53 protein-coding genes (1 of these 53 only partly in view) are annotated in these 56,203 nt (G+C 71.9%); 18 read left to right on the forward strand and 35 right to left on the reverse strand.

The features are described 5' to 3' along the window. The first annotated feature begins 198 nt into the window (after positions 1–198). From ACFY1L_RS14925 to ACFY1L_RS14960, 8 genes are all read left to right on the forward strand, one after another. Positions 199–381, forward strand: coding sequence for a hypothetical protein (locus ACFY1L_RS14925; RefSeq protein WP_388823283.1), 183 nt, complete (start codon positions 199–201; stop codon positions 379–381). Continuing rightward, entirely contained in the window at positions 375–713 is a 339-nt protein-coding gene (locus ACFY1L_RS14930) for a hypothetical protein (protein ID WP_388823285.1), read from the forward strand. The genes ACFY1L_RS14925 and ACFY1L_RS14930 overlap by 7 nt, the downstream gene beginning before the upstream one ends. A gap of 14 nt (positions 714–727) precedes the next feature. Beyond that, positions 728–1,192, forward strand: coding sequence for a nucleotide exchange factor GrpE (locus ACFY1L_RS14935; protein WP_388823287.1), 465 nt, complete (start codon positions 728–730; stop codon positions 1,190–1,192). After that, on the forward strand, positions 1,189–3,333 hold the full coding sequence (locus ACFY1L_RS14940) for an Hsp70 family protein (protein ID WP_388823289.1): 2,145 nt from the start codon (positions 1,189–1,191) through the stop codon (positions 3,331–3,333). Before ACFY1L_RS14935 ends, ACFY1L_RS14940 begins: the two co-directional genes overlap by 4 nt. Then, positions 3,330–5,120: an Hsp70 family protein gene (locus ACFY1L_RS14945; protein WP_388823291.1), complete on the forward strand. Its 1,791-nt coding sequence runs from the start codon at positions 3,330–3,332 to the stop codon at positions 5,118–5,120. The genes ACFY1L_RS14940 and ACFY1L_RS14945 overlap by 4 nt, the downstream gene beginning before the upstream one ends. 61 nt (positions 5,121–5,181) lie before the next feature. Then, positions 5,182–6,549, forward strand: a complete 1,368-nt coding sequence (locus tag ACFY1L_RS14950) for a hypothetical protein (protein WP_388823293.1) — start codon at positions 5,182–5,184, stop codon at positions 6,547–6,549. After that, a complete protein-coding gene (locus ACFY1L_RS14955; RefSeq protein ID WP_388823295.1) occupies positions 6,546–7,043 on the forward strand; it encodes a hypothetical protein in 498 nt (165 codons plus the stop codon). Before ACFY1L_RS14950 ends, ACFY1L_RS14955 begins: the two co-directional genes overlap by 4 nt. Before the next feature lie 13 nt (positions 7,044–7,056). Then, positions 7,057–9,153, forward strand: coding sequence for a hypothetical protein (locus tag ACFY1L_RS14960; RefSeq protein ID WP_388823297.1), 2,097 nt, complete (start codon positions 7,057–7,059; stop codon positions 9,151–9,153). 31 nt (positions 9,154–9,184) lie between these two features. Here the strand turns inward: ACFY1L_RS14960 and ACFY1L_RS14965 are convergent, their stop codons facing one another. From ACFY1L_RS14965 to ACFY1L_RS15005, 9 genes are all read right to left on the reverse strand, one after another. Then, a complete protein-coding gene (locus ACFY1L_RS14965) occupies positions 9,185–10,534 on the reverse strand; it encodes a protein kinase (RefSeq protein ID WP_388824015.1) in 1,350 nt (449 codons plus the stop codon). A gap of 17 nt (positions 10,535–10,551) precedes the next feature. Next, positions 10,552–11,445 carry a protein phosphatase 2C domain-containing protein gene (locus ACFY1L_RS14970; protein WP_388823299.1) on the reverse strand — a complete coding sequence of 298 codons (894 nt, stop codon included), beginning with the start codon at positions 11,443–11,445 and terminating at the stop codon, positions 10,552–10,554. Further along, positions 11,442–12,101, reverse strand: coding sequence for a tellurium resistance protein (locus tag ACFY1L_RS14975; RefSeq protein WP_361261087.1), 660 nt, complete (start codon positions 12,099–12,101; stop codon positions 11,442–11,444). Before ACFY1L_RS14975 ends, ACFY1L_RS14970 begins: the two co-directional genes overlap by 4 nt. A gap of 207 nt (positions 12,102–12,308) precedes the next feature. Beyond that, positions 12,309–14,771, reverse strand: coding sequence for a GTPase-associated protein 1-related protein (locus ACFY1L_RS14980; protein ID WP_388823301.1), 2,463 nt, complete (start codon positions 14,769–14,771; stop codon positions 12,309–12,311). A 114-nt stretch (positions 14,772–14,885) separates the two neighbouring features. Further along, entirely contained in the window at positions 14,886–15,638 is a 753-nt protein-coding gene (locus tag ACFY1L_RS14985; RefSeq protein ID WP_388823303.1) for an ABC transporter ATP-binding protein, read from the reverse strand. Beyond that, positions 15,635–16,471 carry an ABC transporter permease gene (locus ACFY1L_RS14990; RefSeq protein ID WP_388823305.1) on the reverse strand — a complete coding sequence of 279 codons (837 nt, stop codon included), beginning with the start codon at positions 16,469–16,471 and terminating at the stop codon, positions 15,635–15,637. The genes ACFY1L_RS14985 and ACFY1L_RS14990 overlap by 4 nt, the downstream gene beginning before the upstream one ends. Beyond that, positions 16,468–17,289: an ABC transporter permease gene (locus tag ACFY1L_RS14995; protein ID WP_388823307.1), complete on the reverse strand. Its 822-nt coding sequence runs from the start codon at positions 17,287–17,289 to the stop codon at positions 16,468–16,470. Before ACFY1L_RS14995 ends, ACFY1L_RS14990 begins: the two co-directional genes overlap by 4 nt. A gap of 4 nt (positions 17,290–17,293) precedes the next feature. After that, on the reverse strand, positions 17,294–18,271 hold the full coding sequence (locus ACFY1L_RS15000) for an ABC transporter substrate-binding protein (protein ID WP_388823309.1): 978 nt from the start codon (positions 18,269–18,271) through the stop codon (positions 17,294–17,296). A 90-nt stretch (positions 18,272–18,361) separates the two neighbouring features. Next, the gene (locus ACFY1L_RS15005; protein ID WP_388823311.1) at positions 18,362–18,928 is read right to left on the reverse strand and encodes a hypothetical protein; all 567 of its coding nucleotides are present in this window, start codon (positions 18,926–18,928) and stop codon (positions 18,362–18,364) included. Between the two features lie 62 nt (positions 18,929–18,990). On the opposite strand from ACFY1L_RS15005, the gene ACFY1L_RS15010 reads away from it, so the two are divergent. After that, entirely contained in the window at positions 18,991–20,253 is a 1,263-nt protein-coding gene (locus ACFY1L_RS15010) for a cytochrome P450 (RefSeq protein ID WP_388823313.1), read from the forward strand. Positions 20,254–20,256: 3 nt separating this feature from the next. Here the strand turns inward: ACFY1L_RS15010 and ACFY1L_RS15015 are convergent, their stop codons facing one another. From ACFY1L_RS15015 to ACFY1L_RS15025, 3 genes are all read right to left on the reverse strand, one after another. Continuing rightward, on the reverse strand, positions 20,257–21,426 hold the full coding sequence (locus ACFY1L_RS15015) for a damage-control phosphatase ARMT1 family protein (protein WP_388823315.1): 1,170 nt from the start codon (positions 21,424–21,426) through the stop codon (positions 20,257–20,259). A gap of 37 nt (positions 21,427–21,463) precedes the next feature. Then, entirely contained in the window at positions 21,464–22,111 is a 648-nt protein-coding gene (locus ACFY1L_RS15020; protein WP_388823317.1) for a ScbR family autoregulator-binding transcription factor, read from the reverse strand. Between the two features lie 113 nt (positions 22,112–22,224). Next, complete coding sequence (locus ACFY1L_RS15025; protein WP_388823319.1) at positions 22,225–23,106, reverse strand: ScbA/BarX family gamma-butyrolactone biosynthesis protein; 882 nt, start codon at positions 23,104–23,106, stop codon at positions 22,225–22,227. 184 nt (positions 23,107–23,290) lie between these two features. On the opposite strand from ACFY1L_RS15025, the gene ACFY1L_RS15030 reads away from it, so the two are divergent. Continuing rightward, a complete protein-coding gene (locus ACFY1L_RS15030; protein ID WP_388823322.1) occupies positions 23,291–23,926 on the forward strand; it encodes a ScbR family autoregulator-binding transcription factor in 636 nt (211 codons plus the stop codon). 83 nt (positions 23,927–24,009) lie between these two features. Here ACFY1L_RS15030 and ACFY1L_RS15035 read toward each other — a convergent pair whose 3' ends face one another. Further along, positions 24,010–25,818, reverse strand: a complete 1,809-nt coding sequence (locus tag ACFY1L_RS15035; protein ID WP_388823324.1) for a S8 family serine peptidase — start codon at positions 25,816–25,818, stop codon at positions 24,010–24,012. Positions 25,819–26,173: 355 nt separating this feature from the next. On the opposite strand from ACFY1L_RS15035, the gene ACFY1L_RS15040 reads away from it, so the two are divergent. Next, complete coding sequence (locus tag ACFY1L_RS15040) at positions 26,174–27,106, forward strand: lytic polysaccharide monooxygenase (protein WP_388823326.1); 933 nt, start codon at positions 26,174–26,176, stop codon at positions 27,104–27,106. Positions 27,107–27,124: 18 nt separating this feature from the next. Here ACFY1L_RS15040 and ACFY1L_RS15045 read toward each other — a convergent pair whose 3' ends face one another. After that, positions 27,125–27,778, reverse strand: a complete 654-nt coding sequence (locus ACFY1L_RS15045) for a Tat pathway signal sequence domain protein (RefSeq protein WP_388823328.1) — start codon at positions 27,776–27,778, stop codon at positions 27,125–27,127. A 652-nt stretch (positions 27,779–28,430) separates the two neighbouring features. Between ACFY1L_RS15045 and ACFY1L_RS15050 the strand changes: the two genes are divergently transcribed. Continuing rightward, complete coding sequence (locus tag ACFY1L_RS15050; protein ID WP_388823330.1) at positions 28,431–29,099, forward strand: DUF6230 family protein; 669 nt, start codon at positions 28,431–28,433, stop codon at positions 29,097–29,099. After that, on the forward strand, positions 29,099–29,527 hold the full coding sequence (locus ACFY1L_RS15055) for a DUF6114 domain-containing protein (RefSeq protein WP_388823332.1): 429 nt from the start codon (positions 29,099–29,101) through the stop codon (positions 29,525–29,527). Before ACFY1L_RS15050 ends, ACFY1L_RS15055 begins: the two co-directional genes overlap by 1 nt. Positions 29,528–29,609: 82 nt before the next feature. Here ACFY1L_RS15055 and tatA read toward each other — a convergent pair whose 3' ends face one another. After that, entirely contained in the window at positions 29,610–29,831 is a 222-nt protein-coding gene (gene tatA, locus ACFY1L_RS15060) for a Sec-independent protein translocase subunit TatA (RefSeq protein ID WP_388823334.1), read from the reverse strand. Positions 29,832–29,958: 127 nt separating this feature from the next. Between tatA and ACFY1L_RS15065 the strand changes: the two genes are divergently transcribed. Continuing rightward, positions 29,959–31,506 carry an LCP family protein gene (locus ACFY1L_RS15065; RefSeq protein WP_388823336.1) on the forward strand — a complete coding sequence of 516 codons (1,548 nt, stop codon included), beginning with the start codon at positions 29,959–29,961 and terminating at the stop codon, positions 31,504–31,506. A 21-nt stretch (positions 31,507–31,527) separates the two neighbouring features. On the opposite strand, the gene mgtE is transcribed toward ACFY1L_RS15065, so the two are convergent. The 19 genes from mgtE to ACFY1L_RS15160 form a co-directional block, all read right to left on the reverse strand. Continuing rightward, positions 31,528–32,589 carry a magnesium transporter gene (gene mgtE / locus ACFY1L_RS15070; RefSeq protein WP_388823338.1) on the reverse strand — a complete coding sequence of 354 codons (1,062 nt, stop codon included), beginning with the start codon at positions 32,587–32,589 and terminating at the stop codon, positions 31,528–31,530. A gap of 292 nt (positions 32,590–32,881) precedes the next feature. Continuing rightward, positions 32,882–33,628 carry a VOC family protein gene (locus tag ACFY1L_RS15075; protein ID WP_388823340.1) on the reverse strand — a complete coding sequence of 249 codons (747 nt, stop codon included), beginning with the start codon at positions 33,626–33,628 and terminating at the stop codon, positions 32,882–32,884. Continuing rightward, a complete protein-coding gene (locus ACFY1L_RS15080; RefSeq protein WP_388823342.1) occupies positions 33,625–34,245 on the reverse strand; it encodes a shikimate kinase in 621 nt (206 codons plus the stop codon). Before ACFY1L_RS15080 ends, ACFY1L_RS15075 begins: the two co-directional genes overlap by 4 nt. After that, positions 34,242–35,426 carry a chorismate synthase gene (gene aroC, locus ACFY1L_RS15085; protein WP_388823344.1) on the reverse strand — a complete coding sequence of 395 codons (1,185 nt, stop codon included), beginning with the start codon at positions 35,424–35,426 and terminating at the stop codon, positions 34,242–34,244. Before aroC ends, ACFY1L_RS15080 begins: the two co-directional genes overlap by 4 nt. Beyond that, positions 35,423–36,349: a methylenetetrahydrofolate reductase [NAD(P)H] gene (gene metF / locus ACFY1L_RS15090; protein ID WP_388823346.1), complete on the reverse strand. Its 927-nt coding sequence runs from the start codon at positions 36,347–36,349 to the stop codon at positions 35,423–35,425. Before metF ends, aroC begins: the two co-directional genes overlap by 4 nt. Continuing rightward, on the reverse strand, positions 36,346–37,260 hold the full coding sequence (locus tag ACFY1L_RS15095) for a carbohydrate kinase family protein (RefSeq protein ID WP_388823348.1): 915 nt from the start codon (positions 37,258–37,260) through the stop codon (positions 36,346–36,348). The genes metF and ACFY1L_RS15095 overlap by 4 nt, the downstream gene beginning before the upstream one ends. A 1-nt stretch (position 37,261) precedes the next feature. Then, the gene (metK, locus tag ACFY1L_RS15100) at positions 37,262–38,425 is read right to left on the reverse strand and encodes a methionine adenosyltransferase (RefSeq protein WP_388823350.1); all 1,164 of its coding nucleotides are present in this window, start codon (positions 38,423–38,425) and stop codon (positions 37,262–37,264) included. A 111-nt stretch (positions 38,426–38,536) separates the two neighbouring features. Next, positions 38,537–39,148 (reverse strand): NAD(P)H:quinone oxidoreductase, encoded by a 612-nt coding sequence (wrbA, locus tag ACFY1L_RS15105; RefSeq protein ID WP_388823352.1) that lies wholly within the window; start codon positions 39,146–39,148, stop codon positions 38,537–38,539. Positions 39,149–39,156: 8 nt separating this feature from the next. Continuing rightward, complete coding sequence (locus ACFY1L_RS15110; RefSeq protein WP_388823354.1) at positions 39,157–39,687, reverse strand: flavin reductase family protein; 531 nt, start codon at positions 39,685–39,687, stop codon at positions 39,157–39,159. A 29-nt stretch (positions 39,688–39,716) separates the two neighbouring features. Then, entirely contained in the window at positions 39,717–40,355 is a 639-nt protein-coding gene (gene phzG, locus ACFY1L_RS15115; protein WP_388823356.1) for a phenazine biosynthesis FMN-dependent oxidase PhzG, read from the reverse strand. A gap of 20 nt (positions 40,356–40,375) precedes the next feature. Then, positions 40,376–41,209: a PhzF family phenazine biosynthesis protein gene (locus ACFY1L_RS15120; RefSeq protein WP_388823358.1), complete on the reverse strand. Its 834-nt coding sequence runs from the start codon at positions 41,207–41,209 to the stop codon at positions 40,376–40,378. Further along, complete coding sequence (locus tag ACFY1L_RS15125; protein ID WP_388823360.1) at positions 41,194–41,505, reverse strand: hypothetical protein; 312 nt, start codon at positions 41,503–41,505, stop codon at positions 41,194–41,196. The genes ACFY1L_RS15120 and ACFY1L_RS15125 overlap by 16 nt, the downstream gene beginning before the upstream one ends. Further along, positions 41,495–43,375, reverse strand: a complete 1,881-nt coding sequence (locus ACFY1L_RS15130; protein WP_388823362.1) for an anthranilate synthase family protein — start codon at positions 43,373–43,375, stop codon at positions 41,495–41,497. Before ACFY1L_RS15130 ends, ACFY1L_RS15125 begins: the two co-directional genes overlap by 11 nt. Continuing rightward, positions 43,372–43,995, reverse strand: coding sequence for an isochorismatase family protein (locus ACFY1L_RS15135; RefSeq protein WP_388823364.1), 624 nt, complete (start codon positions 43,993–43,995; stop codon positions 43,372–43,374). The genes ACFY1L_RS15130 and ACFY1L_RS15135 overlap by 4 nt, the downstream gene beginning before the upstream one ends. A gap of 46 nt (positions 43,996–44,041) precedes the next feature. After that, positions 44,042–45,220: a 3-deoxy-7-phosphoheptulonate synthase gene (locus tag ACFY1L_RS15140; protein ID WP_388823366.1), complete on the reverse strand. Its 1,179-nt coding sequence runs from the start codon at positions 45,218–45,220 to the stop codon at positions 44,042–44,044. A 90-nt stretch (positions 45,221–45,310) separates the two neighbouring features. After that, the gene (locus ACFY1L_RS15145; protein ID WP_388823368.1) at positions 45,311–45,790 is read right to left on the reverse strand and encodes a PhzA/PhzB family protein; all 480 of its coding nucleotides are present in this window, start codon (positions 45,788–45,790) and stop codon (positions 45,311–45,313) included. 29 nt (positions 45,791–45,819) lie between these two features. After that, positions 45,820–47,028 carry an acyl-CoA dehydrogenase family protein gene (locus tag ACFY1L_RS15150; protein WP_388823370.1) on the reverse strand — a complete coding sequence of 403 codons (1,209 nt, stop codon included), beginning with the start codon at positions 47,026–47,028 and terminating at the stop codon, positions 45,820–45,822. A 178-nt stretch (positions 47,029–47,206) separates the two neighbouring features. Further along, positions 47,207–48,589, reverse strand: a complete 1,383-nt coding sequence (locus ACFY1L_RS15155; protein WP_388823372.1) for an FAD-dependent oxidoreductase — start codon at positions 48,587–48,589, stop codon at positions 47,207–47,209. Positions 48,590–48,905: 316 nt separating this feature from the next. Continuing rightward, complete coding sequence (locus tag ACFY1L_RS15160) at positions 48,906–49,754, reverse strand: SAM-dependent methyltransferase (RefSeq protein ID WP_388823374.1); 849 nt, start codon at positions 49,752–49,754, stop codon at positions 48,906–48,908. 258 nt (positions 49,755–50,012) lie between these two features. On the opposite strand from ACFY1L_RS15160, the gene ACFY1L_RS15165 reads away from it, so the two are divergent. After that, entirely contained in the window at positions 50,013–51,032 is a 1,020-nt protein-coding gene (locus tag ACFY1L_RS15165; protein WP_388823376.1) for an Lrp/AsnC family transcriptional regulator, read from the forward strand. Between the two features lie 224 nt (positions 51,033–51,256). Here ACFY1L_RS15165 and ACFY1L_RS15170 read toward each other — a convergent pair whose 3' ends face one another. Continuing rightward, complete coding sequence (locus ACFY1L_RS15170) at positions 51,257–52,708, reverse strand: MFS transporter (RefSeq protein ID WP_388823378.1); 1,452 nt, start codon at positions 52,706–52,708, stop codon at positions 51,257–51,259. A gap of 390 nt (positions 52,709–53,098) precedes the next feature. Between ACFY1L_RS15170 and ACFY1L_RS15175 the strand changes: the two genes are divergently transcribed. The 3 genes in view from ACFY1L_RS15175 to ACFY1L_RS15185 are tightly spaced (at most 49 nt apart) and all read left to right on the forward strand, a layout consistent with a single transcriptional unit that may run on beyond the window. Beyond that, positions 53,099–54,121: an MDR family NADP-dependent oxidoreductase gene (locus ACFY1L_RS15175; protein ID WP_388823380.1), complete on the forward strand. Its 1,023-nt coding sequence runs from the start codon at positions 53,099–53,101 to the stop codon at positions 54,119–54,121. A 49-nt stretch (positions 54,122–54,170) separates the two neighbouring features. Then, on the forward strand, positions 54,171–55,271 hold the full coding sequence (locus tag ACFY1L_RS15180; RefSeq protein WP_388823382.1) for a phenazine antibiotic biosynthesis protein: 1,101 nt from the start codon (positions 54,171–54,173) through the stop codon (positions 55,269–55,271). Between the two features lie 14 nt (positions 55,272–55,285). After that, a protein-coding gene (locus ACFY1L_RS15185) for an aldehyde dehydrogenase family protein (protein ID WP_388823384.1) crosses the window boundary here: on the forward strand, positions 55,286–56,203 show its 5' portion. 483 nt of this gene lie beyond the right edge of the window; 918 of the gene's 1,401 nt are visible here — the first part of the coding sequence; its start codon is at positions 55,286–55,288; the stop codon falls past the right edge of the window.

Raw genomic sequence — 56,203 nt, forward strand, 5'->3', positions numbered from 1 at the left:
GCGGCGACAAGGAGGACGGCGCATGCTGATCGAGGACCCGACCGGCGGCCCCACCCGGACGCCACCCCACGCGGCGTCGGCCGAGCAAGGCGCGACCAGTACGCATCCTTCGTCGACACGGACCCACAATCCCCTCCACAACACAGTCCGCCGCTCGCACGATCGGCCGCGCGGCCGCGGCGACAAGGAGGACGGCGCATGCTGATCGAGGACCCGACCGGCGGCCCCACCCGGACGCCACCCCACGCGGCGTCGGCCGAGCAAGGCGCGACCCGTACGCATCCTTCGTCGGCACAGACCCACAATCCCCTCCACAACACGGTCCGCCGCACGCACGATCGGCCGCGCGTCCGCGGCGACAAGGAGGACGGCGCATGCTGATCGAGGACCCGGCCGGCGGCCCCACCGGGACGTCGCCCTACGCGGCGCTGGCTCCGGCGGGCGTGACGCCGTGGACGGCGCAGGCCGAGATGCAGGACGTGTCCTTCGAACTGGCCGAGCGGGGACTGATGTCGCCGCAGACCCAGCAGGCGTGGAACGACCTGCGCAGCACCCGCCGCCGGCTGCTGTTCGACCTGTTCCTGTACGACATCGGCGACGGGCCCGAGGCGGAGGAAGTGCCGGAGGAGTGCGGTGAGGCGGCACGGCCCGCCGGGCCGCCTCCGGTGTGGGCGGCCCGGCTGCTGGACGACCTGATCCGGTTCGACCGGTGACCGCGAGGGATGCGATGACCGAAGCAGACATGTCCGCGGCCCGGCTCGGTTACGAGCACGCGCGGGAGCTCGCGGCCCGCGAGGCGGCCCACCGGGCGCACCTGGAACGGCTGTTGCTGCTGTGCGCGGACACCCTCGACGACTTCGACCGGGTGCTGGCCGACGGGCCCGTGCGCGACAGCGAGGCCTACCGCTGCAGCATGCGGCGGATCGCCGAGCGCTTCGAGACCGCGCTGCGCGGCGAGGGCCTCGAGCCGATCGGTGTCCCGGGCGAGCGGGCGGAACCCGCCACCCATCACGTGGTCGAGGTGCGGCCGTCCGTGTCGGCCGCCGGGGACGAGGTCGTCGAGGTGCTGCAGCGCGGCTACGGCCACGACGGCCGGGTGCTGCGCCCGGCGCGCGTGGCGATCGCCGTACCGGACGGTGAACGAGCCGATGAGAGAGGGAAGTTGGCGAACAAGAGGGGGGACCTGGGATGACGGCGATCGGTATCGACCTCGGCACCACCAACAGCGTGGTCGCACGCTACGACCCGGACCGCGGGGAGGCCCATGTGGTCCCCAACGGCGAGGCGAGCAACCTGACCCCGTCGGCGGTCGGCATGCTGCGCCGGGAGGGCTCGGAGCTGCTGCTCGTCGGGCAGGAGGGGCTCAACTGGGCGGAGGTGCACCCCGAGGACACAGTGCTGTCGGTGAAGCGGCTGATGGGCCGCGACTTCACCGACGACAAGGTGGCCCGGGCGCGGGGCGAGCTCAGCTACGGGATCGTGCCGGGCGAGGACGAGGACCCGCGCGCCCATGTGGTGTTCGGCGACCGCACGGTCACACCGGCGGAGGTCTCCAGCGCGATCCTCGGCAAGCTCGTCAAGGACGCCTCCCGCAACCTCAACGAGGACGTGACGCACGCCGTGATCACGGTGCCGGCGCACTTCGGCGACGCCCAGCGGGCCGCCACTCGGGAGGCGGCGGAGATCGCCGGGATCACCGTCAAGAAGATCATCGACGAGCCGACGGCGGCCGCGATCGCCTTCGGCATGGACAAGCGGGCCGGGGAGCGCAGCCGCATCCTCGTCTACGACCTGGGCGGCGGCACCTTCGACATCTCCATCCTGGACTCCACCAAGGGCCCCGACGGTACCGCCCAGTTCGCGGTGCGCAAGTTCGCGGGCGACGACTGGCTGGGGGGCGACGACTTCGACCTGGCCGTGGTGAAGCGGATCTTCGAGTGGGTCCAGCGGGAGTGCGGCATCGACCCGTCCGACGACAAGCAGTTCCGGTTCACCGCGAAGAAGTACGCGGAACTCGCCAAGAAACAGCTCAACACCCTGCCCGAGACCGTCATCAACATCCCCGGCGGATTCCGCCGCGACGGGGTGAACGTCGACGTCTACATGCCGCTCACCCAGGCCGAGTTCAGGCTGCTGACCGACCCGCTCGTCCAGCGCACCATGGACCTGGTCACCGCGACCCTCGAGAAGGACCAGCTGACCACCGCCCAGATCACCGACGTGCTGCTGGTCGGCGGCGGGACGCTGACGCGTTCGGTGTACGAGGCCGTCGAGGCGCTGTTCGGCCGGGACAAGGTCCGCCGGCAGATCAACCCCATGGAGTGCGTGGCGCTCGGCGCGGGCATCCTGGCGGGGACGCTGGACGGGGTGGAGTGCCCGGTCAAGGGCTGCCGGACGGTCAACGACGAGGCGGCGACGGTCTGTTCGGCCTGCGGCACGAGCCTGGCCAACGCCCGCGCGGTGGGCTCGACCGGCCTGTACGAGGTGACGGGCGTCGCCATGGGCATCGCCGCGGTGCGCGGCACACAGCGCGACGTGTTCGTGCCGATCATCGAGAGCGGCACCGCGTACCCGCTGCCCAGCCCGTACACCAAGGTGTTCCACGCGACCGACCCGAAGGTCATCCGGGTGCCGGTGTACGAGGGCAACTCCCCGGTGGCGAGCAAGAACGACGAGCAGGGCGTCGTGGAGTTCGAGCTGCCCCAGGAGATCGAACTCAACCAGCGCGTGGAGGTGTCGTTCAACTACGACGCCAACCGCACCATCACCGTGTCGGTCAACGTGCCCGGCACCGGCATCCAGTTCCCGCCGACCGCACCCAAGCGCGAGAAGCCCCGCACCCCTCCGCCCGCCCCGGCCCTCGGACCGGACAGTGCCACGCTGCGCCAGCGCCTGGAGTGGGCCAAGCGGGACGCGGAGAAGTTCCTGCAGCGCTACGGCAACTTCGTCGAGGACCAGCAGGAGATGAAGGTCCGCCGGGACCTGGAGCAGGCCGAGCAGGTGCTCAGGCAGGGCGAGAGCGGCGAGTACAAGAGGCTCACCGAGCTGCTCCTGGACGACATGTACCACCACTGCGGTTTCGCCAGCCAGTTCCTGCACGCGGAGGACGCCTCCTACGGCGCGCCCCCGGAGACGGCGGGCCTGATCAACGAGGCGGTCGGCTATGTGAAGAAGGCCCACAACGAGGGCAACCGCGTCATGGCCGCGCAGCAGGCCCGCAACCTCGCCAACCTGGTGGCGCAGGCCTACGACGCGCGCCGGGTCTCGACGCTGCGCGACACGGAGCGATTCGACGGGATCCTGCGGGTCCCCGACGATGCGGCGGACACGTGACGGCGGCGCACGGCCCCGACGGGCCGGGGCACGAGCTGGGGCTCGGCCTCGACTTCGGCAGCACGGGCCTGAGGGCGGTGTTCGGGCGGCCAGGCGGCCCGGTGCGCCGACTGGCGCTGTCCGACGCGGGGTGGCCTTGGCTGCTGTGCGAGCCGACGGTGGCCGGGCCGCTGCCGGTGACGTTCCCGAGCCTGAAGTCCCGGCTGGGCAGCGAGCGTCCGGTCCTGGTCGGCGGGGTGGCGAGGGCGCCGGACGAGCTGGTGACCGGGCTGCTGCGGCAGGTGCGGGAGCGGGTCGAGGCCGAAGCCGGCGGCCGGGTCACACTGACCGTCGTCAGCGTCCCGGTGGGCTACCGGTCGGCGCAGCGCACCGCCCTGCTGCACGCGGCCCGCCAGGCCGGACTGGACGAGGTGCGGCTGATCGGCGACGCGATGGCCGCGGTCATCGGGCACACCGAGGGCCGGGGCAGCACTACATGCCTGGTCTATTCCATGGGGTACGGCGGTTTCGAGCTCGGCCTGGTGCGCGGCGCACGGGAGCGGTACCGGGCGCTCGGGCACGAATCGGCGTCGAGCACCGGCGGGCGGGCCTTCGACGACGCGGCGCTCACCGCGATGCTGCGGGCCGCCCGGGGCCGTGCGCACCCGGCGCGTCTGCAGGAGGCGGACTGGCTGCGGCTGCGTGCCCGGGTGGAGCGCATCCGGGAGGAGCTGTGCGCACCCGGCGGTGACGGCGGCGCGCTGCTGGAACTGGACCTGGGCGGCGGGCTGCCGGTCCAGCTGGAGTTCGACCGCGAGGTGCTGGCGGCGTATCTGGGGCAGCATGTGCGCCGCACGCTCGACCGCGCGCAGACGCTGCTGGAGCGGACGGCGATGGACCGGCGGGAGGTGGACACGCTGCTCCTGGTGGGCGGCGGCACCCGGCTGGAGGCGGTCCGGTCGGGGGTGCGCGGACTGGGGCGGGAGGTGGTCCGGGCCCCCGAGGACCTGCTCGCCACGGGCGCCCTGCTGCACGCCTCCCAGCTCGCGGGCGTACCGGCCGCGGGCCTGGAGGGGCTGGCGCCGGCCCCCTCGGACACCGCCGACGACACCCTCTCGGACGCCCCGCGCCTGTCGGTGACGCTGCTGCCGCCGGCGCCGGCGCCCGCCGCCGCGGAGGCCGCCCCGCCGGGGGCGGAGTCGGCCGTACCCCTGGACGTCGCGCTGGCACGGCAGTTGGCGGAGCAGGGGCGGGTGGAGGAGGCCCGGGCGCTGCTGGAGGCGATCGTGTCCGAGGCCGGGGCGCTGCTGGAGTCCCTCGCGCAGAGGTCCGCCGTGCCCGAGGCCGACGCCGAGAGCTGGATCGACCACAAGGCGGCCCGGCGGCTGACCGCCGCGCGGGACCTGTTGACCGAGGGGCGCTACGAGGAGGCCGTGCAGGCCTCGCACGCCGCCTGGCACACCGCCGGGAGCGGCACCTCGGGGGCCGATGTCATGGACGCCATGATCGGCGTGCACTGCGCGGCGGCCATGGCCTCCTCCGCGCCCGAGCACTTCCCCGACGCCGAGCGCTGGCTGCGCTGCGCCTACGGCCACGACCCCACCAACGCGCGCGTGCGCGAGCTGCTCGCCGAGCGCACCTACCGGCACGCGGAGCGGCTCGAGGGGCGCGGGCGCCGCGACGACGCCGTGGAGGCGCTGGAGCGGTGTCTTTCGTGGAATCCCGAACACGGGCCCGCACAGGCCCTGTTGGAGCGAATCAGCCGTCGCGACAGGAACCACCGGGACAGAGGCGGCGTCCCCCGCTGAGGAGTGCCCGGCCGATCGCAGGAAGCACCGGACCTTCCGGTGCCGAGTCAGGAGAACGCGCTTGCCCACCGCAGCCAATCCCCTCGGACCGACCTTTCTGGACCGCAAGGTCCTCAGCACGGAGTTGACGGACCTGCTCGACAAGCATCCCGACCGACTCGCCGCGCGCCGGCCCGAACTCAAGACCCTCGCCGACGACCTCAACCAGGGCAACCGGCTCCAGACCTGGGCCGAAATCGACCTGATGGAGGCCTTCGTGCGCCCGGAGAGCCTCACGGCCCCGCCGGCCGGCCCGCCACCCGGCACGCCCTGGTGGCGGCGGGCCCCGCGCGACGGCGTGCTGGAGGCCGTGCTCGGCGTGCTGGTGTTCATCCCGCTGCTGGTCACCTGGTTCGGGCTGCGCGAAGCGGTGCGCGCCTACGGGGAGTTGAGCCGGGAGCACCCCAAGCAGGCGACGCGTCCCTTCCTGCAGCTGTGGCAGACCGGCTTCGGCGGGCACCTGGCGGAGGTGGGCCGGTTCGAGAACGTGGCCCTGATGGCCGTCGTACTGATCACGCTCCTTGTGCTGCTGTCGGTGTGGCACGCGCACACGCGGACCCGGGCCGAGCGGGAGGAGGAGAACCGGCAGGCCGGTGACGAGCGGCTGCTGGGTTCGCTGGCCTCTCTGCTGAGCCGGGTGCAGCTGTGCCTGGCCCCGCACCGGGCCGCCTCCCCGGACCAGTTCTCCAAGGAACTCACGCGCGCCGCCCAGCAGTTGCAGAACCTGCTGAAGACGGCCAACGGCAGCCACAAGCGGCTCGCGGATGGCGCGGACGCCGTCGCCAAGGCCACCGACGCGCTGCAGCAGGCGGCCGGGGCGCTGTCGGCCGAGGTGCCACGCCTGGCGACGGCGGCCGACCGGGTCGAGGCCGCCGTCAAGGCCGGTACGAGCGCAACGGACCAGGTGCGGCAGGACAGCAAGGAGTCGGCGCGCGTCATCGCGGACAGGCTCCAGTCGGCGGCCGGGGAGGTGCAGACCGCGTTCTCGTCGCTGGTCGCCGAGCAGAAGGCGCTCGCGTCCAAGTCGGAGGCCGCGGCCCAGTCGGCCCAGCAGGCCGCTCTGGCGATCGCCGCGGGCGCCGGACGTACGAACGACGTCGTCGACGGCATGCGGGAGGCCACCGAGCGCTGGGACGCGGCGGCCGCCCATTGGCAGGACGCGGCGGCGCGCCTCGACCAGGCGATCCACGCCCTGGCCGTACGGCAGGCGCCGCCCGGGTCCGGTGAGTCCGGGCAGGTCAACGGCGTCCGCGGACCGAACGGCACCCCGCCGGCGCAGCGCCAGGCGAACGAGTACCCCGACGGCGGCAACGGCGCGCTCGGGACGCAGGGCACCATGCAGTTGCGGTTCGGCGGCCGGCCCGAACAGGCCGACGGCGGTGACGTGTGAGCGGGCGCCCCAGGCGCCGGCTGCGCGGTCCGGGCGCGGTCGTGCTCGCGGGCTGGCTCTTCGCCGACCTGCTGCTGGTGCTGGCGCTGGTGTCGATGGCCGACCGCCCGGACCCGCTGGCCAACGACAAGCCCAAGCCGTCCGCAAGCGCGTCGGCCTCCGCGTCGCCGTCGCCGAGCCCCTCGCCCACCGGGCCGCAGGGAGTGTCCAAGACGCCGCAGCAGTTCCGGGTGCACGGCACGGACAAGAAGGCCCTGGAGCGCCAGATCCGCTCCGGCACGGCCAGGTGGAAGGGCCGTACGGCGGCCCTGGTGCTGACGTTCGGCGGCGGGCCGAACGGAACGGTGTACGCGCACAACGTCAATGGGCTGCTCTCCAAGGCACGGTCCGACATGTTCGGCAGGCGGATGGCGACGGACGACTTCCACGACCTGAGCGAGACACCGGACACGGCGCTGGTCCGCGTGTACTTCTACACGCAGTTGAGCGATTAGGAAGGACCAGGGCGTGGCACAGTGGCGGCCCGGGCAGCGGGCGGCATGGGACGAGTCGGGGGCCGAGGTGGGCCCCCGGCCGCCGTTGCCCGATCTGCCCTGCTTCCCCGCGATGCACGGCTACACCAAGCTGCGCGAGGAGCTCGACGCGCTGGACTTCCGGCATGTGGCGGACGCCCTGCGCGCGCCCGCGGCGGCCGGGAACGCGGCGTTCGGGTCGCTGCCGCGTCCCGACACCGACGACGGCTTCCGGGTGCTGGACGGGCTGTGGTTCCGCGGCCGCGGCACACGGTGGGCGCGGGTGGACGAGGAGTACGTACGGCAGGCGCGGGCCGGCTGGCTGGCCTCCGCCGATCCGCGGGCCGCGAGGGCGGCCGCCGTCGTGGACACGCTGGAGGGGTTCGTCCGGCACGACCCGATGGGGCTACGGCAGCTGCTGCTGTGGCAGTTGGGCTGTCTGCTGCGCGACGACCCGGCCGGATCGACTCCGGAGGCGGCCGCCGCGCTCGGTGTGCACGGGGACGAGGCGGGGTATCTGGCGGCGGCGGTGGCGTTCGGGTTCCCCGCCGCAGGGCCGGCCCGGGAGGCGGCCGAGCGCCTGGGCGACGTATGGCCGGACCGGCGGTTGCAGCGGGCCGAGAAGACGGCCGCGCGGGTGCCCGACACCGGGCGCGACCCCGTACTGACGCAGCTGCTGGGCGAGTTGCGCGCCCAGCGCGACGAGGTGCACCGGCTGATCGACACGGCGGCCCGGCTGGAGGCGGGCGGTTCGGTACGGGCCGCGGTCAAGGCCCGGTTCGGTGCCGCCCGCCGGGCCGTGGACGACCCGGCGGTCGAGGCGGGCCTGCTCGGCGCGGCGGCGCGGCTGGCGGACGCGGGCCGCGGGGACGCCGGTGCGCGCCTGGAGGCGGTCCTTGAGGAACGGACGGTACGGCTGGACTGGCCGGCGGCCCGGCCCGGCAAGTCCCCGGTGTCCTTCCGCCTCGTGCGCTTCCCGGAGGGCACACCGTGGGACGCGACGGAGCTGGCCGTGCCCGGGGAGGGAGGCCAGGTCGAGACCCCGCTCCACCACGCGGACGCGGACGCCCCCGTCGGCCGGGCCCTCCGCTACGCCGTCGTCCCGCTGCGCCAGGGTGTGATCGCCGCGGTTCCGCTGGTGTCACCGCCCGTCGTGATCGCGCCGGACGCGGCCGATGTGGTCGCCGAGCTCGTGCGGGACGGTGTACGGCTGCGCTGGCGGGTCGATGCGGCCTGTGTCGCGGTGTCGGTCCAACGCGCCTCGGCAGGGGGCCGACCCGAGCCCGTGCCGTGCGAGCGGGGTGGGCTGCTGGACGTGCCGCTCGCCGCGGGCTCCTACTCGTATGCGATCCGCTGCGGCTATCCGGGACCGGGCGGGCAGACGGTCTGGTCCGACGGGGTGCGGGTGAGTGTCACCGCCAGGGAATGGCCCGATCTGGTGGAGGACCTGATGGGCCGGCTGGTCGCCGGGGGCGAGCGGGTCGCGCTGACCTGGCGTCCGCCCGAGCGGGGCAAAAGCGCGGTGGTGGCCTGGCCGAGCGGTCCGGTACGGCCGGGCACCGACGTGTCGCGGCGCACGGACCTGACGGTGCCCGAGGCTCCTGTGGAGCCCGAGCCGTTCCTGGAGGTTGCCGTGCCGGAGCACTCGCGGGTGCGGATGACCGCGGTGAGCGCGCTGGGCGACCGGGCGCTGACCGGACCCGCCGTGGTCGTCGAACGGCCGGGAACCGTACGGGATCTGACGGCACATCGGATCGCCGCGGACCGGGCGGCCGTACGGTTCGAGTGGCCGGAGCCCGCCGTGCTGGTGCTCGTGGCCTGGGCGGGCGGCGGGCGGCGCGAGGAGCGGCGGGTGGCCCGCAGCCGCTTCCTCGCCGACGGGCTCGTGGAGCTCCCGGTGACACCGGACGCGTACCGGGTGACGGTCACCGCGGTGCCGCGCCCCGACGCGATCGCCGTCCCGGCCGACGCGGCGTACGCGGACCTTCCCGCGGTCCCCGTACCACCCCGGCTGCTGCCGCCTCCTGCGGCGCTGTCGCCGTTCACCTGGTGGGGCCGCGTCCGGCGCAGATGGTGGCCGTTCCGCCGCTGAAGTCCCGGGCGCTCGGCGGTCGTTCGGGCCTTCAGTCCCGTACGACCGCCTCGGCCCCGCTGCCGAACTCCAGCTGCAGGCCCGTGCTCAGGGCGACGGTGCGGCCGGGGTCGACGTCGTGCACGGAGCCGTCGGAGCGGCGGGCCGTCCAGCTGTTCTGCGAGCGGTTGGTGATGCCGAACCGGCCGCGCTGCTTGGGGTGTTCGGTCACCTCGGCGACGACGGCGCCGAAGTCGTGCCGCTCCGTCTCCACGGCGAGGTGGTGGGCGTACATCCGGGCCTGCGGGCCGAGGCGGATGGACCGGGGCCGGTTGCGGGCCGTCGCGGTGCCCGTGGTCAGGTGCAGACGCGGCGGCAGGGTCAGCGGGCGGCGGCAGCTCCAGCAGTTCGGGGCGGGGCCGTCCGGTTCGGTGAGGTTCTGGCGGCCGCAGGACCCGCAGGCGCAGATGGTGTCCAGGACCTCGCTGAGCGCCGCGAGCCACGTCCCCTCACGGACACGCCTGACCGGGTTCTTCAGCCCCTCCGTGAACGTCGCGACGAACAGCTGCTGCAGGACCGGCGGCAGCGCACCCCACGTGGCGACGACGGTCTGCTGCTCCTCGGGCACCGGCCGGTTGCGGGTGTCGTTCGGGTCGTAGATGAAGACCGGGTCGGTGCCGTACAGCTTGGTGCGGGCCTTCTCGTCGAGGCAGCGGATCTTCAACGCCTCGGCGCCCTCCAGCGGGTGATGGTTCATCAGGAGGAGGAAGAGGAGTACGGCGAGGGAGTGCAGGTCGCTCTGGATGCCGGGCTGGGCGCCGCGGTCGCCGCGGACCAGCTCCGGTGCCATGAAGTCCATGGTGCCGGCGACGCCCGCGCTCTCGCCCTCGAAGACCGCGTTGTCGTTGTCGCACACCAGGACGTCGCCGGTGCGCGGGTCGAAGAAGATGTTGCCCCAGTTGATGTCCCGGTAGGCGATGCCCCTGCCGTGCAGGGCGCGGTAGGCCTCGACGGTGTGCAGGGCGGCCATGACGAGGGTGCGCTGGGTGGTCGCGGCGAGCGCGGGGTCGCGGCGGAACAGCGCGGGCAGGTCGTGGAAGCGCTCGGGCCGTACGTCCATCAGATAGCCGAAGCCGGGCCTGCCGTCGGCGTCGACGACGACGGTCTGCGGCCACAGGAAGCGGTCGTCGCTCCAGCCGCAGGCGATGAGGCCCTCGAGGATCTGCCGCTGCCGGCCGTCGGCGAGCTGTGGGTAGTACCACTTCAGGGCACGGTCGCCCTTGCGGGTCTTCACCCGGTAGACCTCGCCCTGGCCGCCGGAGCCGAACATGTCGGCGACCTTGACCTTCTCCCCCTCTTCGGTCACCAGGGTCTGCCCGGGGGCGAGCATGCCGTTCACCATGCGGTTCCTCTCGTGGCTCACGTGTCTTGCGCGTCGTGCTGCCGGGGCGCGGCCGGGCCGACGGCCTCGAAGGCGCCCACGAGTGTCGTGTCGTCGCCGGAGTACTGGGCGGCGTGGCCGAGCCACTCCGTCAGCCGGCTGCGCACCGCGGGCATCCCCAGCTCGTGGGCGCGGCCCTGCACACCGGCCGCGAAGTCGAGGAAGCCCTGGTGGTCCGTGAAGCTCTTGGACAGGCCGTCGGTGGACAGCAGCATGCCCGAGGGGCCCTCGCTGGTCAGCGGCTGCCAGTGGCAGCGGGCGCGGTGCCAGGACTCCGGCGCGCACAGGGAGTCCGTCTCGTCGCCGAGGTCGGGGCCGGTGTACAGGGGGGTCTCCGGGGTGCCGGCGGCGTCGAGGACGACGATGTCGCCGTCGCCCAGCTGCCAGCACACCAGCAGGCGGCGGGTGAGGACGGCGCCGACGAGGGTGGTGCCGTAGGCGGTGAGGTCGGGGCCCCTGGGCGCGCGCTGGGGTGCGCCGTGTGCCGGGGAGTTGAAGTCGTGCAGGGTGGCGCGCTCGTACCAGCGGTGGGCGACCAGCTGGGGCAACCGGCGGGCCTCGGCGCGCAGTTCGGCGAGGGCGCTCCACCAGACGCTGTCGTCGCCGAGCCGCTCGGCCTCCTCGTCGTGGCGCACCGCTGCGAGGGCGAACTCCCCGGCGCACGCGGCGAATTCCTCGACGGCCCAGCGGGCGCCCAGGTCGCTGCGGAAGTGGGGTGCCGAGCCGTGTCCGTCGGCCACGGCGAGCACGACGGCGCGGCCCTCGGCCACGTGCCGTGCGGCGCAGCGGTCCTGGCTGTACTTCTTGCCCGCGCCCTTCACCGCGCCCTCGAGCAGTTCCCACCGCTCGACCGGTGCCACGACGCCCGTCACCAGATGGGGTCTTCGTCCTCGTCCTTGCCCAGCGCGACGGGCGGCGGGGCCTGTACGGGGCCCGCGCCGTCGCCCTTCGGGGTGGAGGCGGCCTTCACCGCGGTGGACATCCAGCGGATGGCGGCGGCGAGTTGGCGCGGGTTCTTCGCCTGCAGGGGCTCCAGCTCCGGGTTGGCGAGGAACTCCTTGAGCATGCTCTTGTCCGCGTCGTCACCGATGGCGAGGGCGACCCGCACCGCGCGCTTGCCCCAGGGCGTGTCGTCGATGGCGCGCAGTCCGGCCCGCCAGTCGTCGGTGGGCTGGCCGTCGGAGACGAGCGCCAGCACCGGCGGCAGGGCGCGCTGCGGCATGGGCGGCGTCTGCAGTGCGCCGGCCGCGAGACGGAAGGCGGCGCCCATGTCGGTGCCGCCGTAGGTGTGCAGGTCCTCCCAGGTGAACTGGTCCACCGGCGTGGGGTCGTTGATGTGCCAGCTGGCGCCGCTGGCGAACGACACGGCGCGCACCAGCAGGGTGGCTCCGGGATTGGACAGGGCTGCCGACTGCATCTCCGGGATCGCTTCGCGGATGGCGAAGTTCAGCTCGGCGATCTTTCCGTTCACACTCATCGAGCCGGAACAGTCGAGCAGCCAGATGAAGTGGACGGGGCGGCTGGCCATACTGCCGCCCGGCAGGTCGAAGGTGTCGCTCACGCTGGTCCTCTCCCCCGAGGCCGGGCCGTGCGGGGCCCGTGGACTTCCTTACGGACAAGCCTAGTTGAGAACGGAGGGGAAGATCTGGTGCCTTCGACGATTGGCGGGGCACAGGGATGTTCACCGTTTTCACATGCGCCCCTCGTGCGCCCCCCGTCGCCTCCGTCCGTGGTGTCACCGCCGTCCGCCGCGCCAGTCGTCCCACGCCCGGACATGCCGCTGGCCCACGTTCGACAGCACGGCGGCCACCTTGGCGAGGTCGCGCTCGTCGAGGTGCGGCAGGACGGCGCCGAGGACGTCGTACAGCAGGTCCTTGGACAGCTCGCGCCAGCCGCCCTTGGCGCCCCGGTGGGACTCGTCCCAGATGACGAACAGAGCGGCCACGCGCTGCGGTTCGCGCAGTGCCGCGGGTGCCAGCCTGCCGCCCTTGCCCTGGGCGTTCCGCACGGCCTTGCCGTACTCCCGGATGAGTCCCACATGGCTGGTGGCGATGTATTCCAGGGCGTGGGTGCGGTACAGCTCGACGGGCTCGGCCTCGGCCATGCCGTGGGCGATCCAGCGGTCGATGCGGTACCGCACCGTGTCGTCCAGGCGTCCGGCCTCCTGCTCCAGTGCGTGCACGCGGTCCATGAAGGAGGCGACCGTCTCCTCCCCGCGTGCGAAGTCGCGTGCAAGGACGACCAGTTGGGCGAGGGCCCGCTCGGAGGTGGGCCTGAGGGACCCGGAGACCGCGCGGGCGAAGTCGTAGTACTCCTGGGTGACCTGCCCCGGGTGCTTGAGCCAGTGGCTGAGACGGATCTCCCAGCCCGCCTCGACGATCAGCCGTGGGGGGCAGACGTCGGTGATCCTGCTCTGCTCCTGGTGGGGCGGTACGCCGCCCCTCGTCGGCCAGGCCAGCGTCCAGAGGATCCGCAGGGCGGGCACGTCGGGCACCTGTCCGCCCAGGTGCAGTTTCGCGAGTTCCGTCCAGAGTTCCACGCCGGTGCGGCCGTACGGGGGGCGGCCGAGGTCCGCCGCCGACGCCGCGACGGCCACGACGAAGGGCGCTCCGTCCAGGTGGTCGCGGAGCCAGACACCGTGCGGCGAGGCCGCGAGGTCCCGGATGGCGCCGATGCGGCGGTCCTCCGCGCCCTCGGCGAGCCGGTTCAGGACCCGGCGGGTGAACGCGCGGTCGCCCAGGGCCGCGAGCAGTGCCACGGCGTCGGCGCAGGCTTGTCGGTCGTCGGGCCGGCTGAGGGCCTGGGCGAGCCGCAGCACCGCGTCGTCCACGGTGGAGCTGCGCTCGGCGCCGGGGGCGAGCAGGGCGCGCAGCGGCTTCTCCCAGGCGGGGGACGGCAGTTGGCGCACCAGCCTGCGCAGCTCGTCCTCGGGCGGCGGGCCGAACTCGGAGCGCACGGTACGCCAGGTTCCGTCGTCGGAGGGCAGGTCGCCGCGGGCCGCCTCCAGCACGGGCACCACGTCCTGCGGGGGCGCCGCCTTCGCCTGGCGGCGGAGCAGGGCGGCGACGAGCGGCTGGACCGCGTCCCGCCGGTGCGTCGCGATCCGTCGGGCGATCTCCGCGAGGTCCGCTGCGGTGGCCTCGTCGAGCGGGCCCTGTTCGGCGGCGCGGGTGGCGGCGGCGAGGATCTCGCGGAGCAGTTCGTCGGGAAGGGAGGCGAATGCGTTGCCGCTACGGGCGGTGAGGGCCCGGCGGACGAGGGGGAGGAGGGCGAAAGGGTCCTGGGAAGCGGGGAGTTGAGGGTCCTGGCCCTGTGCTGTGGCACCGGCGTCGGCTGCGGCGCCGGACCCGTTGGAGTCGGCGGTGTCGCGGGCGGTGGTCGTGTCCCCGGGCTCGTCGGGCCGTGGGACCACCTGCTCCTGCCAGAGCCAGGCGGCGACCGTCGCCCAGCCGTCGGGGTGGGGCCGGCTGCCCGGGCCGCCGAGGCCGTCGTGGACGCGGAAGAGGTGGGTGATTGTCGAGGGGTCGTGCCGGTCGAAGACCTCGTCGTCGGTCTCCGGGCCGATGCCGAGGATCTGCTGCGGGGCGGCGCCGGGGTCGGCGCAGCTGGTGGTGAACGTCAGCGCTCGCGCGTACTCGGCGGGCAGGGAGGCGCAGGCGAGGGCGATCCAGCGGGCGACGGTCTCCTGGTCGCGCTCGGCCAGCACGATCTGGCGGCCCGCCGGGTCGGCGAACAGCCGGCGGACGTCGGCGAGGAACGGGGCGATGCGCGGGCCCTGTTCGGAGGCGAACTTCATCAGCAGTGCGTCGTCCCAGAACCAGCCCTTCGGCGCGAACGCGTCGCCGCCGTCGCCGCCCAGGTTGCGCCTGCGGAAGGCGTCGACGGGCCAGCGCCGCCGGGCTTCTTCGGGGTCGTCTGTGTCATCGGGGTCGCCCGCCTCATAGCGTGCGTCGACGCGCAGCCCGGCGGACTCCTCGTCCGGGCGTGCGCTGCACAGCAGACCGCCGCCGTCGCGGTGGGGCAGACGGGTGTAGCTGAGCACGGCTTCCGAGGCGGGTACGGCGCGGTGCGTGGCAGCGATGATCCGCTGCATCAGGTCCTCCGGCACGCCGTCGGGCACCGGGGCGACGGGGGTGAGCCGGTCGGTACCGGAGTCGGGGTCGCGGCGGAGCACGTAGCTGAGTTCACGGATGGCCATGCCCCCGATTCTGGCGATCGCCGCCGAACACCGCAGGAGGACGGGCAAGTTGGGACGGGGCGCATGGAAGCGGACGGGGTGCGTCGGGCTGCGGGGACGGTCGGCCTCACCGCGTCAGGCGCCCCGCACCGCCCGCCCCACCTCCGTCCTCAATGCCACGAACTCCGGCAGTCCCCTCGTGGCGATCTGCTCGCGCTTGCCCGGGAGTTCGACCGGCAGGTCCAGGACGACACGGGAGGCCGGGCCCGGGGACAGGACGACCACTCGGTCGCCGACGTACACGCTCTCGTCGATGTCGTGGGTGACGAAGACGATGGTCGTGCCCTCGGTGCGGTGGACCTCGAGGAGGAGGTCCTCGAGGTCCTCGCGGGTCTGGGCGTCGAGGGAGCCGAAGGGTTCGTCCATGAGGAGCAGGGAGGGGCGGTGGACCAGGGCGCGGGCGATGGCGACGCGTTGCTGCATGCCGCCGGACAGCTGCCACGGGTGGCGGCGGCCGGCTCCGTCGAGGCCGACGCGCTCCAGGATGCGCTCGGCCTCGGCGCGCCGGCCGGCCCGCGGCAGGCCCCGGCGGCGCAGCGGCAGTGCGACGTTGTCGCGGACGGTGAGCCAGGGGAAGAGGGAGCGGCCGTAGTCCTGGAAGACGACGCCGAGCCGGTCGGGCACGCCCGTGACCGGGGCCCCGTCGACGGTGACCGTGCCCTCGTGGGCGGGTCGGAGTCCGGCGATGGTGCGCAGGAGTGTGGACTTGCCGCACCCCGACGGGCCCACCACGCACAGGAGTTGGCCGTCGGGCACCGTCAGCGTGATGTCGTGCAGGACGCGTTGGTCGCCGTAGCGCTGGCCGACGGAGTCCAGGCGGAGTGTCATGCCGTGCCTCCCCTGCCGACGAGCCGCCGTTCGACGGCCAGCAGCGCGGTGTTGAGCAGGTAGCCGAGGACGCCGAGCAGGAGCAGCGCCGCCCAGACGGTGAGCAGGTCGGAGCGGGACTGGGCGTCGGTGAGCGTGTAGCCGATGCCGTCGGCGGTGCCGGGCAGCAGTTCCGAGAAGACCATGAGGACGAGGGCGAGCGACAGGCTGAGGCGCAGGCCCGCGAAGATGCGGGGCAGCGCGGAGGGCAGGAGCAGGAAGCGGAGCCGTTCGAGCGGGTTCAGATGCAGGACGGCGGCGACGTCGAGCCGCAGCGGGTCCGTGTTGCGTACCCCCTCCGCCGTGTTGACCAGCACCGGCCACACGGCGCTGAAGGCGATCGACGCGATCTGCATGGACGTACCGAAGTCGAGGACGACGACGAACACGGGCACCAGCGCCGGCGGCGGCACGGCACGCGCGAACTGCAGCACGGGATTGCACAGCGCATACGCCCGCCGCGAGCGCCCGACCGCCACGCCCAGCGCCGTCCCGGCGACGACGGCGATCCCGAACCCGGCCGCCATCCGGCCCAGGCTGGGCAGGACGTCCTGGACGGCGGCCCCGGTGAGGAACAGATGCCGGACCGGCCCGGAGAACCACAACTCGTAGGCGCGGTGGGCGATTCGACCCGGCGGCGGGAAGTAGACGCTGCCGTGCGCCTGGGCCGCCACCTGCCAGACGGCGAGGGCGAGGAGCAGCACGAGAAGGCGGAGCAGGAGGTGTCCCTTCGTGACTCCGCCCGGCGCCTTCATGGCCCGGCCCGACCCCTTGTCGCCCCGCCCGCCCGTCACGACCGCACCCGCCCCCTCACGGCCCCACTCCCCCGCTCGACCGCCCGCCGCTCCGGCGTCCACGGAAACAGCCGCCGTTCCCCCCACACCAGCGCCCCGTTGATCAACAGCCCGAGCACACCTGCCCACACCACGCCCGCGAGCACGTCGCGCGTGCCGTCCGTGGCCAGTTGTGCCTGGGCGATGAAGATGCCGAGGCCCTCGCCGAAGCCGGAGAGGAGCTCGGTGGCGACGGCGAGGATGAGGGCGACGGCCGCCGAGATGCGGATGCCGGCGGCGATGAAGGGGGCGGTGGCGGGGAGTTCGACGCGCAGCAGTACCGCGAGGCGCCCGAAGCCGAAGACACGCAGGGTTTCCTTGGCGAGCGGGTCGGTCTCACCGAGGCCGTAGATCGTGTTGAAGAGGACGGGCCAGACCGAGGCGTACGTGATCAGCGCGACCTCGGTCCCGGTGCCGACGCCCAGGAGCAGGGAGACGAGGGGGATCAGTGCCACGGACGGCAACGGCCTGAGGAACTCGACGATCACACGCACGGCGGAGTCGACGACCGGCACACTTCCGAGCAGCAGACCGAGCGGAACGGCGATCGCCACGGCCAGCCCGAGCCCCAGCGCCCACGCCCACAGGGTGGCGCCGACGCCGTCCAGGAAGGCACGGTCACCGGCCAACTCGGCGGCACGGACGAGTACTTCGGAGGCGGGCGGCAGATAGCTGCGCCGGACGAGACCCGCCCGCCCCACCATCTCGCAGACGCCGAAGGCCAGCAGCACCCCGAGGATTCCGAGCCACAGCTCCTGACGCCGCCTCAGCCCCGTCACCTCTTCACTTGACCAGCAGCGTCGCCGGGTCGACGGCCTTCTTCAACAGCCCCTGCTTCTGCATGAGTTCGGTCAGCCGCTGCAGCTGTGCCGCGTCAGCGGACGTCGGATACGCGGGCAGACCAATGGACTTGGCCTGGTCCGCCGTCACCTTGGTGTACTTGGGGAGTTCTTCCCGTACGGCCGACGGGTCCTCGGCGGCGATCTTCGAGGCCGCCTCGATGGCGCGCCGGAACGCGGCCGCCGTCTCGGCATGCTCGGCGGCGAACTTCCACGTGGTGACGTACCCGCTGATGGGCAGCGACTGCACGGGCGCCGAACCGCCGTCCAGCAGCACCCTCGCCTTCAACTCCCCCCGGATCGCGCTGTCGAACGGCTCCACCGCGTGCACGGCGTCGACCTGCCCCCGCTCCAGCGCGGGCCCCATCTGCGGAAACGCGATCTGCCGGTAGACGGGCCGGCCGATGCCCTTCGCGTCCAGGATCGCGTTGAGCGTGAGCGACTGGATGTTGTTGAGGATGTTGACGGCGACCTTCTTGCCCGCGAGATCGGCGACGGTCTTGATCTTCGAGTCCTTCGGCACCAGTACGTCCATCATGTGCGGCGCGACCCGTACGCCCTCGGCGAGGATGCGGACGTCGAGGGTGCCCTTCTCGTCGGCCTGGAGGAAGGTCACGTAGTTCGCGCTCGCGATCACGTCGACCTGTCCCTTGGCCAGGGCGGGCAGTGCTTGGATGCTCTGCTGGACGGGCTGGATGCTCACGTCCAGCCCTTCCTTCTTGAACAGCCCGCGGTCCCGGGCGATGTAGAGGGCGGCGGAGTCCGTCAACGGCAGGGCGGCGACGGTGATTTTCGTGTGCCCGCCGCCGCCCGTGGAGGTGGAACCGCCGTCGTCGTCACCGCAGGCCGCGAGGAGCAGTGTCAGGGCGACCGCGAGGGCCACCGCTTTCCCGATTCCCGTCCGCAATCGACGTAACGCCATGCGGCATGACTATCAGGGAATTGTCATGATCACCACATAACAGTCGGCCGAACCGTCACTCTTTGGAGAAATACGAAAGCGGTTCCCCGGTCACTGCTTCGTGGGCCGGGGATTCCCGGGTCCGCGCATCGCCGCCTTGTGGAGTTGCTCCACCTCGTAGCAACCGGCACGGTCCGGCTCGTTCCCCGGGAACACGACGACCACGCTGCCGTCCCGCGCCACGATGGTGCGTCTGGTTCCCCAGTCGGCGCTCTCCCCGCTCCCGGTGCGCCACGCCTTGAGGTGAATGGTGAGATCGGTCCACCGATAGGACCGCAGGACATCGCCGGTGGCGACCACGACGCCGAGTTGGAAGCAGTACAGCCGGGGGGTGGGGCCGCCTGCGCGCCGCTCGATCCGGGACACCAGGGTGCAGTAGGCCAGGAACACGGTCATGAGCCCGCCGAAGGGGGCGAACCAGCCGTGCCACATGCCGCCCTCCCCCTTGAAGATGTGCATGAGATCGACCGCGGTGCCCCATCCCATGCCCACCGCCAGGGGCCCGAAGAAGATCCAGGCGTGCGAATGGGCAGGGCACGCGAACCTCACGTACCGGCCATAACGGGCGTCCGCCCCCATGGCCAGCGCCTTCTCCCGCTCACGGCTGCGCTTGCCCACAACGCCTCCTCGAATTGCTGAAAGGTGTTGCCCCCGTCGGACTGTGGCCGATAAATGGTCGCATGACCGTGCACGAGGCCCCACCCGTTCCGGACGTCTTCGATCCACGGCGGTATGCCGCCGGGGTGCCGTACGCCGATTACCGCGTCCTGCGCGACCACCACCCCGTGGCCCGGCAGGACGAGCCCGAGGTGCTGGGCTGGCCGGCCGGGCCCGGATTCTGGGCGGTGACCCGCCACGCGGATGTCGTTCGCGTGCTGAAGGACTCGGCGACGTACTCCTCGTACCTCGGCGCGACCCAGATCCGCGACCCCGATCCGGACGACCTGCCCTTCATCCGGCGCATGATGCTCAATCAGGATCCGCCGGGACACGGGCGGTTGCGACGGCTGGTCAGCCGGGCCTTCACCCCCGGCCGTATCGACCGCTTCACGGCCGTCGCGCAGGAGCGGGCGCGCACCCTGTTCGCGCAGGCCGTCCGGGCGGCCCGCGCGACGGACGGCACCGTCGACCTCGTCGCCGCCGTGACCGACGACTACGCCCTGCTCAACCTCGCCGACCTGCTGGGCGTCCCGGACAGCGACCGCGGGCTGCTGCTGCACTGGACGCAGCGGGTCATCGGCTACCAGGACCCGGACGAGGCCGGCGCACCGGTGCTGGACGCGGCGGGCAAGCCGGTCAATCCGCGCTCCCCCGCGATGCTCCGGGACATGTTCGGCTACGCCCAGCAGCTCGCCGCGCACAAGCGGCGCCACCCCGCGGACGACGTGATGACCACGCTCGCCCAGGATCCCGAACTCGCCGACGCCGAACTGGAGATGTTCTTCTTCCTGCTCACCGTCGCGGGCAACGACACCGTCCGCAGCGCGGCGCCCGGCGGACTGCTCGCCCTGGCCGAACACCCGGACGCGTATGAGCTGCTCCGGGCAGGTAAGGCCGAACTGCCCTCCGCCGTCGACGAGTTGCTCCGTCGGCACCCGCCCGTCCTCACCTTCCGCCGCACGGCCCGGCACGACACCGAGCTGGCCGGGCAGCGCATCCGCGCGGGCGAGAAGGTGGTCGTCTTCCACGCCTCCGCCAACCGCGACGAGCGGGTCTTCACCGCCCCGGACCGCCTCGACCTGTCCCGCACCCCGAACCCGCACGTGTCCTTCGGCGACGGCCCGCACGTCTGCCTGGGCGCCCACTTCGCCCGGCTGCAGCTGCGGGTGCTGTACGGGGAGGCGCTGCGGGCGCTGCCGGTGCTGCGGACGGCGGGGCCGGCGAGGCGGCTGACGTCGAACTTCATCAACGGGATCAAGTCGCTGCCGGTGCGGGTGGGTTGAGGGTCAGGGACGGACCTGGATCAGCGCGTGCGTCCCGCCGGTCCGCCAGCGCTGTCCCTCCGCGGCCACGAGCGTGGCCTCCGTTTCGGCATCCAGGCCCGTGATCACGTCGGACTTCAGGGTGCGCAGGGCGGCGACCGGGCCGGGGAAGTGAGCGGTTACGTCGCTGAACGGGGTGGTCGGGGGCCAGAGCCGGTCGCCCACCAGACGCCGGTAGTTGAGGTCGCCCTTCACGATGGTGACCGTGGCCGCGGCGAGCTCCTGGCGGAGGTCGTCGGGCATGTCCGCGTACGGCAGCGGGGCGGCACTGAAGGGGTGGGCGCGGAGCGTGAGGCGGCCGTCGGTCATCGCCGACCACAGGAGGCGGCCGTACTCGGCGGCGGCGCCCTGCCCCTCGGTCAGCCTGCGCAGGGCGTCGAGCACGTCGGTCGTCGTCGCGTCGGAGACGTAGTACGGGTACGGCTTGACGTGCAGGACGGCCCGTTCCACGCGCCCACGCTCGAGGAGGTGGGCGATCAGGAGCAGGTCGGGGATGAGTTCGCGGCCCGCGTTGTCGGCGATGAGGTGCACGGTGGCCGCGCCGGAGGGCGGCAGCAGGGACCACAGGGTCTCGCTGTCGTCGGCGACCAGCCCGGGTGCGGCCTCCTTGGTGTCGGCGGTCGCGTCGGAGAGGCGGAAGCCGAGGTCGGCGCGGTTGCCCCAGAGGGAGCCGTGCAGAAGGGCCCGGTCCTGGTCCTCGCCGGACAGGGCGTCGAGGGCGGCCAGTTCCTCGTCGGTCTCCGAGGAGTCGAGCTCGGCCAGCTTGAAGGGGCGGAAGGGATCGATGCCCTGCCAGGGGCCGGGGGCGAAGTAGCAGACGGCTTCGAGGAGTTGGCGGTAGAAGTAGCTCTCCGACCAGAGCCAGGGGATGTCGTACCAGGAACGTCCGGCGTACTCGTCCACGCCCCAGGCCTGCCAGCGCTCCCGGTCGTGCGCGTCATCGGGCAGCGGTTCGATCACGCCCTTGGCGCAGCTCGCGAGGAGCGCGTCGAGCGCGCGGTGCCGGTCGGGTCCGTACGGGAAGGCCTCCCGGACCTGCCGGATGATCGCGGGATGCCGCTCGGCGAGCACGCTGTGCGGAAACGAACCCGGCTCGTTGCCGAGAATCACGGACGCGAACGGGATGTCGGACATGCGCCTCACCCTAGTGCCCCGCTGTTCCGGACTCCCGCTACGCCGTTCTGCTCTCCCGTTCCAGCCGTGCCGCCAGGCTCAGATAGCGGGCCCGGCGAGTCACCGGGACGAGGCCGCGGATCATGACGTGCCACATTTCGGCGACCCGGCGGGGCTGGCGGGCCACGGGTTCCAGGGAGCGGCCGACGACTCGGGTGCCGACGAAGAAGCTGACGAGGGAGTGGGCGACGGCGTCCACGTCGATGTCCGGGTGGACGTCGGACTCCTTGATGGCGCCGAGGAGTTTACGGCCGGCTATGTCGCGCCATTCGGTGAACGGGTGCGTGAGCGGCGGCCGGACGGGGAGACCCCCGGTGGCCAGGCGCAGTCCGGCCCGAGGGATGGGGCCTTCCACGGACAGCCGCGCGATGCCGAAGGTGATGCGCATCAGGGTCTCGAGGGAGGTGTAGCCCCGGCCGTCCAGCTCGGTCGTCACCTCGCGCGAGGCCTTGGACTGGAGCTCCATGATGGCGTGCGCCAGATCCTCCTTCGCCGCGAAGTGGAAGTACAGGGCTCCCTTGGTGACTTGAGCATGTTCGACGATGTCGCTCAGGCTGGTCGATTCGTAGCCGCGGCGGTCGAACAGGTCTGCTGCGGCCGTGATGATCGTCGCGCGGGTCTGCTCGGCGCGTAACTGCCTCGCCATCGGTTGAACTCTCCTGGGACCGGAACCGAACACTCCTGGGAAGAAACTGAACCCTTCTGGGACGGGAAAGAACGGGTCATGCCGTTTGTTTCTTACTCCATGTACACGATATCTCACCGTGCGGCGGCGTCGACGGCGCACTCGAACACTGTGGACTCGCCCTGCCTTCCCACCAGTTGGAGGTCGCTTCCCTTCCCGTCCGTCGCCTCGATCCACACGGGTCGGTCCAGCTCGGCGTACTTGTGGAAGGTGGCATGGAAGGAGGCCCCGGATCCCGGGTCGGCGGCCCGCACCCGCGCCGCCTGGCGGGCCGCCTCCAGAAGAAGCATGCCGGGTATGTGGTCGAGTGGATGGTCGAAGAAAACAGGATGCGCGGTATCCACTCGTAACTGCCAGCGGTCGGGGCGCTCGGGCTGGGCCAGGACCACGTCCGCCGGCAGGGTGCGGCCTACTTCGGTCGCGGGCAGGCCGGGCGGGAGGGGCAGTGCGGAGATGTTCTCCGGGGTGCGGCCGCCGCGCAGTCGCCGGTAGACGGACTCGCTGGTCCAGCTGACGGCCAGGTGCGCGGTCGCGACGCGCTCGCCGCCGATGCGTACGGCGGTGTCGTACGCGAACGCGATGGGGCGGCCGGCGCGCCGGCGGACGTCCACGACGGTGACGTCGAGGGTGGGTTCGGCGGGTACGGCGCCGACGGCGAGGTGCTCGGGATGCGTGGTGAACTGCAGTTCCTGGAGGACGAAGCAGTGGTCGAGCGGGGCGTCGTACTCGGCGTGCGCGAGGAGCGCCCCGCACTGGCGGACGGTCTCCGCGACGAGCAGCGGTTCGTACGCGGACCGGTCCGGCGACACGTGTAACTGATGTGCCCGCGGCCACTGACCGAATAGCGTGAACTGGTCCGGTCCGGTCTGCCGCCAGCCCGTCAGGAACGTTTCCGCAACCGCCGCGCGATGCACGAACTCGCGGGGCACGGTGGCCGTCAGAGTCATGTGCGACATGTCCCTCCCTCGGTCCCCCTGAACGCGGACGACAGACCAGAGGGCGAGGTGCCCGAGCCGGTGAGCGCTAGAGTACGAGGCGACCGGTTGGTTTTCAATGAGACGTAGGTGACCCCGAAGGGCGTGCGACCGGTTCCGCGTAGGTCCGGGGCATCGGCCAACTCGGCGTGGTGGAGGGGCACTTATGGTGAAACAGGAGCGCGCCGTCCGGACGCGCAGAGCGATCCTGGAAGCGGCGGGCGCGGTCTTCGACGAGCACGGCTACACATCCACGACCATCGCGATGGTGCTGGAGCGGGCCGACGTCACCAAGGGCGCCCTCTACTTCCACTTCCCGTCCAAGGAGTCCCTCGCCCAGGCCGTGCTGGACGAGCAACTCCCCCTCGGTGCCGTGCCGCCGCAGCCGTGCAAGCTCCAGGAGATCATCGACATCACCTTCGTCTTCGGGCAGCGGCTGCTGAGCAACGCGTTGCTGAAGGGGAGCGTCCGGCTGACCGTGGACCAGTCCGCGCCGCCCGGTGTCGATCACAGCGGGCCGTTCAGACAGTGGGCGGACCATCTGGTCGAGCTGCTGCAACAGGCCGACAAGCAGGGCGAGTTGCTGCCCGCGGTGCAGCCGAGGGACACGGTGGAGCTGCTGGTCGGCGCGTTCGCCGGGATCCAGCTGATGTCACGGGCGCTGACCGACCGGGACGACCTCGCGCACCGCATCTCGGTCCTGTGGTCCCACATCCTGCCCAGCGTCGCGGTGCCGGGGCTGCTCCCCCGTATCGACGCCGCCCCCGATCGCGGGCCCCGGGTCCTGGCCGCGATGCCGTGACGACGACGGGCCGGCCGGTGCCCCATCCGCACCGGCCGGCCCGCCCGTTCAGGGTTGCGCCTCAGAGGGTCGTCGGACGCTCCTCAGAACGTGAGCTTCCAGCTGTTCAGCGTGCCCGTGTCCTGCGCGGCCGTGTCCTGCACGCGCATCTTCCAGGTGCCGTTCGCCGCCTCGCTCGACGCGTCCACCGTGTAGGTGGTCTTGACGTTGTCCGCCGAGTCCGAGGAGCTCGCGGACTTGAGGCGGTAGGTCGAACCGTCCGGTGCGACCAGGTCGATCACCAGATCACCGCGGTAGGTGTGGGTGATGTCGACGCCGACCTGGAGAGCGGAGGGCGCGTTCCCGCTGCGGCCGCTGACGGCGATGGAGGACTCGATCGCCGAGCCGTTGTCCGGTACGGCGACCGCGGTCGTGTTGGTGAAGGTGGTGCCCCCCGTGGAGCCGCCGGAGCCGCTCACCGCCTGCACCGTCCTGGCCGCGTCCGCCAGACCCGCACCGCAACCGCCCGAGCAACTGCCGGGCAGGGCACGGGCGTTGTTCTTGATGGCAGTCTCGATCTGCGCCGGGGTCAGGGACGCGTTCGCGGACTTCATCAGTGCCACCAGACCCGCGATGTGCGGGGTGGCCATGCTGGTGCCCTGGTAGTAGGCGTACGACTCCGAAGAGGGCGTCTTCGTACCGGAGTTGAGCGTGGACAGGATGCCGTTCGCGGTCCCGGTGCTGGTCTGGCCGCCCGGCGCCGAAATGTCCACGCCGGAGCCGTAGTTGGAGTACGAGGCCTTCGCACCGGAGCGGTTGGTGGCCGCGACCGAGATCACGTTGTTGCAGTTGCCCGGCGAGTGGTTCGCGACGTTGTCGTTCTCGTTGCCCGCGGCCACGACGACGGTGGTGCCGCGGTTCACGGCGGCGGTGATCGCGCTCTGGGTCGCCGAGGAGCAGGCGCCGTCGCCGCCCAGGCTCATGTTGATGACCTTGGCGACGTTGGAGTTGGCGGGCACGCCGGAGACGCTGCCGCCGGACGCCCAGGTGATGGCGTCGATGATGTCGGAGTCGTAGCCGCCGCACTTGCCGAGCACGCGCAGCGGGGAGACCTTCGCACCGTAGGCGATGCCCGCGACGCCCTTGTTGTTGTTCGTGACGGCGGCGATGGTGCCGGCGACGTGCGTGCCGTGCCAGGAGGAGCCGGAAGCCGGGATGCCGGAGCCGCAGTCGTTCGCGTTGTACCAGTCGCCCGGGTCGGCCGGGTTGCTGTCGCGGCCGTCGCCGTCGACGGAGACGGCGGTGTCCGCGATGAAGTCGTAGCCGCCGACGATGTTCGCGGCGAGGTCGGAGTGGGTGACGTAGCCGGTGTCGATGACGGCGACGGTCACGCCGGAGCCGGTCGAGGTCGGCCAGGCGCCGGGCACGTTCATACCGGCCGTCGACTCGAAGAGGTCCCACTGCTTGGCGTACTCGGTGTCGTTCGGGTCGGCCTGCGGCCGGTTCAGCCGGTCCGGTACGACGTAGGCGACCTGCGGGTCGGCCTTGAACTCGGCGACCACGTCGGCGACCTGGGCGGTGCCGACCTTCTCGCCCAGGTCGACGAGGGCGGCTCCGGTGCCGAGACGGCGGCGGAAGTCGACGTCCTCGCCGGCCTCCTTGCCCTTGGCTTCCGCGTCGGCCGCGGCGGCCTTGTTCGACCTGGCCTCCTCGGCGCCGGACTTGTAGCCGACGATGAGGCGCTCGGCCGGGGTGCCGGGGGCGGCCTCGGCCTGGGCGGCCGGGACGGCGGCCCGCTCGGTGGCGGGCTCCTGGGCGGCGACGGCTACCGAGGCGGTGGCCGCGGTGATGAGGGCGGCCGAGGCCGCGGCGACGGATATCAGCTTCCGTCCGCCGGTTCGGGGTGTACGCACGGGCGTGCCTTTCGTGGCCGGCTCCGGACAGCGCGGAGCGGCAGGGGGATTCGCTTCGTCGTCGAAGCGGCGGGGGGTGGTGCGAAAAGCAGAGAGCGGCGCGGTGGCCGGCCAGGCGCGAGCGCGGACCCGTTCGGGGTTGCCTGTGGGTCGGCTGTGCAGGAACGATAGGCAAAGAGATGGTCATGGGGATACAGGGGAAACCCTCGATCAGGCCGGAAACACACCCTCGGCGTCGGCCGGTTGACCTGCCTTGCCCCGATTCACCTCGAACGTCACGCGGTGAACGCGCCGGGCCGTTTCCCCGTACTCCACGGGAGCACCCGTTCCCGCGCCGGCCGAGGAGACGTTCCGGATGTCCCGGATGACCGCACACCGCACCGCCCTGGCGGCCGCCCTCGTGACCCCGTTCCTGCTGTCCCTGTGGACGGCGGGCCCCGCACAGGCGCACGGCGCGCCGACGGATCCGGTCAGCCGGGTGTACGCCTGCTCGCCGGACGGCGGGGCGAACGCGAGGACGGCGGCCTGCAAGGCGGCCGTCGCCGCGAACGGCCAGCCCTTCACGTACTGGGACAACCTGCGGGTGGCGGACGTGAACGGCCGGGACCGGCAGGTCATCCCCGACGGAAAGCTGTGCAGCGGAAACCTGCCCGCCTACAAGGGCCTCGACCTCGCGCGCTCCGACTGGCCGACGACGACCCTGACGCCGGGCGCGACGATGACCATGAAGTACGCCTCGACGATCCCGCACACCGGCACGTTCAAGCTCTACCTCACCAAGCCGGGCTACGACCCGACGAAGCCGCTCACCTGGTCCGAGCTGCCGGCGCAGCCCTTCGCCTCGGTCAAGGACCCGGCGCTGACGAACGGCGCCTACCGCATCACCGCGAAGCTGCCGTCCGACCGGACCGGGCACCACGTGCTCTACACGATCTGGCAGAACAGCAGCACCTCGGACACGTACTACTCGTGCTCGGACGTGGTGTTCCCGGCCGCCAAGGGCAGCGGAAAGAGCGAGGGCTCGGCGGCGTCGGCATCGCCGAGCGGCGAGAAGAAGACGAGCGGCAGCCCTTCGGCGACGCCCGAACCTCGTAAGAATCCTTCCCGCAGTGCCGCGGCCGCGGCGAGCCCGCGGCAGAAGGACACCGCCGCCCCCGACAGCACCCCGGTGGCCTCGACGTCCGCCGCCGACTCGGGCCCGTCCGCGCCCATGCTGGCGGGCGGCGCCGCTGCGGTGTTGGTCCTCACCGGCGGCGCCGCCCTGGCACTGCGTCTGCGTCGACGCTGAACTGCCTTTGACTGACCGTCAGTTGACGTAGACCGTCGCGCCGTTGTCGGTCACCGGGGCGTACTTGGCGGTGAAGTAGCCGCTGCTGAAGCACAGCGACGAACCGGACGTCTTGGTGAAGGCCTGGTTGGTGAAGTTGATGCTGTTGTCGTCGTTGCTCGCCGTGCCGGTCAGGCTGGCGGCCTGGTAGACGCAGGTGATGCTGCCCAGCAGGGTGGTCAGCTTGACCGTGGTCTGGATGGTGGAACCGCTCGCCGGGGTCACGGTGATGGTGCCGTCGGAGGCCACGGTGGTGGTGTACGGCAGATTGTCGACCGTGATGCTGCTGACGCCGAGCACACCGACGACGTTGCTGGTGCAGCTGCTTTTGTCGAAGGTCTGGGCGCTGACCGACTCGGTGGCCCTGCCCGGCGCGGCCGGGTTGTCGGTGACGGTGGCGGTGAACGTGGAAGACGTGCACTTCACGCCGCTGGTGCCGGTCGCGCTGGAGTAGAGGGTGGCGCTGGTGCCGCTGGCCAGCGGGGCGGAGAGGACATCGCCGACCGCGACGGCGGTGCCACCCGCCGAACCGGTGGTCAGTACGGCGGTATCGGCCGCCGAGGCCGGGACGGCCGCCGGGATCGAGAGGGCGGCGACGGCGCCGACGAGGGTGAAGAGGGTGCGAGTGCGCATGCGGGGGTCTCTTTTCTGAGATGTGGGGGCTGCTTCTGAGGGTTTGGGGGGCTGCTTCTGCAGAGTTGGGATGAAACAGGCGTGGGGGGACGCGAATCGGCGTCCGCCGTTGCCGGCCCGTGACGCCTTCTCCGTACGCGACGGACCGGCAACGACGACCGGCCGGTGACCGACCGAAGACCCGTGGGGAGGGCCGCCTGCCGAACCGGGCGGGGGAGGCGGGCCCGCACGGACCAGGGGGGAAGTGCCCGTGCGGGACCGTCGGAGGGCGTGGGGGTTTCCGGGAACGCGGACGATGCCGCGCGGCGGGATCCGGCGCCACGGATCCGGGGGAAGCCAGGGCAAGTTCTAGACCTGAGGGTCAGTCAACGTCAAGGCAGATCAAGGGAGTTGACGATCGTTCAAGGAGATGGCGGGAGCCGGCGTACACCACCGACGCACAGGTGAGGCACAACGAACACTCTTTTTTCACAACTCCCTTGACCCTTAAAAGTAACCACGGGTAACTTCCTCGACGGCTACTGCGGAGTACGAGAAAGCCCTTACGCCCGCCGGGAGTTGTGAGGGGTCGTGCGCCCCAGTGCGCTGTCCGCGCCAGGACAACGTGCCGCTGATGCCCAACCCGCACTGACTAATGCACATGGGAGCAGAAATGGCCTCGTCCTCGGACGTCAACTCGTCCGCCGACCACACCCCCGGAACCGAAAGCGGTTCCACGCCCGACCCCGCGAGACGCGGGCGGGTCCGGCTGCGCCGTGCCGCGGTGATGGCCGTGCCGGCCGTCGCGGTCGCCGCCGGCCTCGCGATCATGACCGCCGAGGGGGCGCTGGGGGTTTCCTTCTCGATCTCCGGGATGCCCTTCACGGTCACCGCCAAGTCGCTGGACGGCACCGGATTCGAGCAGTTCGGCGGGCTGGACAGCATGATCGACGACAGCCCGAACGCGGGCGACACCGGCGGCCAGGTGCTGGTCGTCACCTCCGCCATCAAGAACGCGACGCTGGACAGCCTCTGCCAGAGCGTGGACCTGGGCGGCACCAACCTGCTCATCAAGGCGGGCAGCGGCTCGTCGAAGGTGCAGGCGACCGATCTGACCACCGACTCGACGGAGCTGACGGGCGACGCGTCCTTCAACAACATCGAGATCGGCAACGACGCGAGCACGCTCACCAAGGCCGGGGTCAAGGGGCCGAAGGGCGTCTTCAGCCAGCAGGCCGACACCGTGCACATCAACAACCTGCGGCAGACCAACTACGCGACCACCGCAGGGGTGTTCAAGCTTCCGGGCCTGAAACTCAGCTTCAGCGACTCGGGTTGCTGATGTCGGACACCCCGAAACAAGGCGTGCGGCCCGCTTTCCGTGAGTGGCGGGCCCGCCGTCCTTTCTGGGGCGGGCTGCTGCTCGCCCTGGGCGGGGCGGAGATCCTGCTCACCGAGAAGGCCTCGGTGAAGGTCATCATGCACTCCGGCGCGCAGAACCTGGCCGGCTACCTTCTGCCCACCGTGATGCTGCTGTGCGGACTGCTGATCCTCTTCAGCCCCTCGCAGCGCCTGTTCTACTCGATCATCGGCGTCCTCGCCTCCCTGGGCACCTGGCTCACCTCCAACCTGGGCGGCTTCTTCGTGGGCCTGCTCCTGGGAGCCGTCGGCAGCTGCCTCACCTTCGGCTGGCTGCCGGACCAGGAGCCGCGCGTCAGCCGCCGGCAACGCAGGAAGCAGGCGCGGGCCGCGGAGGCGGTCCAGCTGTAGGCGTCGCCCGATTTCGACCAGGCCGAGCGGCGCCCTTCGACTCGACCCCGGAGGCCCGCACCTCCGGGGTCGTCGGCCTTGGTCAGGAAGCGGCCGGGCCCCGGGGCACGTCCACCGGCTCCACGACCGTCGGGGCGGCCGAGTGGTCGCCCTCGTCCTTCATCGCCTTCGCCTCGCTCTTGAGGATGCGCATGGACTTGCCCAGGGCGCGGGCGGTGTCCGGGAGCTTCCTCGAGCCGAAGAGCACGATCACGACGATCGCCACGATCAGCAGATGCCAGGGTTCCAGTCCGTTGCGGAGCATGGCCGCACCCTCCCTTTCCTCAACTTCTTCTTACGTCGGCAGGGGACACTTGCCGCTGCTCGTCCGCACATCGACGGTTGCTACATTGCGCAACTGTACAACCATGGCAGCGACGTAAGAGGCGCCGATGACCGTCACCAACAGCCGGACGACTGCACCCCCGCGCCACCGCGCCGGCCAGGGCGGATCGGACGGGGGCGGCGCCCGGTCCGCCGCCCGGGAGCGCAGGCGCCGGCGCGGCCGCCGGATACGTTTCGCGCTCGCGTTCGTGCTGTCGCTGGTGGTGCTCGCGCTCGCCGGAGCGGGCTGGCTCTATCTGAAGCTGGACGGCAACATCAACACCTTCGACTCGGGCGGCCTGTCCGACAACCGCCCGAAGGCGGGCTCCTCGAAGGGCGAGAACGTCCTGGTCATCGGCTCCGACACCCGCACCGGCGGCAATGACAGGCTCGGCGGCGGCAACAAGGACGACGTCGGCCGCTCCGACACCGCCTTCCTGCTGCACATATACGCCGACCACAAGCACGCCCTGGCGGTCTCCATACCCCGCGACACCCTGGTCACCATCCCGCCGTGCAAGCTCCCCGACGGCACCTGGACGAAGACCCAGCCCGACACGATGTTCAACGCGGCCTACTCAGTCGGCGAGACCGCGAAGGGCAACCCCGCCTGCACGCAGAACACGGTCGAGCAGCTCACCGGACTGCGGGTCGACCACACGGTCGTCGTGGACTTCAAGGGCTTCGCGAGCCTGACGTCGGTGGTGGGCGGTGTGCAGGTGTGCCTCCCGAACGACGTCTACGAGAACGATCTCAACCCCAACCGCACGACCCGCGGCAAGCTGCTGTTCAAGAAGGGCGAGCAGACCGTCTCCGGGCAGAAGGCGCTGGACTACGTCCGTATCCGGCACGGCATCGGCGACGGCTCCGACATCGGCCGTATCAAACGCCAACAGGCCTTCGTGGCAAGCCTGTTGAAGGAGGTCAAGAGCAACGGTCTGACGCCGACCAGGCTGCTGCCGCTCGCCGACGCCGCCACCAAGTCGCTGACCGTCGACCCCGGCCTCGGCTCCGCCGACAAGCTCATCTCCTTCGCGATGTCACTGAAGGACATCGACCTGCACAACACCAAGTTCGTCACCGTCCCCTGGCGGTACGACGGTTCGCGGGTGGCGATCGTGCAGCCGGACGCCGACGACCTCTTCGCCGCGCTCAAGGCGGACCACACGATCGACGGCAAGAACGCGAGCGGCAGGAAGAGCGGCGCCAAGGCCACCGCGCCCGCCTCCCCCTCGGCGTCCCCCGTGTCCGGCGCCGGCATCGACGTCACCGTCTACAACGGCACCACCGTCGGCGGCCTGGCCGCCCGCGGGGCCGCCACGCTGACCTCGGACGGCTTCACGGTCACCGGTACGGCGACGGCGTCCACGCAGGACCACACGACCACGCTGGTCGAGTACGGCGCCGGGGAGCAGGCCGCCGCCGAGACGGTCGCGAAGGCGTTCCCGGGCGCCGTGCTGCAGTCGGTGACCCGGGCCGGCGTCAGCGTCGTACTCGGGCAGTCGTACGCGAACACGCCCACCGCCACCGCCTCCCCGACGGCCGTCCCGAGTTCGGTCGCCGCCGGCGCGCGGTCCGCCGACGACGATCCCTGCTCGAACCTGACCTACGGCTGACGGCGCCGACGCACCGGCCGGTCAGATGCCGAGCACCGCGCGGGCGGTGAGGAAGTAGATGACCAGGCCGGTGGCGTCCACCAGGGTCGTCACCATCGGCGCCGAGACCACCGCCGGGTCGATGTGCAGGCGCTTGGCCAGCAGCGGCATGGTGCCGCCGACCGTCGCCGCCCAGCCGCAGATGATGACGAGGGCGACACCGACCACCACGGCGATGTGCGCGCCCACGAACAGCGTGCCCAGCACCAGCCCGAGCCCGGCGAGGATCGCCCCGAGCACGACACCGACCCGGCACTCGCGCCAGACGACCGCGGGCAGGTCGGAGACCCGCACCTCGCCCACGGCCAGCGCCCGGACCGCGGCGGTGGCCGCCTGCGCGCCCGCGTTGCCGCCGGTGCCGATCAACAGTGGAATGAACGTGGCGAGTTGGGTGACCTTCTCCAGGGTGCTCTCGAAGGCCTCGGTCACCGTGACGGTGAGGGTCGCGGCCAGCAGCAGGAGCAGCAGCCACACGACCCGGTAGCGCGCCAGCTGCCACACGCTCGCCGCCATGTAGTGCCCGGCCCACGGGGCCGCCCCGGACTGCCGGGCGACGTCCTCGGTGTCGGCGTCCTCGATGACGTCCACGGCGTCGTCGATGGTCAGCAGCCCCACGAGCCGTTCCTCGTCGTCGACGACGGGCAGGGCGAGCGCGTCACTCTCGCGCATCAGCCGCGCCGCGTCCTCGGCGGAGTCGGCGGCGTGCGCCCGCGCGGCACCGCGGACGACGTGGTCGGCGAGGTCGTCGTCCGGCGGGCTGAGCACCAGCTCGCGCAGCGAGACCACGCCGCTGAGCCGCCGCCCGTGGTCCACGACGGGAAGGGTGTACACGGTCTCGGCGTCGGCGCCCTCCCGCCGTACTCGCTCCAACGCCTGATGCACCGTCAAATGCTCTTCCAGAACCAGGACTTCAGAGGTCGCGCAACGCCCTACGGAGCCCTCGGGGAAGCCGAGCGGCCCGGCCGTGAGGTGCGGCGGGCGTCGGTCGGGCAGGGGTCGGGCGTGCAGGGCGTGGCGGTCTTCGGGCAGCTGGGTGTACGTCATGGCAGGTCACCTCGGCAGGACGGCGGGACGCGGGGCGGCGGATGTACGGGGGCTGACTGGGAGGTTCGCTCTGCACGGCGAACCACCTCCCTCCGCATGCGCGTCGCGTACGACGGTCCTGGGCCGACAGCCAGATGGTGCGCACCGCCGCCGGCCGGGGCGAGCGGTGCGGCATATCTGCCGGTTTTCCTCCATGCCGGTCGAGTGGGCTGAAGGATGCGTGCAGGTGATCAAGGGGCCGCCCCGGTGGGGAGCGCTGGGCCCACCGGGGCGGTGTGGGGGGGGCGTCGGGTCAGGCGAGTTGGACGAGGGCGAAGGTGACGCCTGCCGGGTCCCGGAGTACGGCGGTTCGGCCGACGCCGGGCAGTTCGGTGGGCGGACTGAGGACGGTGCCGCCGAGGGCGGCCGCCGCGACCGCAGCGCCGTCGATGTCCTCGACGCCGAAGTGCAGGGTCCAGCCGGCCCTGCCCTCGGGCCCGCTCGTGATGCCGCCGAACTCCGCCCTGCCGTCGACGAAGGTGAGGTGGGCGGCGGCGCCCCCGGCCGGCGGTACGGCGGCGCTCCAGCCGAAGACCTGCCCGTAGAAGGCCTTGGCGCCCTCGGTGTCCGGGGTGCTCAGCGTGAACCAGGACGGGGTGCCGGGCTCGCGGACCAGGCCGGAGCCGGGGTGCTTGTCCGGCTCCCAGGCGCCGAACAGGGCGCCGTCGGGGGCCTGGTAGACGGCGGCGCTGCCTGCGACCGACACCTTGGTGGGCGGGCTGACGACGCGTCCGCCGGCGGCCTCGACGGCCTTCGAGGTCGCGGCCAGGTCCTCGGACATGAAGTAGACGCTCCAGCCGGCCGAGTGCTCCTGCCCCTCCCGGAGCTTCACCGCGCCCACGATCTTCTCCCCGTTCAGCGTGAAGTTTACGTATCCGGTGGGGAGTTGGAGGGCTTCCCAGCCGAAGAGGGAGCCGTAGAAGGCGCGGGCGGAGTCGACGTCGGGGGTGTCGAGGTCCGCCCAGCAGGGCGCGCCGGCCGGGTGGCGAGAGATCTTCATCGGTTCTCCTCGGGTCGCAACGATCGATCTTCGTCCAGCCTGGCCGCGCCCCACGGACCGCTCCAGCCGGCGCCGGCAACTCGCGGATTCCTTCCATGCGCCCCGGCCTTCGCGGTGAATTCGTCCACCGCGATCGCCTCGGCGACTTCTTCGGGCGTACGGCCGTCGGTAGCCACGACGGCCGTCGCGACCTCCTCGTACAGGTGTCGGCGGGACTCGGTCAGCTCGCGCCACCGCGTGCGCGGGTCGGCGGCGAGGAGGGGTCGGTCCGCGGTCAACCCCGGGCGGCGGAGGGCCTCTTCGACGCCCATTGTGAGGTGGACGACGTACCGTCCGGCCAGCAGCCCGCGCGTGTCCGGGTCCAGGATCGAGCCACCGCCGAGGGCGAGGACGCCGTCGTGCTCGGCCAGCGCGCGGTGCACGGCCCGTCTCTCGACCGCACGGAAGGCCGCCTCGCCGAAGTCGCGGAAGAACTCCGCGACGGTCCGGCCCGCGGCGGCCACGATGTCGTCGTCCGTGTCCCGGTACGCCATGCCGAGCCGTTCGGCCAGCAGCCGCCCGACCGTGGACTTCCCGACGCCCATCGGTCCGACCAGGACGACCGGCGGACCGCTCATCGGATCGCCAAGTGGTCCAGATACGACCGCACGTTGCGGCGGGTCTCGGTCACGCTGTCGCCGCCGAACTTCTCCGCCACCGCGTCCGCCAGCACGAGCGCGACCATCGCCTCGGCGACGATCCCGGCGGCCGGTACCGCGCACACGTCCGAGCGCTGGTGGTGGGCCAGGGCGGGTTCGCCGGTGGCCACGTCGACGGTCCGCAGGGCCCGCGGCACGGTGGCGATCGGCTTCATCGCGGCCCGTACCCGCAGCAACTCCCCTGTGCTCAGGCCGCCTTCGGTGCCGCCGGAGCGCCCGGAGGACCGCCGGATGCCGTCCTCGGTGTGCACGATCTCGTCGTGGGCCTTGGAGCCCGGCACCCGGGCCAGTTCGAAGCCGTCGCCGACCTCGACGCCCTTGATGGCCTGGATGCCCATCAGTGCCGCGGCCAGCCGGGCGTCCAGCCGCCGGTCCCAGTGCACATGCGAGCCGAGGCCGACCGGGACGCCGTACGCCAGCACCTCGACCACACCACCGAGCGTGTCGCCGTCCTTGTGGGCCTGGCCGATCTCGGCGACCATCGCCTTCGACGCGTCCGCGTCCAGACAGCGCACCGGGTCCGCGTCCAGCCGCACCACGTCCGCCGGGGCCGGAAGGACCCCGCAGGGCGCCTTCGCGGTGGCCAACTCGACGACGTGCGACAGGACTTCGATGCCGCTCGTCTCCTTCAGATACGACCGCGCCACCGCACCCAGCGCGACACGGGCCGCCGTCTCCCGCGCCGAGGCCCGTTCCAGGATCGGCCGCGCCTCGTCGAAGCCGTACTTCTGCATGCCGGCCAGGTCGGCATGGCCGGGGCGCGGGCGGGTCAGCGGGGCGCTGCGGGCCAGGCCCGCCAGGATCTCGGGGTCGACCGGGTCGGCCGACATCACCTGCTCCCACTTCGGCCACTCGGTGTTGCCGACCAGGACCGCGACCGGGGAACCGAGGGTGAGGCCGTGCCGGACGCCGCCGACGAAGGTGACCTCGTCCCGCTCGAACTTCATCCGCGCGCCCCGGCCGTACCCCAGCCGGCGCCGCGCCAGGTGATCCGCCACCATCTCCGTGGTGACCGGCACCCCTGCCGGAAGCCCCTCCAGCGTCGCCACGAGTGCCTGGCCGTGGGACTCCCCCGCGGTCAGCCAGCGCAGTCTGCTCACCTCGGCTCCTCGGGTGCGGCGGGCAGGCGCAGCCCGCGGTGGATGTCCATGGCGGCCGAGGAGTGGTTGAGGGTGATGTAGTGCAGGCCGGGGGCGCCCTCGTCGAGGAGGCGCTGGGCGAGGGCGGTCGCGTGGTCGACGCCGATGCGGTGGGACTCGGCGGGGTCGTACTGCGCGGTGCGCAGGCGCAGGGCGAGGTCGTCGGGGAAGGTCGCGTTGCTGAGGCGGGCGAAGCGGGCGATCTGTTCGTAGCGGGTGGCGGGCATGATGCCGGGGATGACCGGGGTGTCGCAGCCGACGGCGGCGAGGCGGTCGCGGAGCCGGAGGTAGTCCTCGGCGCGGAAGAACATCTGGGTGATGGCGTAGTCGGCGCCGGCCCGGCACTTGGCGACGAAGTGGCGAACGTCGCTGTCCCAGTCGGGCGAGCGCGGGTGGCGTTCCGGGAAGGCGGCGACGCCGATGGAGAAGGCGCCGCAGGAGCGGATGAGTTCGACGAGTTCGGCGGCGTGGCCCAGGCCGTGGGGGTGCGGGACCCAGGGGCCCTGCGGGTCGCCGGGCGGGTCGCCGCGCAGGGCGAGGACGTCGCGGATGCCGGCGTCGGCGTAGCGGCCGATGATGCCGCGCAGTTCGTTGACGGAGTGCCCGACGGCGGTGAGGTGGGCGACCGGGCGCAGGGTGGTGTCCTCGGCGATACGGCGGGTGAGCTCCGTGGTGAGTTCACGGGAGGTGCCGCCGGCACCGTAGGTCACCGACACGAAGGCCGGGTTGAGGGTCTCGACTCGGCGCAGTGCGCTCCACAGGGCGCGCTGCCCCTTGCCTGTCTTGGGCGGGAAGAACTCGAAGGAGTACGAGCGGTGGCCGGCCGCGATCAGTTCGGCGGGGCCCCGGCGGGGCCGGACGGCCACGAGTGCGGGTGCCGTCATGTCGGGTCGCCTCCGGTCGCGGTGTAGGTCTGGGTGCCGATGTGGGACAGGGCGAGGGTGGCCAGGGCGGAGCCCCACCGGGCGCGGTGGACGGTGTCGTGGCCGGCGGCCAGGGCGGCGAGGTATCCGGCGCGGAAGGCGTCGCCCACGCCGGTCGGGTCCACGGCCTCGGCGGCCGGGACGGCGGGGACGTCCAGTGGGGGGTCGCCGGCGCGTTCGATGCGGCTGCCCTTCTCGCCGAGGGTGGTGACCCAGGTGCCGACCCGGTGCAGGACGTCGGCGTGGGTCCAGCCCGTCTTGGCGAGCAGCAGGGCGTGTTCGTACTCGTTGGTGAACAAGTGGTCGGCGCCGTCGACGAGTTCGCGGATCTGCGGACCGTCGAGCCGGGCCAGCTGCTGCGCGGGGTCGGCGGCGAAGGGGATGCGGTGGGTGCGGCACGCGCGCGTGTGCCGGAGCATCGCGGCCGGGTCGTCGGCGCCGACCAGGACGAGGTCGGCGCCGCCGTGCCGGCGCAGGACCTCGGTGAGGTCGATGTCGGCGGCCTCGGTCATCGCGCCCGGGTAGAAGGAGGCGATCTGGTTGCCGTCCTGGTCGGTGGTGCACAGGAAGCGGGCGGTGTGACGGGTGCGGGAGACGTGGACGCCGGAGACGTCCACGCCGAGTGCCGCGAGCCGCTGTCCGTACGGGGCGAAGTCGGCGCCCACCGCTCCCAACAGCAGCGGCCGGTGGCCGAGTTGGGCCAGGCCGTAGGCGATGTTGGCGGCCACTCCCCCGTCGCGCACCTCCAGGGTGTCGACCAGGAAGGACAGCGAGACGTGGTCGAGGCGGTCGGCGAGCAGCTGGTCGGCTATGCGGCCGGGGAAGGTCATCAGGTGGTCGGTGGCGATGGAGCCGGTGACGGCGATCCGCATGTCAGGCCCCCGCCGCGAGCCGCAGCGCGTCCACGCGGTCCGTCTTCTCCCAGGTGAAGTCGGCCAGTTCGCGGCCGAAGTGGCCGTACGCGGAGGTCTGGGCGTAGATCGGGCGGAGCAGGTCGAGGTCGCGGATGATCGCGGCCGGGCGCAGGTCGAAGACCTGGCGGATGGCGTGCTCGATCGCCGTCTGCGGTACGGCGGCGGTGCCGAAGGTCTCGACGAAGAGACCCACGGGCTCGGCCTTGCCGATCGCGTACGCGACCTGGACCTCGCAGCGGCGGGCCAGACCGGCCGCGACCACGTTCTTCGCCACCCAGCGCATCGCGTACGCCGCCGAACGGTCCACCTTGGACGGGTCCTTGCCGGAGAAGGCGCCGCCGCCGTGGCGGGCCATGCCGCCGTACGTGTCGATGATGATCTTGCGGCCGGTGAGGCCGGCGTCGCCCATCGGGCCGCCGATCTCGAAGCGGCCGGTGGGGTTGACCAGGAGACGGTAGTCCTCGGTGTCGAACTTGATGCCGTCGTCGGCGAGCCGGGCCAGTTCGTGCTCGACGACGTGGGCGCGGACGTCGGGGGCGAGGAGGCCGTCGAGGTCGACGTCGGCGGCGTGCTGGGTGGAGACGACGACGGTGTCCAGGCGGGCCGCGCGGCTGCCGAGGTACTCGACGGTGACCTGGGTCTTGCCGTCGGGGCGGAGGTAGGGGGTGAGGCCCTCCTTGCGGACCTGGGAGAGACGGTGGGCGAGCCGGTGCGCCAACTGGATGGGCAGCGGCATGAGTTCGGGCGTCTCGTCGCAGGCGTACCCGAACATCAGGCCCTGGTCCCCCGCGCCGCCGGTGTCGACGCCCTGCGCGATGTCCGGGGACTGGGCGCCGATCGACACGGACACCCCGCAGGAGCGGCCGTCGAAGCCCTTCTGGGAGGCGTCGTACCCGATGTCGAGGACGGCCTCCCGGACCAGGCCGGGGATGTCCGCGTACGCCGTGGTGGTCACCTCTCCGGCGACATGCACCTGGCCGGTGGTGATCAGCGTCTCGACGGCGACCCGGGCGTGCGGGTCCTGGCCGAGGAGGGCGTCGAGGATCGTGTCGCTGATCCGGTCGGCGATCTTGTCGGGGTGTCCCTCGGTGACGGACTCCGAGGTGAACAGGCGGCGGGACATGGCTCTCCCTGGGGTCGCAGCGGCTGCTGACTGATGAAGGACGGTGCGAGAAGGGGGCCGGAGAGCTCCTCGGGGGATGTGGAAGCTCTCCGGCCCGGCTCGGAGTGGTGGTCAGAGGGCGGCCTTCGTGAGCGCCCTGGCGATGCGCACCACGCGTTCGGCCTGGACGCGGGCCGCGTTGCGGGTGACGTCGCCGACCGGGAGTGTGCCGCCCGCGTCGTGGTGGGCGGTGCCGTACGGGTTGCCGTCGGCGAACTTGTCGGGGTGGGTGAAGCCGGGGGCGACGACGATGCCGCCGAAGTGGTGGAAGGAGTGCATGAGGGCGAGCAGCGTGGACTCGTTGCCGCCGTGCGGGCTGCCCGTGGAGGTGAAGGCGCTGTAGACCTTGTCGGCCAGTTCGCCCTTCTTCCAGGCGCCGCCCAGGGTGTCGAGGAACTGCTTGAGCTGGGCGGCGACATTGCCGAACCGGGTCGGGGAGCCGAACAGGACGGCGTCGGCCCACAGGACGTCCTCGACGGCGGCGAGGGGGATGTCGGCGGTCGCCGCGTCGTTGGCGGCCCACGCCGGCTGGGACTCGACGACCTCGCGCGGGGCCAGTTCCGCGACCCGGCGCAGGCGGACCTCGGCGCCCGACTTCTCGGCGGTGTCGGCGAGTTCGCGGGCGATCTCGGCGACGTGGCCGGTGGCGGAGTAATAGACGACGGCGACGTTCACGCTGTTCATGGCGGTGCTCACCAGTCCGCCAGGTGGAGGGAGGCGAGCGGGTCCGGTACGTCGAGCGCGGAGGCCGGGTGGGTGAACGTCCGGTCGTAGTAGAGGAGCGGGGTGCGGTCGTCGTCGACGTAGGTGTCCAGGACGCGGCCTACGAGGATGCTGTGGTCGCCGCCGTCGAGGACATCGTGCAGGGCGCAGGCGACGCGGGCGCAGGCGTCCGGCGAGCCGGGCAGGCCCAGTTCGCAGGGCCGCATGTCGCCCTCGGCGAACCGGTCGACGCCGGAGCGGGCGAAGCGCCGGGCGACCTGCTCCTGGCCGTGCGCCAGGAGGTTGACCAGGAAACGGTCGGTGCTCGTGAACGCGACGTGGGTGCTGGCGGTCTTGTTGAGGCAGACCAGGACGAGGGGCGGGTCCAGGGACAGGGAGGAGAAGGAGGTCGCGGTGAACCCCCGGCGCCGTCCGGTGCCGTCGACGGTCGTCACGACGGTCACCGGTCCGGGCACCCTGGACATGGCGTGGGTCAGGGCCTTGCCGCTTGCGGCAGACATGGGTTGCTCACTCTCCGGTGTCGTGGCGGTCAGGGCTGAAGGCGGCTGGTGCGCCACCCGCGGTCGCAGCGGTCGTAGCGCAGCCGGCGGTGCAGTCGGTCGGAGTCGGCGGCCCAGAACTCCACGGCGACCGGGGCGAGCAGGTAACCGGCGTAGCGGTCGGGGCGCGGCAGCGGGGTGCCGGGGGCGGCGAGGCGGTCGGCCTCGGCGCGCAGGGCGGCCACGTCCCGCAGGGGTTCGCTCTGCCGGGAGGCCGCGGACATGGAGTGCATCGGGATGGGCCGGCCGGACCACAGGGCGTCGGACTCGGCTTCGCTCAGCCGGGACACGGGCCCGGAGAGGATGAGCTGCTGGCCGGTCTCGCGCCAGTAGAGCAGGCCCGACGCCCAGCCGGTGGCGACCATCTCGCGGCCCTTCTGGCTGGTGGAGTGGCTGGCGAAGACCAGCCCTCGGGAGGTGATGTCGGTGACGGAGATGATGCGGTTGGAGGCGCGTCCCCGGCTGTCGGCGGTGGCGAGCGCCAGGGCGCGCGGTTCGCGCACGCCGCGGGCGGTCGCCTCGGCGATCCACTGGTGGACGAGGCCCATCGGTTCGGCCGGCGGGGCGTCGTACTCGGGGAAGTCCAGGTCGACTTCGCCGGTGAGGCTTTCGAATCGGCTGCTGTTCACGAGTTCCTCGCTGGACGGAATCAGACGTGGAGGGTGCCGTGCGCGGCGACGACGCCGTGGCCGCCGACCTCGACCGAGCGGACCGTGTCACCGGAGCCTTCGGCGGTGGCGAGCATCAGGGAGGGTCGGCCCATCTCGACACCCTGGAGGATCTCCAACTGCCGCCCGTAGTCGGCGAGTTGATGCCGGGCCAGATGGATGGCGAGCGGGCCCGCCGCCGAGCCGGTCGCCGCGTCCTCCACGACGCCGTAGGCGGGCGAGAACATACGGGTCCGCCAGTGGGTGCCCGCGCCGGCGAAGCAGTTCGCGGCCATGTCCGGGAAGGCGACCAGGGCGCGGTGGTCGGGCCGGAGCGCGGACAGGGCGGCCACGCTCTCGACACCGACGAAGACGTGCCGGGGCCCGTTGCGGTAGACCTCGACGGGCGCGATCGTCTCCTCGACACCGAGCGCCGCGAGCAGCTCCTCGCGATGTTCGTACGGCTCCCAGGTGGGCACCGGCTGCTGCATCCGTACCCTCAACACGCCCTCGTCCTCCGCGAGTTCGAAGGGGATGACGCCCATCGCGGTCTCCAGCCGCAGCCGGTCCTCCTTGAGCGTGCGGCCGAGCGCCACCGCCGTGCCGAGCAGCGGATGGCCCGCGAACGGCAGCTCGTTGACCGGCGTGAAGATACGGATCCGGGCGTCACCGCCCTGCTCGGGCGGCAGCACGAAGGTGACCTCGGAGAGGTTCATCTCCCTCGCGATGCGCTGCATCAGCTCGGCGCCCAGCTCGGCGGCGTCGAAGAACACCGCCACCGGATTGCCTTCGAGCGGGGTGCGCGCGAAGGCGTCGACGACTATGTATTCGTGCACGGTGACTGATCCCCACTGGTAGCTGCCGTTGCCTGGACGTCGAAGCGGCCGCGGTACGAGGGCGGGCCACCGATCAGCCGCGCTGCCCGATTGGGCGGCAGCTCCTCCGGGCGGTCCGCCTCCCACACCATCACCGCGCCCCACCGGTTGGACTCCCGGTCCGCCAGCCACAGCTTCAGCCGCAGGCCCGGTACGTCGTTCCACTCGGCGACCGCCTCGTCGCAGAGGTCGGCGCGCAGGGAGTCGATGGTCTGCGGGGTGCCGTCGAGGTCCCACCAGGCGATGTCAACCCGCACGGCCGAGCACCTCCCGGATGGTGCGGCCGGCGATGCGCGGCCCGTCGACGGTGAGCACCGACTCGGCGTGGAACTGCATCGAGGCGAAGCCGGGCCCGCGCAGGGCGTGCACCTCGCGGGTCACCGGGTCCCGGCTGACCTCCACGAGTCCGGCCCCGGCGAGGTCCAGCTTGTCCTCGGCGCTGCGGGCGGCGAACGTGTTGTAGAAGCCGACCCGTTCGCGGCTGCCGAACAGGTCGATCTCCCGCTGCACGCCCTGGTTCGGCACGTCCCGGCGGGCCAGGTCGAGGCCGAGGCTCAGGCTGAGCACCTGGTGGCTGAGGCACACGGCGACGAACGGCCGCTGCTCGGTGAGGAGTTGACCGATGGCCGTGCGGAGATGGCGGATCTTGGGGTCGTCGGCCGCTCGGGGGTCGCCGGGACCCGGGCCCATCACCACGAGATCGTGGCCGTCGAAGGTGTACGGCTCGTCGAAGCGACGTACCGTCACCTCCAGTCCCAGGGCCCGGAGTTGGTGTCCGATCATCGCGGTGAAGGTGTCCTCCGCGTCGACGACCAGTGCGCTCAGACCGGTCAACTCCGGTACTGCGGGCCGTGGTTGACCGCCGCCCTTGAGCCAGAACTCCGCGATGCCGTCGTTGCGGCGGTCCAGTGCCGCGCGGACGTCCGGGTGGCTGCCGTAGCGGATGCCGCGTCCGGACTCCAGGGCGCCGAGCAGGCCGGCCGCCTTGGCGCGGGTCTCGGCGACCTCCGAGTGCGGGTCGGAGTGCCGTACGAGAGTGGCGCCCACTCCGATCCGCACCCGGCCGGTGGTGTCGATGTCGGCGGTGCGGATGAGGATGGCCGAGTCGAGGGCGCGCTCGCCGTTGCGGTCGCGGCCGATCAGCGCGGCGACGCCGCTGTAGTAACCGCGGCCCTCGGGCTCGTACTTGGCGATGACGCGGGCGGCGCTCTCCAGCGGGCTGCCGGTGACGGTGGGCGCGAACAGGGTCTCGCGCAGGATGTCGCGCACGTCGCGGTCGGTGCGGCCCTCGATGAAGTACTCGGTGTGGGCGAGGCGGGCCATCTCCTTGAGGTAGGGGCCGAGGACCCGGCCGCCGTCCTCGCAGATGCGGGCCATCATCTTCAGTTCCTCGTCGACGACCATGTACAGCTCGTCGGTCTCCTTGGGGTCGGCGAGGAACTCGGTGACGCCCTCGAGCGTTGGGCCGGCCGGCGGGTAGCGGTAGGTGCCGCTGATCGGGTTCATCACCGCGGTCCCGCCGCTCACCGAGATGTGCCGCTCCGGCGTGGCCCCGACGAAGGTGCGCTCGCCGGTGTGGATGACGAACGTCCAGTACGCGCCCTGCTCGCGCTCCAGCAGCCGGCGGAAGAACACCAGCGCGTCCATCGGCGAGTAGTCGCCGAGGTCGGCCAGGAAGGTCCTCTTGACGACGAAGTTGGCGCCCTCGCCGGTGCCGATCTCGTCGGCGACGACCCGGCGCACGGTCTCGGCGTACCGCTCGTCGTCGACGTCGAAGCCGTGCGCGGTCACGGACGTCGGCTTGTCCGGGAGCCGGAGCAGGAGTTCGGGCAGGGGCACCCGGTCCTGGCCGGTGACGGACATCGCGACGAGGGGCGCGCCGTCGTCGGGGGCGGTGAAGCCGCGCTCGGTGAGACTGCGGTAGGGCACCAGGACCAGGACGTCGTGCTCGGTGCCGGAGTCACGGGTGAGCGGGATGTCGGCCAGCGTTCCGGGCAGGGTCACGTCGCCGACGAGGATGTCGACGGTGTCCGGGACGCCGGTCTCGGGGCGGTGCAGCAGGGCGAAGGCGGGCGCTTGGAGGTCCAGTACGCGGCCCAACAGGTCGTTGCCGTACGACGCGTTCATATGAACACCTCCGTGGACGGGAGGACCACCGCGCAGCGCTGGGCCGCGTAGTCCAGGGCCAGCCGGTGGTGGGCCTCGGAGAAGTCGCCGAGGGCGTCGGCGGCGAGGAAGGCCTGGATGTCGTTGGCGTATGCCTCGAGGGCGGTGGCGAGCACGCCGACATGGGCGTACACGCCGCACAGCACGAGCTGGTCGCGGCCGGCCGCCCGCATGCGGGTGAGCAGGTCCGAGCGGAAGAAGGCGCTGTAGCGCCACTTGGTGAACACCCAGTCGTCCTCGGTGGGCGCGAGTTCCTGCGCCACCTCGCGGTCGGCCGGGTCGGTGCGCATGCCCGGGCCCCAGAAGTCCTTGAGCAGGCCGCGCTGTTCCTCGGTCATCCGGCCGGGCTGCGCGGTGTACGCCACCTGGACACCGAGGGCGGCGGCACGCTTGCGCAACTGCGCGGCGTTGTGGACGAGTTGGCCGCGCAGGGGGTCGGGCAGCGCCTGCAGGAAGTAGCGCTGCATGTCGTGGACGAGCAGGACGGCACGGTCCGGGTCCGGGCGCCACTGCGCCACGTTCTCGGGCAGGTCGTGGGCCGTGGGCAGAGGGTACGACGCGATGGGGGGTAGGCCGGCCATGGGGTCAGCTCCTTTCCGGCGGGGTGGCCGCGTCGGCGGGCGTGAGTCAGAGAGCGTCGGCCCAGGCCGTGACCAGGGAGACGGCCTGCCGGGAGTTGAGGCGTGGGTCGCAGAAGGTGGTGTGCCGCTCGCCGATCAGGCCGAGCGCCGAGGCGTCCGCGGCGCACTCCGCCACGTCGTCCGGGGTGGTCTCCAGGTGGAGTCCGCCCGCGATGCCGCCCGCCGCCGCGACCGCGTGGCAGAAGTCCTGGACCTCTCGGGCCATGGTGGTCAGCAGACGGGTCTTCTTGCCGCCGGGGGCGGTGATGGTGTTGCCGTGCATCGGGTCGCACAGCCAGATCACCGGGTGGCCCGCGGAGCGGACCGCCGCCACCAGGGAAGGCAGCCGTTCGCCGACCACGTCGGCGCCCATGCGGGAGATCAGGGTGAGGCGGCCGGGTTCGCGCAGCGGGTCGAGGCGCTCGCACAGCGAGGTGATCTCCTCGACCGTCATGGACGGGCCGACCTTGCAGGCGACCGGGTTCGCCACGTCCGCGAGCAGGTCGACGTGGGCGCCGTCCAGCTGGCGGGTGCGCTCGCCGATCCACGGCCAGTGGGTGGAGCCCAACCACCGTGTGGAGTCGCCGAGTTCGCGGATCATCGGCACCTCGTAGTCGAGCAGCAGCGCCTCGTGGCTCGTCCACACCAGGGGCTCGATGCCGGGCCAGGCGCGCAGTGCGGGGGCGCGCCAGCCGAGGTGTTCGACGATGTCGCCGGCCGCCATGTACCCGGTGAGGATGCGCAGCGGGTCGGGGCGGCGGCTCTCGGGGTCGGGCTCGGGGCTGTTGACCATGTGCCCGCGGTAGACGGGCAGGGCGAGCTCGCCGATCTGCTCGAAGTTGTTGGAGCGGGGCTTGGCGAACTGGCCGGCCAGCCGTCCCACGCGCAGGACGGGCTTGCCGGTGAGCATCTTCAGGGTGCTGGCCAGCAGGTCGAGCACGGCGGTCTTACGGCGCACGTGCTCGGCCGTGCACTCCTCCGGGTCCTCGGCGCAGTCGCCGGCCTGGACGACGAGCGCCTCACCGGTGGCGACGGAGGCCAGCAGCGACCGCAGGGTGCGGACGTCGTCGAAGCGGACCAGGGGCGGACGGGAGCCGAGGATCTCCCGCACCCGCTGGACCTGGGCGGGGTCTGGCCATTCGGGCTGCTGCAGGGCCTTGGCCCGCTGGATTTCGGTCCTCTGCATTTCGGACAGTGCTTGTCCCACGACAATTCCCCCGTGGACGGAGAGGGTTTACGTTCGGGTCATGACGAGCCGCGGCTGCGATGCGGCGCGTCAGGTGGGGATTCCTTCGCGCTGGATGCGCGGTACGTCGATTCCCAGGGCCTTGAACTGCCGGCAGGGATTCATGAACTCGCGCTGCTGCTTGATTTTTCCGTCCTCGAAGAGGAAGGAATGCAGGAAGTGATTCCGGTAGTAGCCGTCCGGATATCCCGGGAAGAGAATCTTTCCCTCGCCGTCGCATTCGACCCAGAAGCGGTCCGGGTCCTGGGTGTCGAAGATCTCGATGTTGGTCCAGGCCCAGTCGGGGAAGCACTTGAGCGACCAGACGGCGTGCTCGCCCAGCCGGTCGCGGCCGCGGATGACGATCGGTTCACCGCTCTCCGTGGTCCACAGACCGCCGGTGCCCTCCTCGGTGAACAGCAGGTGGCGGCGGAGCCGGTCCTCGCCACGGGTGTTCATGTACTGCTCGACGACGGCCCGGTTGTGGGCGCGCAGCTCGTTCTGGTCGGTGGGTATTCGGGGGTCCGACATGGCTGTCCTTCGTGGTAGGGGGAGGCGGTTCAGACGATGAAGCTGATGTCGCGCGGGTCGCCGCCAACGAGGGCTCGGCCGTAGACCTGCTCGGGGATGCCCATGCCGAAGCCGGCGTGGCGGCTGCCGACGTTGATGTCGCGCCACAGCCGCTGCAGCGGGTTGGACTCGTTGAAGGCGGAGGAGCCGTGGGCGGTGAGCAGGGTGTCGACGGCCTCCCGGCACAACCGGCCGACCTGCGCGGACTCCAGGCGGTTGCGGGCGCGGACGGTGAGGTCGGCGTTGACGCCGGCCCGGGCGAGCTCGTCGACGGTGTCGGCGATGCGGGCGGCGACCAGCTTCGCGGTGTCGATCTTCGAGGTGGCCTCGGCGAGGTCGAGCTGGAAGGTCGGCGACTGGGTCTGGTCGCGGTAGGTGGTGCCGGCCACCGGGCGGGTGGGGCCCTTGGCGCGGACGAAGTCGAGGGCGGCCTCGGCGCCGCCGATCAGGGCGCCGATCAGCCCGATGGCGAACAGACCGGTCAGGCTGTTGCGGTAGGGCAGGGCCGGGTCGACGACGCCGTCGGTCTCGCCGTTGAGGACCGGCAGGTAGGGCACCAGGCGGTGGTCGGGTACGAAGATCCGGTCGGCGACGATCGTGTTGGATCCGGTGCCGCGCATCCCGGCGAAGTACCAGGTGTCCTTCACCGCGACCTCGTCGGCCGGCATCAGGGCGAACCGCACGTCGGGGCGGCCCGTGTCGGTCGGTACGGCGATCAGGGCGCTGACCCACTGGGCGTGCAGGCAGCCGGAGACGTACGCCCACTCGCCGCTGACGATCGCGCCGCCGTCGACCGGTTCCACGGCCGGCGAGGGCATGCCCAGGACCAGTGCGCACCGAGCGTCCGGGTCGTCGCCCCACACCTCGTCGCCGGCCGCGGCCGGGAACAGGGCGGCCATGAAGTTGCCGGCGTTCAGGACGCCCGCGATCCAGGCGGCGGACGGGCAGCCGCGGCCGAGGGTGGTGGCGACGTCCAGGAGGGTGCGCATGTCGGTCTCGTAGCCGCCGAGGCGGCGCGGGGTCTGCAGGCGCAGCAGTCCGGCCTCGGTCATGGCGGTGACGACCCGGTCGGAGAGGCGCCGCTCGCGCTCGCACTCGGCCGCGTCCTCCCACAGCAGTTCCCGCAGACCTTCGGCCCGTGCGACGAGTTCCGTACGGTCGGGAATCCGTACGTCGGCAGAGATCACGGAATTCGTCATTCCGAATCATTCCTTTCGAATTTCTCGGACGTTCGGCACGCTAGGGGCCCGAAAAGCCGGGAGTCAAGGGCGCTTTTCTCGGCTTCACCGGGAATTCAGAATGCCGAATTCGGGCAGCTTTCAGCGACACGGCGCCTTTTACGGACCGTGTTTCTCGGGCCTCGTTTCCGGGGCCTCTTCAGTGACGCCGGACGATGTTTCCGAGCACCACCCGGCCGACGGTGACGGGGTTGAGCAGGATCAGGGGTGACGACAGGAGCGAGCTGACCTTGACGAACTCCTGGGTGAGCGCCGGGTCCCGCTCCGCGGCGGTCAGCAGTGCGCCGAAGTAGGCGTTGGTCAGGCGCACCGGGAGCGGCCGGGGTCCGGCGACCTCGGGGAGCGCCAGGTCGCTGCCGACGGCCATCTGCCAGGCCACCTCGATCCGGCGGGCGGCCGCCCGGAAGAAGCGGTGGGCGAGCCGGTCCGGCCCGCCGGCGAGACACTCGCGCAGGACCTCGGCCTGGAGGGCGGCCACGGACATGCCCTGGCCGTAGACGGGGTTGAAGCTGCAGATCGCGTCGCCGAAGACGAGGAGTCCTTCGGGGAAGCGGTCGAGGCGTTCGTAGCGGCGGCGGACGCTGGCCGGGTAGCGGTGGGCCACCAGGTCGTCGAGCGGTTCGGCGGCACACAGGGCCTCGAAGACGTCCGACGGGAGGATGGGCTTGGCGAACTCGAGGAAGTCGCTGGGATCGGTCGGCGGGTGGTGGCCGCCGTAGCCGATGAGGGTGAGCATCCAGCGGTCGGCCTCGTGCTGGAGGAAGGTGGCGCCGGTGGGCCGTCCCGGTTCGGCGCCGACGATCACGACCTTCCTGCGGCCGAGGGCGCCGGGCGTGAGGCGCAGGTTCTGGCTGACGTACTTGATGTCCACGGCGAGCTTGTCCTCGCGGGGCTGGTCGTAGCCGAGGTCGGCGAGCCAGCGGGTGGTGCGGCCGCCGCGGCCGGTCGCGTCGACGACGAGGTCGGCGGCGAGCTCCCGCTCCGTGCCGTCGTCGCGCCGGACCAGGCGTACGCCGGTGACGCGGGCGCCGTCCGGGGTGCTGAGCAGTCCCGCCGCCTCGCACCGGTCGACGATCTCCACGCCCAGCAACTCCCTTACCCTGAGCCGGACTTGGCGTTCCAGTTGGGGCCGGGTCGGCTGGTAGGTGGGGGTCGGGTCGGCGTAACGGCCCTCCTGGCACAGGAGATGGCCGCCGGGTGCGAAGTGCATCTCGGTGGGTTCGCGGACCACCGGGACCCCGCTCGCCTCCAACTCCTCCAGCAGACCGGGGAACATCTGCTGCAGCCCCCGGGTGCCGGCGGGCAGGATCGCATGGGCGTGCCGGCCCTGCGGCACCCCGCGGCGGTTCTCGTCCGCCTCCGGGAGCGCGTCCCGGTCGACCACCGTGACCCGGTCGAACGTGCCGGACAGCACCCGGGCGGCGAAGAGGCCGGCGATGCTCGCCCCGAGGACCACACAGTGCCCGCTGCTGCGGGCGCGCGGCTCCTTGGGGTCGTGGGGGTGTGCGGTCTCGTGAGACATGCGAATCCTTCCGGAAAAGAGGGGGCCGTGCAATTTCCGAAACCTTCACCGGCAGATGTTCCGGCAGACGCCATAACCCGCTGCGAAGTTGCCTCGATTAACGGTGAGATGAACCTCACGGAAAGAGCCCGCACGGGATCGCACTCGGCGCTCCTTCCCCTTTCACCACCTCAGGCAAACCCGAGGCGTACGGCTCATCTCGGCCAACCGTCGGGACAGCGTCGGTGCGATGGCGGAAAACAAGTCCCCGACAATGGCGTCGGCGGCGGAATATCCAATTCCGAATTGCCGGGACAGGAGTCCCGCGGAGTTTTCGTCAGACCTCGGGCCCGGTGAGCGCCGCCGTCGCCAGCCAGCAGGCCGGCAGCGGCGCGACCGTGCGCCCGTGGCCGATGCGCGGGTCGTCGCCGGCGTACACCCGGGCCTGCCAGCCGTGGCCGCCGAGCCACTGCTCGAGGTCGTCGCGGGCGGACAGCCAGGTGGCACCCTGCTCCTCGACCCGCTCGCGCACGGGCTTGCCCTCCTCCTCGAGCATGGCCGCCTTGAGGTGCTCCAGCATGAGCCGGCTGCCCGGTGCGGACAGCTCGCTCACACCGGTCAGGAGCGCCTCGCCGGCCTCGTCGGTGAGGTACATCAGCAGCCCCTCGATCAGCCAGACGGTGGGCTGCGCCGGGTCGAAACCCGCAGCTCGCAGGGCCGACGGCCAGTCCTCGCGCAGGTCGGCGGCGACTCCGCGGCGCTCGCAGGCGAGCGGCAGGCCGGAGCGCTCGACGAGGGCGTCCTTGAACTGCGTCATCTCCGGCAGCTCGACCTCGAACCAGCGGGTCCCGGCGGGCAGATCCAGTCGTACGGTGCGGCCGTCCACGCCGGCCGCGAGCGTGACGACCTGGCGGATCCCGTCCCGGACACCGGCGAGGATCTCGTCGTCGAAGAAGCGTGTGCGCACGGCGAAGTACGTGGGGAAGCCCGCCGCACTGGTGTGGGTCTGCCTGATCACGGCGGCCACGTCGGCCAGGACCGGGTCCTCGGCCAGCGCCGCGAGCATCGACGCGGCGAGCGGATCCCGGAACAGCGCATCCGGACGCTCGCTTTCCAGTTGCCGCATCCAGGCGATGAACAGTGCGGTCTGGCCGACCCCGACGGAAGGCGTCTTCAGCTCCACCATAAAATCCTCCCCAAGGCGAGTTCAATTCAACGGAAAGGCGCGATCTACGCAGGTAGATCGTTAAGCGTGAAACATCTCGTCAAAATCGCTTACGATTTCCTGGCGAGCGGGGGCGTTGAAAGCCCTCTCATCTCCGCCCGAGCACTGAACCGGGTGAACTGATGGAATTCTGTGGGGCCTTGCGGCTGCGATGGTAGCGTGCTCTGCGCTATCTTCAACTTTATTCCACGGAGCAGGCCCCCACTGAAGGATGTGTGCATGCTGGACGACCTGGACCGTGCCCTGATCCACGCGCTGCACATCGACGGCCGCGCGCCTTTCAGCCAGATCGCCGCCGCGCTGGACGTGTCGCCGCAGACTGTCGCGCGCCGTTATCGGCGGCTGCGTACGGAGGCGTCGTTGCGGGTCGTGGGGCTGTCGGACCCACATCAGGCGGGCCAGACGCAGTGGATCGTGCGCCTGACCGCGGCGGCGAGTTCCGCGCAGGACCTGGCGCATGCGCTCGTACGCCGACAGGACACCTCATGGGTGAAACTGACATCCGGCGGCACGGAGATCGTGGCGATCATCCACACACCGACGGACGCGGCGGCGAACAACTCCCTCCTCCTGCGCGACATTCCGCGCACGAACAACATCACCGCGGTGTCGGCGCACTGTCTGCTGCACACGTACCTCGGCGGCCCGACGAACTGGCGGCGCAGCGCCAACTCACTGGACGACAAGCAACAGGCGATCCTGCGGGAGCACGAGGCGGCCGACACCTCGTACGTGCCCGTGCCGCGTCAACTGGCGGAGGGGGACGCCGACTTGCTGGTCGCGCTGCAGAAGGACGGGCGGGCCACGCACGCGGAGCTGGCCCAGGCGACGGGCTGGTCCCCGGTGACCGTTGCGCGCCGGCTCGCGGATCTGCAGGCGGGCGGGGCGATCTTCTTCGACGTCGAGGTCGACACGGGGCACTTCGGGGCGAACACGCGGGCGCTGCTGTGGATGTCGGTGAGCCCGGCGCACCTGGAGCACGTGGCGACGACGCTGGCGGGCCACGACGAGCTGGCCTTCGTGGCGGCGACGACGGGCCCGACGAACCTGGTGGCCCAGGCCCTGTGCCGCGACCCGGCGGACCTGCACCACTACTTGGCCCGCCGCCTGGGTTCCCTGGACGCGATCCACACCCTGGAAACCAGCCCGGTCCTCCAGAACCTCAAGGCCGCCAGCCCGATCATCACGGACCTCTCCCGAACAAGACGCCCCGCCGTACCGACCCGCACCCGGGGGTGACCGTCCCTGGGGGCTCCGGTCGGCGGAAATTCAGCCCCTCCGGCGTTTGAGGAGCGGGGGTCCGGGGGCGAGCCCCTGGCGGGGTCGAAGGGGCAGCGCCCCTGGGGATGGGACGGGTAGGGGCGGCGGGGGGCGAAACACCCCTCGGCGCACCCCGACGCACCCGCACACGCCGAAGCGGCGACCCGAAGGCCGCCGCACACCCCCCGCTCGAAAGGGCCCGGCTAATGTCCCGCCCCGGCATCCACCGGCGCGTTCCTGTCGACCATCATCCGGCTCGTCACGAAGCTGACGACGACCAGGGCCACCGCCACCCAGAACGCCAACTGCACCGCATGCAACGCCGACCCCGCGTCCCCGGAGTGCGCGCTGCCCAGATACACGCTGCCCAGGATCGCCACCCCGAGCGTGGCACCCAACTGCTGCACCGCGTTGAGCAGCCCGGCGGCCGAGCCGATCTCCTGCGGCTGCAGCGGCCTCAGGGCGATGGTGAAGAACGCCGGGCTGAACAGTCCCACCCCGAGTCCCACCACTCCCAGCGCGAACAGCAGCGGGGTGGGGTACTTCTCCGGGTCCGCCGCGTGGTACACCGCGATCGCGGCCAACGCGCCGACCAACAGCACCGCCAGACCGAGCGACATCATCCGGTGCCCGTACCGCTTCACCAGATGCGCACCCGCGATCCAGGACGCGACCGCCAGCCCCACCGACCACGGGGCCAGCGTCAGACCCGCCTTCAACACGTCCGTCCCCAGCCCCAGTTGGAGCTGCAGCACGATCACCATCATCAGTCCGTTGGTGACGGCGAAGAAGGTCGTGGAGGTCACCAGCGCCGCCGGGAAGCCGCGGTGACCGAACAGGCTCGGCTCGACCAACGGGCTGCGCCCGCCCGCCGCCACGCCCCGCTGATGCACCGCGAACACCACCATCAGGCACAGCCCGGCCACGATGGCCCCCCAGCTCCACCCCGACAGCGCGGCGAGATCCGCGCCGATCAGCGGGTAGACGACGAGCCCGATCCCGGCCATGGCCAGCAGCGTGCCCGTCACGTCGAGCGTGGGCCGCTTCGGCGCCCGGTTCTCCATCAGCTTCGGCGAGATCGCCAACACCACCAGCGAGACCGGCACGTTCACCAGGAACGCCGCCCGCCACGACGAGCCGAACAGGTCGGCATGGGTGAGCACACCGCCCAGCACCGGCCCGCACACGGCCGCCAGACCCATCACGGGCCCGATGCTGCCGAGCGCCTTGGACATCTCGGGCCCGGCGAACATCGTTTTGATCAGACCGATGGTCTGGGGAATGATCACGGCCGCCGCCGCTCCCTGCACCACCCGGAAGGCGATCAGCAGCCCCACCGAGGGCGCCACGGCGCACGCTGCGGACGCGAGCATGAATCCCGTGACACCGGCCACGAACAGCCGCTTGCGGCCGGCGATGTCCCCCAGCCGGCCACCGGTGATCAGCAGCACCGCGAACGGCAGGGTGTACGCGGTCGTGAACCACTGGATGTCGGACACCGACCCGCCGAGGTCGGCATGGATCGCCGGTGCGGCGACCTGCACGATGGTCGCGTCCAACAGGTTCATCGCCTCACCGAGCAGCAGGGCGGTGAGCGCCAGCCACCGCCATCGGTACGCCGTGGGAGTCGGCGTCAGCACACGCTCAGCAGTCATCGGTATTCCTCTCCACCGTTGTCGACACGCCGGCCCGGTCCCCTTCCGGCGGGGCACCCCGGCCGACCACGACTCAGCGTGGAGGCGGCGGAAGAGGGTCCTCCAGCCACAGCGGGGAGATGGCGGATTCCTTCCACCGGCCGCCTCCGCGGTGTCGATTTCCCACACCACCCCCGGCGCGCGTACGTCCCCGCCGAAACCACAGGCCGGGCGTCCCGCCCCACGCGCCGTGTCAGGTTCCTTCACCGGGACGCCCCGGATGGAAGAAATGCTCCAGTCCACCGCCGCGACTGGAGCGGACGGCCGTGATCACTTCACGCTGGAGTCCTCCGGTCACCCCCTGTGTTCCGGGGGTTCACTCCCTTACGTTCATCCTGTTCAGGAGCGTGCATGGCAGTCCTGCCCGCCACCCAGAGAGAAGTCCGCCTGCTCGCCAAGCCGACCGGGCTGCCCCGGCCGGAGCACTTCGGCGTCGTGGAGACACCCGTCGTACCGCCCGGAGAGGGCGAGGTGCTGGTGCGCAACCTCTTCTTCCATGTCTTCGCCACCCTGCGCATCCTCATCGCGGGGGCGACCCGGGACACCCCGTTCCCGGTGCTGAACCCCGGCGACACCCTGGTCGGGGCCGCGATCGGCGAGGTCGTCGAGGCCCCCGAGGACAGCGATCTCATGCCCGGCGACCTGGTGCAGCACTGGCAGGGCTGGCGCGAGTACGCCGTCGTCCCGGCCGCCGAGTGCAGCCCGATCGACCGTACGGTGCTGCCGGACCCGGCCGCCCATCTGCAACAGGGCTGGACGGCGTACGCGGCGCTCACCCGCGGGGTCGAACTCCGGCCCGGGGACACGGTGTTCGTGTCCGCCGGCGGCAGCGGGATCGGCTCGATGGCCGGGCTGATCGCGCGGCGGCTGGGGGCCGGGCGGGTCATCGCCAGCGCCGGCTCCCGGGAGAAGGCCGAGCGGCTGCGCGCCGAACTCGGCTACGACGACGTGGTGGTCCGCGGCGAGTCCCCGCTCGCCGAGCAGCTGGCGAAGGCGGCGCCCGACGGCATCGACGTCTACTTCGACAACGTCGGCGGCGAGCAGCTGCGCGCGGCGGTGGACGCGGCCCGGCCCGGCGCCCGGTTCGTGCTGATCGGCGCGCTGTCCGGGCAGTTGGCCGAGGAGGGCACCGGGACGTCGGCGCCGGTGGAGCTGGACTCGCTGCCACTGATCCACAAGCGGATCGAGATGCGCGGCTTCAGCTCGGACGACTTCGCCGACAAGGACGAGTGGACCGAGCGGTTCGGTGCCTGGCTGAGGGCGGGCGAGATCATCTTCCCGCACGTACGCGTGAAGGGCATCGAGAACGCACCCCGCACCCTGCTGGAGGTGATCGAGGGACGGCACATCGGTGCCGTCGTCGTCGAGCTGTAGCTCCCCAGGGCCCAACCGCCGTATCCGCCCACCGAGTTCAGGAGTCCCAGTGTCGCGAGCTGCCACCGAGATCCTCGATCTTCCCCTCGATGTCCGGCCCGAGCCGGACGAGTTGATCCGTGCCGCCATGGAGTGGCACTTCGGCCCCGGGACGGGGTCGCCGTTCTGGCTGGAGCGGGCGAAGAGCCTGCCCTTCGATCCGCTGACCGACATCAGGACGCACGACGACCTGACGCTCTTCCCCAATGTGACGGCCGAGCTGCGGGACGTGCCGGTGCGGGACCTCATACCGCGCGGGTACGGCCAATCCCCGGACGTGGTCGGGGTGTTCGAGAGCGGCGGGACCACCGGCGCCCCGAAGCGGGTCGTGCTGCTGCGGGACTGGCTGGAGCGGATGCTCCACTGGAGCAACCGCAACCTCGACGCCCACGGCTTCGTGCGCGGCGCCGACTGGCTCGGCCTGGTGCCGACCGGCCCGCACATCGTGGGCGAGTACTTCCGCCGGTCCGCGGCCACGCACGGGCGGCACGGCTTCACCGTCGACCTGGACCCGCGCTGGGTGAAGAAGCTGATCGCCGCCGGCCGCGGCGCCGACGCCGACGCGTACGCCGAACACCTCGTCGACCAGGCCGCGTTCGTGCTGCGCACCCAGGACATCGGCGTCCTGACGATCACTCCCCCGCTGCTCGAACGCATCGCCCGGCGCGACGACCTGGCGGCACTCGTGGGCGAGAAGGTACGGGCGATCCGCTGGGGCGGCACGCAACTCGACCCCGACTCCCGGTACCTGTACAAGACGGAGGTCTTCCCGGACACCGTGCTGTGCGGGAACTACGGCAGCACGATGATCCTCGGCTTCGCCGGCGAGCGTCCCGGCCTGCCCGACGACGCCGGCTGCGTCTTCGACCCGCACAGCCCGTACGTCACCTTCTCCGTGGTCGATCCCGAGACGCTGCGGCGGGTGGCGTACGGCGAGCGCGGGCGGGTGCTGGTGCACCACGTCAGCAAGTCGTTCTTCCTCCCCAACAACCTGGAGCGGGACGTGGCGACCCGGATCGAGCCGCTCGACGGTCAGGCCGGGGACGCGGTGGCGGACATCGCCCCGGTGGCGACCTTCGAGAACGAGGCAGTGATCGAGGGCGTGTACTGATGACGGGGCCGGACATGGCAGAGACACACGAGGCAGCGACGCACACGGACGTGGTCGCGCTCGACGCGCTGGGCGCCCGGGGGCCGTACCGTGCCCGCGGTCGCCTCACCGTGACCGACGTCGCGGGCCGGGAGAGCGCCGAACTGAGCCTCGTACCACCGCTGTTCGTGGACCGTACGCTGAAGGCGCTGCACCGTGCCGACCCGCCCGGGCCCGACGCGCGGACCGGCATGATCGGCCGGGCCGCCGAGCTCTTCGCCACGGCCACCCTGAACGGGCTGACGGCCGAGGAGTACACGTACCGGGTCAGCCGGGTCGGGGGGACGCCGATCTCCGTCGTACGCGCCACCGTCGCGGCGATCGCGGCGCGGCTGCGGAAGGTCCACCACAGCGTGGACAACGCACGGCCGGTCGGCGCGGTCGGCCGGTGGGACGATCCGCTGACCCGTGCCGGGCGCGCGGTGTGGGTGCGGCGCGGGGACGTGTTCGCGGTGCACGCCGCAGGCAACCACCCCGGCCCGCACAGCCTGTGGCCGGAGGCGCTCGCGCTGGGCTACCGCGTCGCCGTACGGCCGTCCCGGCGCGAGCCGTTCACCCCGCACCGCCTGGTCACCGCGCTGCGGACGGCGGGCTTCGGCGACGACCGGGTGGCGCTGCTGCCCACCGACCACGCCACCGCGGACGCGCTGCTGCGGGGCGCGGATCTCGGGCTGGTGTACGGCGGCGAGGACGTGGTGCGCAAGTACGCCGGGGACCCGTCGGTGCTGCCGCAGGGGCCGGGCCGGTCGAAGATCCTGCTGACCCGGGAGGTCGACTGGCGCGAGCACCTCGACACGATCGCCGACTCGGTGAGCGGTCACGGCGGCACGGGCTGCGTCAACACGACGGCCGTCTTCGTGGAGGGCGATCCGGCTCCGCTGTGCGCCGCGCTC

The sequence above is a fragment of the Streptomyces sp. NPDC001663 genome (assembly GCF_042893105.1).
Taxonomy (GTDB): domain Bacteria; phylum Actinomycetota; class Actinomycetes; order Streptomycetales; family Streptomycetaceae; genus Streptomyces.

Coding starts and splice junctions, on each gene's coding strand:
- ACFY1L_RS14925 (WP_388823283.1), top strand. CDS start 199: ATGCTGATCGAGGACCCGACCGGCGGCCCCACCCGGACGCCACCCCAC.
- metF (WP_388823346.1), bottom strand. CDS start 36,349: ATGACGGCACCCGCACTCGTGGCCGTCCGGCCCCGCCGGGGCCCCGCC.
- ACFY1L_RS15015 (WP_388823315.1), bottom strand. CDS start 21,426: ATGTCCGACATCCCGTTCGCGTCCGTGATTCTCGGCAACGAGCCGGGT.
- ACFY1L_RS15110 (WP_388823354.1), bottom strand. CDS start 39,687: ATGTCTGCCGCAAGCGGCAAGGCCCTGACCCACGCCATGTCCAGGGTG.
- ACFY1L_RS15130 (WP_388823362.1), bottom strand. CDS start 43,375: ATGAACGCGTCGTACGGCAACGACCTGTTGGGCCGCGTACTGGACCTC.
- ACFY1L_RS15135 (WP_388823364.1), bottom strand. CDS start 43,995: ATGGCCGGCCTACCCCCCATCGCGTCGTACCCTCTGCCCACGGCCCAC.
- ACFY1L_RS15010 (WP_388823313.1), top strand. CDS start 18,991: ATGACCGTGCACGAGGCCCCACCCGTTCCGGACGTCTTCGATCCACGG.
- ACFY1L_RS15165 (WP_388823376.1), top strand. CDS start 50,013: ATGCTGGACGACCTGGACCGTGCCCTGATCCACGCGCTGCACATCGAC.
- ACFY1L_RS14975 (WP_361261087.1), bottom strand. CDS start 12,101: ATGGCCAGCCGCCCCGTCCACTTCATCTGGCTGCTCGACTGTTCCGGC.
- ACFY1L_RS15045 (WP_388823328.1), bottom strand. CDS start 27,778: ATGCGCACTCGCACCCTCTTCACCCTCGTCGGCGCCGTCGCCGCCCTC.
- ACFY1L_RS15170 (WP_388823378.1), bottom strand. CDS start 52,708: ATGACTGCTGAGCGTGTGCTGACGCCGACTCCCACGGCGTACCGATGG.
- ACFY1L_RS14980 (WP_388823301.1), bottom strand. CDS start 14,771: ATGGCCATCCGTGAACTCAGCTACGTGCTCCGCCGCGACCCCGACTCC.
- ACFY1L_RS15000 (WP_388823309.1), bottom strand. CDS start 18,271: ATGGCGTTACGTCGATTGCGGACGGGAATCGGGAAAGCGGTGGCCCTC.
- ACFY1L_RS15155 (WP_388823372.1), bottom strand. CDS start 48,589: ATGTCTCACGAGACCGCACACCCCCACGACCCCAAGGAGCCGCGCGCC.
- ACFY1L_RS15040 (WP_388823326.1), top strand. CDS start 26,174: ATGTCCCGGATGACCGCACACCGCACCGCCCTGGCGGCCGCCCTCGTG.
- ACFY1L_RS15065 (WP_388823336.1), top strand. CDS start 29,959: ATGACCGTCACCAACAGCCGGACGACTGCACCCCCGCGCCACCGCGCC.
- ACFY1L_RS15150 (WP_388823370.1), bottom strand. CDS start 47,028: ATGACGAATTCCGTGATCTCTGCCGACGTACGGATTCCCGACCGTACG.
- tatA (WP_388823334.1), bottom strand. CDS start 29,831: ATGCTCCGCAACGGACTGGAACCCTGGCATCTGCTGATCGTGGCGATC.
- ACFY1L_RS15030 (WP_388823322.1), top strand. CDS start 23,291: ATGGTGAAACAGGAGCGCGCCGTCCGGACGCGCAGAGCGATCCTGGAA.
- ACFY1L_RS15095 (WP_388823348.1), bottom strand. CDS start 37,260: ATGCGGATCGCCGTCACCGGCTCCATCGCCACCGACCACCTGATGACC.
- ACFY1L_RS15050 (WP_388823330.1), top strand. CDS start 28,431: ATGGCCTCGTCCTCGGACGTCAACTCGTCCGCCGACCACACCCCCGGA.
- ACFY1L_RS15025 (WP_388823319.1), bottom strand. CDS start 23,106: ATGTCGCACATGACTCTGACGGCCACCGTGCCCCGCGAGTTCGTGCAT.
- ACFY1L_RS15055 (WP_388823332.1), top strand. CDS start 29,099: ATGTCGGACACCCCGAAACAAGGCGTGCGGCCCGCTTTCCGTGAGTGG.
- ACFY1L_RS14965 (WP_388824015.1), bottom strand. CDS start 10,534: ATGGTGAACGGCATGCTCGCCCCCGGGCAGACCCTGGTGACCGAAGAG.
- ACFY1L_RS15175 (WP_388823380.1), top strand. CDS start 53,099: ATGGCAGTCCTGCCCGCCACCCAGAGAGAAGTCCGCCTGCTCGCCAAG.
- ACFY1L_RS15160 (WP_388823374.1), bottom strand. CDS start 49,754: ATGGTGGAGCTGAAGACGCCTTCCGTCGGGGTCGGCCAGACCGCACTG.
- ACFY1L_RS15145 (WP_388823368.1), bottom strand. CDS start 45,790: ATGTCGGACCCCCGAATACCCACCGACCAGAACGAGCTGCGCGCCCAC.
- ACFY1L_RS14985 (WP_388823303.1), bottom strand. CDS start 15,638: ATGACACTCCGCCTGGACTCCGTCGGCCAGCGCTACGGCGACCAACGC.
- ACFY1L_RS15140 (WP_388823366.1), bottom strand. CDS start 45,220: ATGCAGAGGACCGAAATCCAGCGGGCCAAGGCCCTGCAGCAGCCCGAA.
- ACFY1L_RS14930 (WP_388823285.1), top strand. CDS start 375: ATGCTGATCGAGGACCCGGCCGGCGGCCCCACCGGGACGTCGCCCTAC.
- ACFY1L_RS15080 (WP_388823342.1), bottom strand. CDS start 34,245: ATGAGCGGTCCGCCGGTCGTCCTGGTCGGACCGATGGGCGTCGGGAAG.
- ACFY1L_RS14935 (WP_388823287.1), top strand. CDS start 728: ATGACCGAAGCAGACATGTCCGCGGCCCGGCTCGGTTACGAGCACGCG.
- mgtE (WP_388823338.1), bottom strand. CDS start 32,589: ATGACGTACACCCAGCTGCCCGAAGACCGCCACGCCCTGCACGCCCGA.
- ACFY1L_RS15020 (WP_388823317.1), bottom strand. CDS start 22,111: ATGGCGAGGCAGTTACGCGCCGAGCAGACCCGCGCGACGATCATCACG.
- metK (WP_388823350.1), bottom strand. CDS start 38,425: ATGTCCCGCCGCCTGTTCACCTCGGAGTCCGTCACCGAGGGACACCCC.
- ACFY1L_RS14940 (WP_388823289.1), top strand. CDS start 1,189: ATGACGGCGATCGGTATCGACCTCGGCACCACCAACAGCGTGGTCGCA.
- wrbA (WP_388823352.1), bottom strand. CDS start 39,148: ATGAACAGCGTGAACGTCGCCGTCGTCTATTACTCCGCCACCGGCCAC.
- ACFY1L_RS15075 (WP_388823340.1), bottom strand. CDS start 33,628: ATGAAGATCTCTCGCCACCCGGCCGGCGCGCCCTGCTGGGCGGACCTC.